The following is a 54,633-nucleotide window of genomic DNA, read 5'->3' as shown; positions in this document are numbered from 1 at the left end:
GCTGGGATCTCGCATCGCTCGCGCGCTGAGCCATGCGACGCGACGCAACGTCGCACCGGCAAACAAGAAGGCCGCTCATTCGAGCGGCCTTTCTCCATCAGCGCGACAAAACGCCGCGGCGTTATGCAGCCTGCCGCTTGTCGCGTTCGATCAGCGCATACGCGCTGTGATTGTGGATCGACTCGAAGTTCTCGGCTTCGAGCACGTATGCCGCCACACGCTCGTCCGCGTCGAGACGCTGCGCGACGTCACGCACGAGATCCTCGACGAACTTCGGATTCTCGTAGGCACGCTCGGTGACGAACTTCTCGTCCGGACGCTTCAGCAGGCCCCACAGCTCGCACGACGCCTCTTCCTCCGCAATGCGGATCAGCGCCTCGACCGGCAGGTCGGCCGCGAGCTCCGCATCGATCGTCACGTGCGAACGCTGGTTGTGCGCGCCGTACTGCGAGATCTTCTTCGAGCACGGGCAGAGGCTCGTCACGGGCACGAGCACCTTCAGGAACAGGCGCGTATCGCCGTTGCGGCTTTCGCCCGCGAGCGTCACTTCATAATCGAGCAGGCTCTGCACGCCCGACACCGGCGCCGTCTTGTTCACGAAGTACGGAAACGTGACTTCGATGCGGCCGGCCTCGGCTTCCAGCTTCTCGAGCATCGACGCGAGCATCGCGCGGAAACGCTCGACCGTGAGCGGCGCACGATTCTCTTCGAGCAGCGCGACGAAGCGCGACATGTGCGTGCCCTTCTGGTCGGCAGGCAGGCGGACATCGAGGTTCCAGACACCGACGGTCGGCTGCACGTCGCCGCTTTCGGCACACACCGTCAACGGATGCCGGACCGCCTTCACGCCCACGCGCTGAATCGGAATCTGGCGGGTATCCACCGTGCTCTGCACGTCGGGCATCACGAAGGCGGGATTCATCTGGTTCATCTTGTTCAATCCTTGTAAGCCGCGCGTTCGACGACGCGCACGCCGCGTCATGCGGCAGCCGGAAAAGCAACATGGGCCCGCAGGCCCATGTTTTCCGCATCAATGAAGACCGGTTGCGCCAGTCGCACCGGCGCCGCCCGCAGGCGGCGCCAGCTTATGCGACGCGCTTCGCCTGCCCGGCGACGTCGGCCGCCGGGTTCAGAAAGCGTTCGCGAATCGATTTCGCGATACCCGCGCCGTCGAGGCCGCATTGCGACAGCAGCTTCGCGGGGTCGCCGTGATCGATGAACAGGTCAGGGAGGCCCAATTGTAGTACGGGTCGGATAACCCCACTCTCCATCAGGGCTTCCACGCAGGCCGAGCCCGCGCCGCCCATCACGCAGCCTTCCTCGACCGTGACGAGGTAATCGTGCGTCTCGGCGAGCTCACGCACGAGCGCCCCATCGAGCGGCTTCACGAAGCGCATGTTCGCGACAGTTGCATCGAGCTCCTCGGCCGCGGCGAGCGACGGTGCGACCATCGTGCCGAACGCGAGGATTGCGACGCGCTTGCCTTCCGGCTGCGACGTGCGGCGACGCACTTCACCCTTGCCGAGCGGGATCTCGGTGAATTCCTTCACCGTCGCCACGCCCGTGCCCGCGCCGCGCGGATAGCGCACCGCGGTCGGGTTCGGCTGCTGCAGCGCCGTGTGCAGCATCTGGCGGCATTCGTTCTCGTCGGACGCAGCCATGATCGTCATGTTCGGGATGCAGCGCATGAACGCGAGATCGTACGCGCCCGCGTGCGTCGCGCCGTCCGCGCCGACGAGGCCCGCGCGGTCGATCGCGAACACGACCGGCAGGTTCTGCAGCGCGACGTCGTGGATCAGCTGGTCGTACGCACGCTGCAGGAACGTCGAGTAGATCGCGACGACCGGCTTCAGCCCTTCGGTTGCGAGGCCGCCCGCGAACGTCACCGCGTGCTGCTCGGCGATGCCGACGTCGTAGTAGCGCTCCTTGAAGCGCTTTTCGAACTCGACCATGCCCGAGCCTTCGCGCATCGCGGGCGTGATGCCGACGACGCGCGTATCGCGCTCGGCTTCATCGCACAGCCACTCGCCGAACACCTGCGTATACGTCTTCTTCGCGGGCGCGGCCGACGGCTTGATGCCTTCGGCCGGGTTGAACTTGCCCGGGCCGTGATAGAGCACGGGATCGGCTTCGGCGAGCTTGTAGCCCTGGCCTTTCTTCGTCACCACATGCAGGAACTGCGGACCGCGCAGTTCGCGGATGTTCTGCAGCGTCGGGATCAGCGAATCGAGATCGTGACCGTCGATCGGGCCGATGTAGTTGAAGCCGAACTCTTCGAACAGCGTGGCCGGCACGACCATGCCCTTCGCGTGCTCCTCGAGCTTGCGCGCGAGTTCCAGCACCGGCGGTGCAACGCTCAGCACGCGCTCGACGCCCGCGCGCGCAGCTGCATAGAAGCGGCCCGACATCAGGCGTGCGAGATGGCGATTCAGCGCGCCGACCGGCGGCGAGATCGACATGTCGTTGTCGTTCAGGATCACGAGCACTTTCGCATCTTCCGACACGCCCGCGTTGTTCATCGCCTCGAACGCCATGCCGGCCGTCATCGCGCCGTCGCCGATCACGGCGATCGAGAAGCGGTCGTCGCCGTTCAGCTGACTGCCGATCGCCATGCCGAGCGCGGCCGAGATCGACGTGCTCGAGTGCGCGGTGCCGAACGTGTCGTATTCGGATTCGCTGCGACGCGGGAAGCCCGAGATGCCGTCCTGCTGGCGCAGCGAATGCATCTGGTCGCGGCGGCCCGTCAGGATCTTGTGCGGGTAGGTCTGGTGGCCCACGTCCCAGACGATCCGATCGTTCGGCGTGTTGAACACGTAGTGCAACGCGATCGTCAGCTCGACCGTCCCGAGGTTGGACGACAAATGGCCGCCCGTCTTCGACACGCTGTCGAGCACGAACGCGCGCAGTTCATCCGCGAGCGGTTGAAGTTGGCGACGATCGAGGCGGCGCAAATCCGCCGGGTCGTCGATGGTTTTCAGCAAGTCGTACATCGTCGTTCCATTGTAGGAAATCAAACGCGCCCGCATTCTGTTGCACGCACCGTAGCATGTGCGCGGCGGCGGGCTTTCGCGTCAGCTGACCCGGTTCACTACCAGGTCGGCAAGTTCGGCGAGACGCTGTGCGCGTGCGCCGAACGGTTTCAGCGCATCGTGCGCTTCGGCGCGCAGTTGCGCTGCGAGCTCGCGCGACGCCTCGAGGCCGAGGATCGATACATAGGTCGGCTTGTCGTTCGCCGCATCCTTGCCGGCCGTCTTGCCGAGCGTCGCCGAGTCGGTCGTAACGTCGAGAATGTCGTCGACGACCTGGAAGGCCAGACCTACGGCCCCCGCGTACACATCGAGCGCAGCCATCGTTTCCGCGGACGGCGTCTCGCCGGCCAGCGCGCCCATCCGCACGGCCGCGCGCAGCAGTGCGCCCGTCTTCATCCGGTGCATCGTCTCGAGCTGCTCGCGCGTCAGCTTGAGGCCGACGCTCGCCAGGTCGATCGCCTGCCCGCCGGCCATGCCGATCGAACCGCTCGCCAGCGCCAGCTCGCGCACCAGCGCGGCCTGCTGCGCCGGCGACAGCGCAGCGGCGTCGGTCAGCGCAACGAACGCCTGCGACTGCAGCGCGTCGCCGACGAGCAGTGCGGTCGGCTCGTCGTACTGCACGTGCACGGTCGGCTTGCCGCGACGCAGCGCGTCGTCGTCCATGCACGGCATGTCGTCATGCACGAGCGAATAGACGTGGATCATCTCCAGCGCTGCCGCCGCCGCATTGCGCGCCGCTTCCGTCGCGCCGGTCAGCTCGCCTGCTGCATGGCACAGCAGCGGGCGAACGCGTTTGCCGCCGCCGAGGACCGCATAGCGCATCGCCTCGTGGAGTTTCTCCGGCACCGCGGTTTCAGCGGGCAAATAGAGGCTGAGTGCGTCCTCGACACGGTCAAGCACGGACCGCATCCATTGTTCGAATGTCATAGATCGTCGTCTTCGCCGTCCGTGGCGGCCGTTCCGGACGAAAGCGGCTTCAGCGTCGCGCCGTCGAGCACGCGAACCTGCTGCTCCACTTTCTCGAGCTGCTGTTGGCAAAACGCAACGAGGGTCGCACCGCGGCGATACGCCGTCAGTGAATCCTCGAGGCTCAACGCGCCGCCTTCCATCCGGGCAACCAGCGTCTCGAGTTCCGCGAGCGCCGTCTCGTAATTGTCCGGCAACGGTTCGGTGCCATTACCGGGCGGCGTGGCGCCTGGGGATGCGGTTTTCGCCATGGACGAGGGTGTCAAATTTCAAAACAAGTCGGACATTCTACGGCAAAAGAGAATTTTCCGACCTGCCGTCGTGGGCACCCGGGTACATATTCCGGCCCCACCTTCGAAACCCATTGTGCGCCTTCCGACTGTCACCCGACAAAAAATTGACACAAATCAGGCACTTAATCCTAGCCTTACGAGGCGAACCGGGTATAATTCCCCGTTTCCCTAAATCGATTTTTCGATGGTTGGGTTGTTCACTGCTTTCACGCTAACACCGGGAGTGGGAATGTCCAATCTGAGCGACGCGCTTCAGTTGAAGTCGGCTCACAGCCAGCTTCCAGTCACTGCATACTTCGATGAGGCGCTACTCGAGCGCGAGATCGAAACCCTCTTCAAGAAAGGACCTCGTTACGTCGGGCACGAGTTGATGGTGCCCGAGGCGGGGGATTATTTTGCGCTGCCGTCCGAGAAGGAAGGCCGCGTACTGGTTCGCAACCAGGCGAACCAGATCGAACTGCTGTCGAACGTCTGCCGCCACCGGCAGGCGATCATGCTCAACGGGCGCGGCCACACGCACAACATCGTGTGCCCGCTGCACCGCTGGACGTACGATCTGGAAGGCCAGTTGCTCGGCGCGCCGCACTTCCCCGACAAGCCTTGCCTGAACCTCGGCAAGAGCCCGCTGCAGAACTGGCAAGGGCTGCTGTTCGAGGCCGAAGGCCGGAACGTCGCGCGCGATCTCGCCAACCTCGGCACGAAGCATCACTTCGACTTCTCCGAGTACCACTTCGATCACGTCGAAGTGCACGAATGCGATTACAACTGGAAGACGTTCATCGAGGTCTACCTCGAGGATTACCACGTCGTCCCGTTCCACCCGGGCCTCGGCAGCTTCGTGTCGTGCGACGACCTCAAGTGGGAGTTCGGCGACTGGTACAGCGTGCAGACGGTCGGCGTGCACAATGCCCTCGCGAAACCGGGCAGCGCGACTTACCAGAAATGGCACGAGCAGGTGCTGAAGTTCCGCAACGGGGTGCCGCCGGAGTTCGGCGCGATCTGGATGGTCTACTACCCGGGCCTCATGATCGAGTGGTATCCGCACGTGCTCGTCGTATCGTGGCTGATTCCGCAGGGCCCGCAGAAGACGACCAACATCGTCGAGTTCTATTACCCCGAGGAAATCGCGCTGTTCGAACGCGAATTCGTCGAGGCCGAACGCGCCGCCTATATGGAAACGGCCGTCGAGGACGACGAGATCGCGATGCGGATGGACGCAGGCCGCCGTGCGCTGATGGCGCGCGGCGAGTCGCAGGTCGGCCCGTACCAGAGCCCGATGGAAGACGGCATGCAGCACTTCCACGAGTTCCTGCGCCGCCACCTCGGCGACCTCTGACGGCCGGTGCGGCGCCTTGACGCCGCACGGCATCCGGCAGACGAAAAGACGGGCTTCGGCCCGTCTTTTTTTGTTTAGACTTGGAATGTCAGGCCATTCGCACTCCAGGGAGCCGTCATGCCACACACTCACTACACCACGCTCATCTCCGCCGCCAATCTCGCCGAGCGCCTGGCGGCGGCGCCCGGCAGCGTCGCGCTGTTCGACTGCCGCTTCGATCTCGTCGATCCCGCTGCCGGCGAAGCCGCGTATGCGGCCGGCCACATCCCCGGCGCCCAGTACCTCCATCTCGACCGCGACCTGTCGGGCCGCAAGACGGGCACCAACGGCCGCCATCCGCTGCCGACCCGCGACGCGCTCGCCACGCTGCTCGCGAGCCGCGGCCTCAAGCAGGGCCAGCAGGTCGTCGCGTACGACGCACAAGGCGGCGCGTATGCGGCGCGCCTGTGGTGGCTGCTGCGCTGGCTCGGCCACGATTCGGTTGCCGTGCTCGATGGCGGCCTGCAGGCCTGGGAAGCAGCCGGCCAGCCGCTGGCAACCGACGCGCCGCATCCGGCTGCCGGCGATTTCCGCTCGGCCGCGCCGCTCGAATCGACGGTCGACGCGGCTGCCGTGCTCGCCAACGTGAACACACCCACGCGTGTCGTGATCGATGCGCGCGCACCCGATCGCTACCGGGGCGAAAACGAAACGATCGATCGCGTGGGCGGCCACATCCCCGGCGCCCGCAACCGCTTCTTCAAGGACAACCTGGCCGCCGACGGCCGCTTCAAGACCGGCCATGAACTGCGCGAGGCGTTTTCCGCCGTGCTGGCGGGCACCGAACCGAACCGCGTGATCCTGCAATGCGGCTCCGGCGTCACCGCATGCCACAACGCGCTTGCGCTGGAGGTTGCTGGCCTGCACGGCGCGTCGCTGTATCCGGGCTCGTGGAGCGAATGGAGCGCCGACCCGTCGCGGCCGATCGCAACCGGCCCGACACCGTAAGCATCGGCGCGGCGCAGTCGCAACGAAGCGGCGGCATCTGCCGCCGCTTGCCGTTTACATCACACCGTACTTGCGAAGCCACGCGATCGCGCGCTTCCAGCTCTCCTCCGCATCGGCCTTCACGTAACTCGGCCGGTAATCGGCAAAGAACGCGTGACCGGCATCCGGATACACGACGATCTCCGATTCGCGCGCGAGCTTCGAATCGCTCGCCTGGATCGCCTTGCGCATGTCCGCGAGCGAAGCCTGCGTGATGTTCGCATCCTTCTCGCCATACAGCCCGAGCACCGGCACCTTCAGCAACGATGCATGATCGACCGGGTTGAACGGTGTCATTTCGTCGGTCTTGCCTTCCACGAACCCGTACCACGCTACGGCCGCACGCACGTGCGGGTTGTGCTCCGCATACAGCCAGCTCTGGCGACCACCCCAGCAGAACCCGACCACGCCGAGACGCGACAGGTCGCCGCCGTTCTTGCCGGCCCACGCGACGGTCGCATCGAGATCCTCGGTAACCTGCCGGTCGGGCGCCTTGCTGACGATGTGCTCGACCAGATCCTTGATCGTCGAATACTTCTCCGCGTTGCCCTGCCGCGCGAACAGGTCGGGCGCGATCGCGAGATAACCGAGCTTCGCGAAGCGGCGGCAGACATCCGCGATGTGCGCGTGCACGCCGAAGATCTCGTGGATCACGATGACGACCGGGAGGTTCGTCTTGTCCTTCGGCTGCGCGCGATACGCGGGCACGCTCGCGTCGCCCGAGCGGATCTCGACGGTGTCGACGTCCAGCCCTTCGCTGTCGGTCGTGACCGTCTGCGCCGACACGGGCAGCACGGCCGCCGCGAAGGCACCGCCCAGCGCGGCCTGCACGAACTTGCGGCGCGAGAACGGAACGTGGGGAACCAGGCTGTCGACTTCGGGTTTCAACATGAATGCACTCCTCGATTGGGGGCCGCCGTCGCGATCGCGGACACGGCATGACGGGGCATCGCGCCGGCGCACGGCGCGGATGTCGCGGCGGTTGGCACCCCGCCGCAAACGGAAACCAGGACAAGATGCCCAATAATCCGTTGTCGCGTCAACTGTCGGATATGTAAGACTCGATTACGACGCTTTGATTCGGCAGCGCAGAAACGCGCAGGCGGCCCGTCGAATCGCGATGCAGCAAGCCGCTTGTCGATCGTCGTTGCGCGATCGGAGCCTGTCGATTGAAACGAGAAACGCGCGGCCGATATCGCCCGTCACGCGCAGGCAGGGCAGCCCGACTGCCCGCAAGAAACAACGGGCGGAAAAGACGCGCGACGTGCGCACTCCCCGCCCGATTCCCGCGCTTGCCGCGCATTCAGTGCAGCTTGACGCGCGGCAGCGTCGTGCGCCGCAGCCAGTGCGCGACCGTATCGAGCATCATGCGCGGATAGCCGTGCAGCGCGGCGATGTGCATCCGGTACAGCGACATGTACATGAAGCGTGCGAACAGCCCTTCGATCAGCATGTTGCCGCCGATCAGCCCGCCCATCAGGTTGCCGACCGCGCTGAAATGGCCGAGCGACACGAGGGAGCCCAGGTCGCGATAGGTGAATTCGGGCAGCGGGCGCCCGTCGAGCCGGCAACCGATTGCCTTCAACAGGAAGCTCGCCTGCTGGTGCGCAGCCTGCGCGCGTGGCGGCACGTTGCGTTCGTTGCCGGGCCATGCACAGGCCGCACAATCGCCGAGTGCGAACACGTTGTCGTCGGTGAAGGTCTGCAGCGTGCGGCGCACGTCGAGCTGGCCGAGCTTGTTGACCTGGAGGCCATCGAGATTGGCGAGCACGGACGGCGCCTTGATGCCCGCGGCCCAGACCGTCAGGTCGGCACGCACCGTCTTGCCGCTCGCCGTATGGACGGCCCCGGGCGCCACCTCGGTCACGCGCTCGGCGAGCATCAGCCGCACGCCGATCTTTTCGAGCAGTTCGGCCGTCGCCGACGACACGCGCTCCGGCAACGCCGGGAGGATCCGCGGCCCCGATTCGATCAGCACGATGCCGACGTCGTGCCGCGGGTCGAGCTTGTGCAGCCCGTAGGCCGACAACACCTGCGCGGTGTTGCGCAGTTCGGCGGACAGCTCGACGCCAGTCGCACCGCCGCCGACGATCGCGACCTGGATGCGCGGCTCGGCCGCCTCGCCCGGCGTGGCTGGCGCCGGCGCCTGGTGCTCGGCGCGCATGCACGCGGCGATCAGCCGCTTGCGGAAGCGCTCGGCCTCGCCGACGGTATCGAGCGCGATCGCATTTTCCGCCGCGCCCTGCACGCCGAAGAAGTGAGTCGTGCTGCCGATCGCGATCACGAGCGTGTCGTATTCCAGCTCGCGCGCCGGCAGCAGCTCCTCGCCGTCGCTGTCGTTGACCGGCGAGAGCGTGATGCGTTTCGCCGCGCGGTCGAGCCCGGTCAGCCCGCCCTGCTGGAACTCGAAGCCATGCCAGCGCGCCTGCGCCGCATATTCGAGCTCCTGCGTGAACGGGTCCATGCTGCCGGCCGCAACCTCGTGCAGCAGCGGTTTCCAGATGTGGGTCGGATTGCGGTCGACGAGCGTGACAAGCGCACGCGCGGGACGGTTGCCGCGCGCGCCGTAACGGTCGCCGAGCCGCGTCGCCAGTTCAAGGCCGCCCGCGCCTCCGCCTACGATGATGATCCGATGCATCTGTTCCCCCTTTGCGATTCGAAACTGCTGCCGCCGGACAGTGCAAACGCGATGCATTCGCGCCACCCGGTGGATTAACCGGTTCGGACACCATCGATGTGCAGTTCGAAGCACTTCGATGTTTCCAACCCCGGAACGCGGGGTGCGCATGCTCCCGCGTCAATGACATGCATTGTCCGGGAGCTTGTGCGTTGACCACAAGCAAACCACCTCGATATTCAGCATCCCTGCAACAATATGCCGCAGGAATCGGGAACCGCGCGGCGGGGCGTCAGTGTGCCTCTTCCCAATTCGCGCCGGCGCCCACTTCGGCAACCAGCGGCACCTTCAGCTTCGCCACGCCACACATCATTTCCGGCAGTTTCTCGCGCACCAGCGACAGTTCGCCGTCGGGTACCTCGAGCACCAGTTCATCGTGCACCTGCATGATCATCCGCGATGCAAGCTTGTCGCGTGTGAGCCAGTCGTCCACCGCGATCATCGACAGCTTGATCAGGTCGGCCGCCGTGCCCTGCATCGGCGCATTGATTGCCGCGCGCTCGGCCGCCTGGCGGCGCGGGCCGTTGCCGCCGTTGATCTCGGGCAGCCACAGGCGGCGACCAAAGACGGTTTCGACGTAGCCCTTCTCCTTCGCCACCGCGCGCGTGTCTTCCATGTACTGCGCGACGCCCGGGTAGCGGGCGAAATAGCGGTCGATATAGAGCTTCGCCGCATCGCGCGTGATGCCGAGGTTCGACGCGAGCCCGAACGCGCTCATCCCGTAGATGAGCCCGAAGTTGATCACCTTCGCAATGCGGCGCTGGTCGGAATTGACCTCCAGCGGCGTCACGCCGAACACCTCGGCGGCCGTCGCGCGGTGGATGTCCTCGCCCTGCGAGAACGCGCGCAACAGCGACGCGTCGCCCGAGATGTGCGCCATGATCCGCAGTTCGATCTGCGAATAATCGGCCGACACGATCCGGTGGCCCGGCGAGGCGATGAACGCTTCGCGGATCCGCCGGCCCTCGGCCGTGCGCACCGGAATGTTCTGAAGATTCGGATCGTTCGACGCAAGGCGGCCCGTGACCGCGACCGCCTGCGCGTAGTTCGTGTGCACGCGGCCCGTCGCAGGGTTCACCATGCGCGGCAGCTTGTCGGTATAGGTCGATTTCAGCTTCGACAGCCCGCGATGCTCGAGCAGCAGCTTCGGCAGCGGGTAGTCCTCCGCCAGCTTCTGCAGCACTTCCTCGTCGGTCGACGGCGCGCCGCTCGGCGTCTTTTTCACGACCGGCAACTGCAGCTTTTCGAAGAAAATCTGCCCGATCTGCTTCGGCGAGCCGAGATTGAATTCGCCGCCCGCCAGCTCGTACGCCTGCGCTTCGAGCTCGATCAGGCGCGTCGCAATTTCGGTGCTCTGCGCCTGCAAGAGCGCATCGTCGATCAGCACGCCCGTGCGCTCCATCTTGCGCAGCACGAGCGACACGGGCATCTCGATCTCGCGATACACGCGCAAGAGGCCTGGTTCGCGCGCAACCTGCGGATACAGCGCGTGATGCAGCTGCAACGTGATGTCCGCATCCTCGGCCGCGTATTCGGCGGCCTGCGCGAGCGCCACTTCGTCGAAACCGATCTGCTTCGCGCCCTTGCCGGCCACGTCTTCATACTTGATCGTCTTGACGCCCAGATGACGCAGCGCAAGGCTGTCCATGTCGTGCGTGCGGTGCGATTCGACCACGTAGGATTCGAGCAGCGTGTCGTGCTCGATGCCGTTCAGCGCGATGTCGTAGTTCGCGAGCACCTGCGCGTCGTACTTCAGGTGCTGGCCGACCTTCTTGCGGTCGGCCGATTCGAGCCACGGCTTCAGGCGCGCGAGCACTTCATCGAGCGGAAGCTGCTCGGGCATGTCGGGGCCGCGGTGTGCAACCGGCAGGTACGCAGCCTTGCCCGGCTCGACCGAGAACGACAGACCGACGAGCCGCGCGAGCATCGGATCGAGCGAGGTCGTCTCGGTGTCGAATGCAGTCAGCGCGGCCGCATCGATCTTCGCGAACCACGCATCGAATTGCTCCCAGGTCTGAATCGTGTCGTATTCGCGGCCGATGTCGGCCGCCACCACCGGCGCCGGCTCGCCTTCCGGCGCATCGGCGCCGCTGCCTTCCGCCGGCGCGCTGTCGACTTCACGCAGCCAGGTCTTGAAGCCGTAGCGCGCGAAGATGTCGCGCAACAGGTCGCGCGCTTCGCCGTCGGTCTTCAACGACGCTTCGATCGATTCGAGATGCGGCGCGAGATCGCAGGCCGTCTCGACGGTCACGAGCTTGCGGCCAAGCGGCAGGAAGTCGAGCGCGCGGCGCAGGTTGTCGCCGACCACGCCCTTGATGTCGCCCGCATGCTCGATCACGCCGTCGAGACTGTCGTACTGCGCCAGCCATTTCACGGCCGTCTTCGGCCCGCACTTCTCGACGCCCGGCACGTTGTCGACGGTATCGCCGATCAGTGCGAGGTAGTCGATGATGCGCTCGGGCGGCACGCCGAACTTCGCGATCACGCCTTCGCGGTCGAGCGTCTCGTTGGTCATCGTGTTGACGAGCGTGACGTGGTCGGTGACGAGCTGCGCGAGATCCTTGTCGCCCGTCGACACGATCACGTTCATCCCGTGCCGCTCGGCTTCGCGCGCGAGCGTGCCGATCACGTCGTCGGCCTCGACGCCCTCGACCATCAGCAGCGGCCAGCCGAGCGCGCGCACCGCGCCGTGGATCGGTTCGACCTGCAACGCGAGGTCGGGCGGCATCGACGGACGGTTTGCCTTATAGTCGGCATAAAGGTCGTCGCGGAACGTCTTGCCCTTTGCATCGAACACGCACGCGCTATACTCTGCACTGACTTCCTTGCGCATACGGCGCAGCATGTTGATGATTCCGTAGAGCGCTCCGGTCGGCTCCCCGCCAGGGCCACGCAAATCAGGCATCGCATGGTAAGCCCGATACAGATAGCTCGAACCGTCAACCAATAGCAGGGTCTTACCTTCCAGATTTCGTTCTTCAGGCATTATGAACAAGAGAAAAGTGATTCCGAGTCTGCGTTCGCTCGCAGATCAAGAACGCGCGACGGCCAAGAAGGCGCGCGCATCGTGGCAGATGTTCACGATTATGGCAGAGTTTATCGAGGCGACCGAGTACCTGTCGGAGATCCGCCCGGCTGTCAGCATCTACGGTTCTGCCCGCCTCAAACCCGATACGCCGCACTACAAGCTCGCCACGCAGATCGCGCGCAAGCTGTCGGACGCCGGCTTCGCCGTGATCTCCGGCGGCGGCCCCGGCATCATGGAAGCCGCGAACAAGGGCGCGCACGCAGGTAAAGCGCCGTCGGTCGGCCTGAACATCGAGCTGCCGCACGAGCAGGCCGGCAACCACTACCAGGACATCTCGCTGCGCTTCCGCCACTTCTTCACGCGCAAGGTCACGTTCGTGAAGAACTCCGATGCGGTGATCGTGATGCCGGGCGGTTTCGGCACACTCGACGAGCTGTCGGAAGTGCTCACGCTGATCCAGACGAAGAAGTCGCGCCTCGTGCCGATCATCCTCGTCGGCAGCGAGTTCTGGAAGGGGCTGCTGCAGTGGTTCCGCGACCAGCTGATCCCGATGGGCCTCATCAATCCGGAAGACATGGACCTGATGCAGGTGATCGACGATCCCGACCAGGTGCTCGACGCAGTGCTCGCGTTCTACGAGGACAGCGGCGAGGAAGAAGGCTCGGACGATGACGGCCATCCGCCGCGCCCCGAAGAAGACCGGATGTTCTACCTGTAATCCATCCGTGACGACCGCCGGCCCGACGGCCGGCGTCCCCCTCGCGCGCGGCAGGCGTGGCGGTTCCGCCACCTGCCGCGTGTCACTTTGTAACGCGCGATTAATCGCGCTTCGTGGCCTCGCGCCGCCGAATGTCAAATCCGCGCAGCCGGTGCCCTGCGACTCGCGCGCAATCATCCGCGCACGCAGGTCGCCATTGTCAAATGATGCGGCCCGTCACCCGCACTCCGCGCCTGCCAGCCGCCAATCCGCCGTAACAAACCCGCCTCGCGTTTTCCGTCGTGCGCCAGCACACTGCATGTGTCGGTGCGGCGTTTCCCCCGGTGGAACGATCCCCCCTCGCTTCCATCGCGTCGCGCCGGCCCTTTACAACGACATCACGGAAAAAGAACATGCAACGCTCGCTGATCGCCCTTGCCTTCGCCGGCCTCGGCCTTTCGCTGTCCGGCCTCGCCCACGCCGTCAACGTCGACGTCAACATCGGCACGCCCGCACCGGTCGTCGTCGCGCCCGCGCCCGCGGTGATCGTCGGCTGGCATGGCGACCGCTACTGGGACGGCCACCGCTACTGGGAACGCCGCGAGTGGGAAGACCATCAGCGTCATCGCGGTCACGACGATCACGGCTATCACTGCCCGCCGGGACACGCGAAGAAGGGTGAGTGCTGAGCGACACCGCTCGCCGTACGCAAGGCCGCCCGTGCGCTTCGGCGCCGGGCGGCCTTTTGATTTTCAACCGCCGGCCGCATGAGTCGGCGGCGGCATCGGCTGGAAAAATCGCTCCGCGCCCGGTGGTAGCATTGCCCTTGCCCGAGGCCAATCCCGCCAATCATGCCGCTCATCCGAATCTGGGCTGTCGAACATGCCCTTGCATCCGGCGTCGCCGCGCCGACCGACATCCTCACGGCGGCCAATCATCTCGCTGCAACGACATCGCAGGGCCGCACGCGCACACCGTTTCGCTGGCGCGTCGAATCGATCGGCGGACGGCCGGTGCGCGCCGCCTCCGGCCAGGTCATCCCGGTCGACGGCGCGATCGACGGCAGCAGTCCCGCCGACGCGATCTGGCTGACGAGCCCATTCGTCGCGGATCTCGAGCGGCTGCTCGACCGCCCCGCCGCGCTCGCGCCGCTGTTCGACGCGCTGCGCCGGCAACACGCGCGCGGCACGCTGATCGCGACGTACTGTACCGGCGCATTCCTGCTCGCCGAGGCCGGCTTGCTCGACGGCCGCGTTGCCACGACGCACTGGTCGAAGACATCGAGCTTCCGCGCGCGCTACCCGGACGTGGCGCTGCGTGCGTCGGACATCCTGACCGAGCAGGACGGCATACTCTGCGGCGGCGCCATCACCTCTTATCAGAATCTCGCGCTGCGAGTCGTCGACAAGCTGGCGAATGCGCGCCTTGCCGCGTCGGTCGCCAGGCTCATGCTGATCGACATGAACCGCGTGTCGCAGGATTCGTTCATCGACCTCGACCGGACAAGCCATCGCGAGCACGACGATGCAGCCATCGCGCGCGCGCAGCGCTGGATGGAAAAGCACTTGCGGGAACCCTTCAGCCTCGCCCGGCTGAGCGATCACGTCGCGATGAGCGAACGCACGCTCCATCGCCGGTTCCGGGACGCGGTGGGCGCGCCGCCGCTCAGGTATCTGCAGACGCTCAGGATCGAAGTCGCGAAGCGGCTGCTCGCGGAAACGAAGCTCGCGATCGATGCCGTATGCGAGCGCGTCGGCTACGCGGACATCAGCGGCTTTCGGCAACTGTTCAAGCGCGAGACCGGCATCTCCCCCGGCGAGTATCGCCGTCGCTTTAGGCAATAGTCGCGCGCAACAGGCGTCGAACACGATGTCGGAAATAGCATCGTTGAATGGCAGTTTCGCCACTGCGCGTATCGGCATCGGGTTCATACACTGGGTTCACGTCGTCCCGCTCCGGAGCGACGCCCTCTGAACCGAACCAGGACACCGCCATGCCGATGATCGACGTCATCATTCCCGAAGGTGCGCTCGCACCGCAGGCCGAAGCACGACTGATGGAAGAGCTGACCGATACGCTGATCCGTCACGAGGGGCTCGATCCCGACAATCCGCGCGTGCGGGACGTGACCTGGATCTTCGTCCATCGCCCTGCGGCCGTGTATCGCGCCGGGGCTGTCGCCCTTGCGCCGATCTACCGGATCGTGCCGACCGTGCCCGAAGGTCAGTACACGGACGCCGCGCGCGCCGGGCTGATCGCGGACGTGACCGCTGCCGTCGCTCGCGCGGAAGGTGTGCCGGTCGACGCCGTCGCCACGCGCGTGTGGGTCTTTCCAACGGAAATCGATGACGGCTGCTGGGGTAGCCGCGGTGCGGTGCGTCGCCTGCCGGACATCATGGACTATTTCGGTGGCGCAACGCTGCGGGCGCTCGGGGAACGGCGGCTGGCGATCAAGCGGCGCATGGATGCGATCACGGTGCTCGAAGCCGTGCTCGCCGCAATGCGCGAGACGCATCAAGGACTGTCGCTCGTTCGCGACGCCGAGCCCGCGTACTGATGCTCGACGAGCGCGTGCCGCCTCCCGGCACCCGAACCCGGCTTCAGGGAGTACGGGTATGTGCGGCGCGCAGCGGCGCGGCGCCGTGGCCCGGCTCGCCATCAGGGCGCGCGTTGGCCGTGACGACGTCGCACGGCACGACGAACGCGCCGATCGCGGCCATGAGGACAGCCATGGCCCGCCGGGGCGCTTGAACATCCGCGAGCGCGAAGCGACCACGCGCAATCTCCCGGCCGGCAAGGCCGCCCGGAGGCTCGCCCGCGATCAGGCGCGTGTCATGCCGACGCTTCCGCAAATGAAATCGGCGCAAGATCCGGATGCGCGCCAAGCCGGTCGGCAAGGAAATCCATCAGCAAACGGCTCCTCCGCGGCAGATGCATGCGCTGCGGCATGCACAGATGGAGGCCGTAACGGCAGGTCACGTGCCGGGTCAGCAGCGGCACGAGACGCCCCTCGCGAATGTGCGCGTGAACCGAATAGCCGAAGAACTGGCCGATCGCGGCGCCGCTCAGCACCGTGTCGAGTTCCGCATCGATGTCGTTGGTCGCGAGGAACGGGTCGATCTGTCGTGTGTCGACACGACCATCAACCAGGAATTCCCACGGAAACGGCTTGCCCGTGCGCGGATACAGGAATGCGGTGCAACGATGATCGCGCAACGCGTCTATCGTCTGCGGCTCGCCGTGTCGACGCAGATACGCAGGCGCCGCGCAGACGATCAACTGAAGATCGGTGACGCGCCGTGCCACGAGCCCGCTGTCGGGCAGATTGCCGGTCCGCACGGCAATGTCGATCCGCTGTTCGACGATGTCGGCCATGTCGTCGCTGACGATAAGCTCTGCCGTGACGCCCGGCTGCCGGTCGCAGAATTCGCCGAGCAGCGGCGCGAGGAAGCGCCGGGCCAGCGAATACGGCGCCGCAACACGGATCGTGCCGGCCGCGAGCGCCCGATCGTCGTCGAGCATGCGCAGCGCGCTCTCCAGTTCCCCGACAGCGCCGCGGCATTGTGCAAGCAGGCGCTCACCCTCGAGCGTCAGCGCGATTCCGCGCGTCGAGCGCAGGAGCAGCCGTACGCTCAACAACGCTTCCAGCGCTGCGACCTGCTTGCTGGCCGCTTGCGGCGTCATGCCCAGCTCGCGGGCGCCCGCGCTGATGCCGCCCGCGGCCGCGATACGGACGAATACCGTCAGCGCTTTCAACCGATCCATTCGCAGCTCCCGTCAAACCCGGAACACCCGGGCAATCGTCCATTGCACGCAACGCCTGTCCGACCGGTTGAATCGGTTTCAACCGGTCGGGTGCTATTCGCGCGGCACCCGGCTTCGCACAATGGCGCTGTCTTCGATACCCGATGCCAGACAGCCCACCGCCATGAACACACGCTCATTTTCAGCCGTTGCGCGAACCGTCGTCGCAGCCGCATTGATCGTCGCTGGTTCGCCGCGAGCAACCGCACAGGAAGCCGACGCGGGCAGCCGCGTGACCGAGACGGTACTGCTGCGAACCACGCAGGCGTGGGACGGCTCGCGGTATCGCACGTACCCGTCAGGACAACCGGAGATCACGGTCGTACGCTACACGATTCCGCCGCACGCGGTATTGCCGTGGCATACGCATCCGTCGATCAACATCGGCTACGTGCTGTCGGGCCACCTCACCGCCGTGCGCCGCAGCGACGGCAAGCGGCTGGCGCTCGGCCCCGGCGACGTGGTGCCGGAAATGGTCGACGGCGCCCATCGCGGCGAAACCGGCGACGAGCGCGCCGAACTGATCGTGTTCTACGCCGGCGCGCCCGGCACGCCCCTGACGGTGCCCGACCGCCGTGACTAAGCACCTCGACCATGCGCCGGCCCGCCGGCCAGCTCGCTTCCCTTTACATGGAGCCACTCTCGTCATGCCCGACTCACGAAGCTCGTCATCATCTCCCGCCACCACGCGACCCCGACTCGACGGACGCGTCGCGCTCGTTACCGGCGGCGGCACCGGCATCGGCCGAGCGGCCGCGCTCGCCTTCGCGCGGGAAGGCGCCCATGTCGTCGTCGCCGGACGGCGCGCGGCGCCGCTCGACGAAACCGTACGCGCGATTACCGAGCGCGGTGGCGAAGCCTTCGCGATGGCCATCGACGTCGGATCCGCCGATGGCGTGCGCGCGCTCGTCGACGCAACGATCCGACGCTACGGCGCATTGCATGCCGCGTTCAACAATGCGGGTACGGAAGGCACGTTCGCCCCGATCGTGGAACAGACCGAGGCCGACTTCGACCATGTGATCGCCACCAATCTCAAGGGTACGTGGCTGTCGATCAAATACGAAATGGAGGCAATGCTCGCGCACGGCGGCGGTGCGATCGTCAATACGTCGTCGTGGCTCGCGAAAGGCGCGCTTGCCGGCTCGTCGACCTATTCGGCCAGCAAGGGCGCCCTCGATGCACTGGTGCGCGCGGTCGCACTCGAAGGCGGCCCGCACGGCGTCCGGATCAACAACGTGAACCCCGGCATCATCGACACGCCGATGGCGCGCCGCTTCGGCGACGACGAGATGTTCCGCCCCTTTGCCGCATTCACGCCCGCACGGCGGATCGGCACGCCGGAAGACGTGGCCGACGCGGCCGTCTGGCTCTGCAGCGACGAAGCGCGCTTCGTGACGGGAGAGTCGCTCCTCGTCGACGGCGGCTACACGATCGGCGGCATGCGCTGACCCGCGCCGGGACGGAGGAGGAACCGATGGAATACGTGAGGCTGGGAAGGTCCGGGCTGAAGGTGTCGAGGCTATGCCTGGGCTGCATGACCTACGGCGACCCGTCGTGGCGTCCGTGGGTCGCGACCGAGGAGGAAGCCCGCCCTTTCATTCGCACGGCACTCGATGCGGGCGTGAATTTTTTCGACACGGCCGACATCTACTCGGGCGGCGAGAGCGAGCGCATTCTCGGGCGGGCGCTGCGCGATTTCGCGACGCGCGATGATGTGGTGATCGCAACCAAGGCGTTCTTTCCGACCGGCGACGGGCCGAACGCACGCGGGCTGTCGCGCAAGCATCTGCTCGCCAGCATCGATGCGTCGCTGCAGCGCCTCGGGACGGATTACGTCGATCTCTACGTGATCCACCGGTTCGATCCGGACACGCCGATCGAAGAAACGCTTGATGCGCTCGATACCATCGTGAAGAGCGGCAAGGTCCGCTATCTCGGCGCGTCGTCGATGCATGCGTGGCAATTCATGAAGATGCTCGCGTTCCAGCGGCATCACGGACTTGCCCGATTCGTCTCGATGCAGAGCCAGTACAGTCTGATCTGCCGCGACGACGAGCGCGACATGCTGCCGCTCTGCATGGGGGAAGGGATTGCCTACACGCCGTGGTCCCCGCTCGGCCGCGGGCTGCTGGCCGGCTCGCGCGACGCGTCGACGACGCGGGCCGCAACCGACCGGCAAATGGTGTCCTGGTACGACGGACGTGACGCGGTCGCGGCGACCGTCGATGCCGTCCGGCAGGTGGCGCAGGCGCGCGGGCTGCCGCCCGCGCGGATCGCCCTGGCATGGGTGCTGAGCCGGCCAGGCATCACCGCGCCGATCGTCGGGTTGTCCAAACCGCATCACCCGACCGACGCACTCGCGGCGCTCGACCTGAGACTCGACGATCGCGAGACCGCGTTGCTCGAGGCCGCATTCGACCGGACCGTCGAAACGGTCCAATGGTGACCAAGGCGCCTGCGATCGGATCCAGCCTGCGTTTCGAAGCCGCGTCGCTCATTACGGGCGCGCGACCGTACGCTGCCAGCCCTGTTGATCGCATGCACCGTCACGTCCGCGAGGGTGGCAACTCGGAAGACGTGAACCCCGGCGACGCCCCGCAGGGCCCGCCGGTCATCGCACTTACTGGAACGCCACCTCCGCAAAGCTCCGCAGCTTGCGACTATGCAGCTTGTCGAGCCCGTTCGTCCGCAGGATCTCCATCGCCCTCACGCCGATCTGCAGATGCTGGTCGACCTGCCCGCGATAGAACGTGTCGGCCATGCCCGGCAGCTTCAGTTCACCATGCAGCGGCTTGTCCGACACGCATAGCAGCGTGCCGTACGGCACCCGGAAGCGGAAGCCGTTCGCGGCGATCGTCGCGCTTTCCATGTCGAGCGCGATCGCACGGCTCTGCGACAGCCGCTGCACCGGCTCGCGATGATCGCGCAACTCCCAGTTACGGTTGTCGACGCTCGCGACCGTACCCGTGCGCATCACGCGCTTCAGTTCAGCGCCCTCCAGCCGGGTCACGTCGGCCACCCCGCGCTCGAGTGCGAGCTGCACTTCGGCCAGCGCCGGAATCGGTACCCACAGCGGCAGGTCGGCGTCGAGCACGTGATCCTCGCGCACGTAGCCGTGTGCGAGCACGTAGTCGCCGAGGCGCTGCGTGTTGCGCAGCCCCGCGCAGTGACCGAGCATCACCCACGCGTGCGGACGCAGCACCGCGATGTGATCGGTGATCGTCTTCGCGTTCGACGGGCCGACGCCGATGTTGACCATCGTGATGCCGCTGCCGTCCGCGCGCTTCAGGTGATACGCGGGCATCTGCGGCAGGCGGGGCGGCGCGGCGCCCTCGGCCGGTTCGCTGCCGAGGTTCGCGTTGTACGTGACGACATCGCCCGGCTCGACGAACGCGCTGTACTGGCTCCGGTATGCACGCACCTCGGGATCGTCGCTCTCCGTCATCACCGTGCGGCCCAGCTTCACGAACTCGTCGATGTAGAACTGGTAGTTCGTGTACAGCACGTAGTTCTGGAAATGCGTGGGCGACGTCGCCGTGTAGTGGCGCAGCCGGTGCAGCGAGAAATCGACGCGCGCGGCCGTGAACAGCGCAAGCGGATGCGGCTCGCCCGGCGCCGGCTCGAACGTGCCGTTGACGATGCGGTCGTCGAGATACGACAGGTCGGGCGTATCGAAGATGTCGCGCATCGCGAGCAGGCGGTCGCGATCGAGCTCGCCCTCGAGATGGATGCCTTCCGGAAACGCGAAATGGATCGGAATCGGCTGCGACGACACGCCGATCTCGATCTTCACATGGTGGTTCTTCGACAGCAGGCGCAGCTGCTCGCGATAGTAGTTCGCGAAAAGATCGGGGCGCGTGACCGTCGTCTCGAACACGCCGGGGCCCGCGACGAAACCGTACGAGCGGCGCGAATCGACATGCGTGTTGACGTCGGTGCGGATCCGCACGAACGGGTAGCACGCGCGCACGTGCTCGGTGATCGGTTCGTGGCGGCGATAGCGCGCGAACGCGTCGCGCAGGAAGCCCGTGTTCGTGTCGTAAATGGCGGACAGCCGCGCGACGGCGGCGATCGGATCGTCGAAAGCCTCGACTGACGGGCTCTCGGGCGTCAGCACTCGGTGCCGGCGGCTCAAATCGTTCTTCATTTTCATCACCTCGTCTGATCCGACGACATTACCACGGAACCCGGTCGCCCTTATGGCTGCCCCTACGCACGCGAGGGCCGGATGGGGCGCAGTATTTGCTAAAATCGGTGGGTTCACTGGAGACTCATCATGAAGCCGCTCATTCTCGTCGCCGCTGCCGCCGCGTTTGCCGCCGCCAGCGTCGCTTACGCCGCCGGCGGCACGCCTGACGCCGACGCGCAGGCCCGGGCCGAGGCCAACGAGGCCGCCGGCCTGCCCGATCTCCGCAAGATCAACCGGCCGGGCGCCGAAGTCACGTCGAAAGTCGACTTCGCCGACATCCGCCGCACGCCGAGCTTCCACGAAAAGAGCAAGAACGGCACCGAAGTCACCGAGTACCGCGATCGCGGCAAACCGGTCGAGATCGACGTGAAGTCGAACTTCGGCACGCGCTACCAGATGAGCTCGACGCCCGACACGTCGCCGAAGCCGCACGACGCGGGCATCCCGATCACGCGCCTGCCGTCGCTGAACCTGCGCTACTGATTCCGTGGCGCGCGGCACCGAACGCCGCGCGCCGCCTCCCTTCACCCGCTGTCGCGACGCACGCCGCCCGCGTGCCGACACCCTGACCTGACGCATCCCGCATGGCCGTTTTCACTGCTGTTTCCGACTCCGATCTCGCGCAATGGATGCGCCACTACGAACTGGGCGACGTGCTTGCGTTCCGCGGCATTCCGTCCGGTATCGAAAACAGCAATTTCTTCCTGACGACGACGCGCGGCGAGTACGTCCTCACGATCTTCGAAAAGCTCACGGCGCAGCAACTGCCGTTCTACCTCGACCTGATGCGCCATCTGGCCGGCCACGGCGTGCCCGTGCCCGATCCGATCCCGCGTGACGACGGCGCGCTGTTCGGCATGCTGCACGGCAAGCCGGCCGCGATCGTCACGAAGCTCGACGGCTCGGCTGAACTCGCGCCGGGGGTCGAACACTGCATCGAGGTCGGGCAGATGCTCGCGCGCCTGCACCTCGCCGGCCGCGACTATCCGCGCAACCAGCCGAACCTGCGCAGCCTGCCGTGGTGGCAGGAGAACGTGCCGGCGATCGTGCCGTTCATCACGGAGCCGCAGCGCGCGCTGCTGGAAGGCGAGCTCGCGCACCAGGCCAGCTTCTTCGCATCGGACGACTACGCGGCGCTGCCGGCCGGGCCGTGCCATTGCGACCTGTTCCGCGACAACGTGCTGTTCGCGCACGCGGCGCCCGGCACCGGCCACGACGTGCGGCTCGGCGGCTTCTTCGACTTCTATTTCGCCGGCTGCGACAAGTGGCTGTTCGACGTCGCGGTCACGGTCAACGACTGGTGCGTCGACCTCGCGACCGGCGTGCTCGACGTCGCGCGCGCCGACGCGCTGCTGCGCGCATACCAGACCGTTCGGCCGTTCACGGCCGAGGAGCGTCGCCACTGGAGCGACATGCTGCGCGCGGGCGCGTATCGCTTCTGGGTGTCGCGCCTGTACGACTTCTATCTGCCGCGCGCGGCCGAGATGCTCAAGCCGCACGACCCCGGCCATTTCGAACGCATCCTGCGCGAGCGTATCGCGCACACGCCCGCGCTTCCCGAGATCCAAACCGCATGCAACTGATCGAAGTGCCCGCCAAAACGGGCTATGTCTGGTTCCGTCAAGGCGTCTGGCTGTTCCGCCGGAACCCGCTCGCGTTCATCACGCTGTTCTTCACGTACCTGCTGGCGATCACGCTGATATCGATGGTGCCCGTGATCGGCTCCGCGCTGCCGCTGGTATTCATTCCCGGCGTCGCGGTCGGCTTCATGGCCGCGTGCCGCGACACGGTGGCCGGCAAGCCCGTGATGCCGACGATCCTCGTCGACGGCTTCCGCTCGTACGGCCCCGTCGCGACCCAGCGGCTGCTCGTGCTCGGCGTGATCTACGTCGCCTCGATGGTGCTCGTGTTCGCCGCTTCGTCGTTCGTGGACGGCGGCGCGCTGTTCCACGTCATGATGGGCGCGGCGGACGAAGCGAGCACGACGCCGGAAGGGCTCGCCGCGCAAGGCACGCTCGGCGCGCTGTTCTTCGCGACGCTGCTCTACCTGCCGGTCGCGATGCTGTTCTGGTTCGCGCCGGTGCTGGTCGCGTGGCATGACGTCCCGCCCGTCAAGGCGCTGTTCTTCAGCGTCGTCAGTTGCTGGCGCAATCGCGGCGCGTTCGTCGTGTACGGCATGCTGTGGTTCGGCGTCGCGCTCGGCACGTCGCTCGCGCTGTCGCTGCTGCTGCAGGCGCTCGGCGCCGGCGCCTACGCGCTGACGATCATGATGCCGGTAACGATCATCATCGTCACGATGCTGTACTGCTCGTTCTACGCGACCTATCGCGGCTGCTTCGGCGTACAGGAGCCGGGCGCAACGACCACCACGTCGGGTCGCTGAAGTACCCCCGGCCGGCGCCCCGCGCCGGCCACCGTTCTCCGCGGCGGGTTGGCTCCCGGCGCCCCATCCCTTTCCCCGCCTCGGTCGGCCGCCGGCCCGCGCCGGCCGCCCCCTGTTCATCCCGATCTTTTGCGCGCAAAATAATTTGCGTGCAAATTGTTCGCGCGTTCACCGCGCCTCCCGAATCATGGACCGCCTGCCCCCGCTGCCCCAGACGCTCGACGAGCAACTCTGCTTCGCGCTCTACTCGACTTCGCACGCGATGACGAAGGCGTACAAGCCGCTGCTCGACAAGCTGTCGCTGACCTATCCCCAATATCTCGCGATGCTCGTGCTGTGGGAACGCGACGACATCGCCGTGAAGGACATCGCCGCGCGGCTCGACCTCGACCCGGCCACGGTCACGCCGCTGCTGAAGCGGCTGGAGGCGCTCGGCTACGTCGAGCGCGTGCGCAGCGCGGCCGACGAACGCGTCGTGAACGTACTTGTGACGCCGGAAGGCCGTGCGCTGAAGGATCGCGCGCGCTCGGTCCCCGTCGATCTCTTTTGCGCGATGCAGCAATCCCCCGAGTTCCTGGTCAGACTGCGCACCGATCTCCAGCAGTTGCGCGACGCGCTGTCGGCCGCCAACGAACGCTGACAGGCGAGCCTCGGCGAACCGGCCCGGCACGCCCGGGCTTTTTCTTCAAAAATTCATTTGCACACAAATGATTTGTGTTCTATATTTTTCTCGTGGCCGGCGACACCCCGTTCGACCGGACCGCTTTTCCTCCCCTTTCCCGACAGGAGCTGCACGATGAACATTCTGTACAAGACGAGCGCCACGAGCACGGGCGGCCGCGACGGCCGCGCGGTATCCGCCGACAACAAGCTGGAAGTGAAGCTGGCCGCGCCGCGCGAACTCGGCGGCACGGGCGCGGAAGGCACGAACCCGGAGCAGCTGTTTGCCGCAGGTTACTCGGCCTGTTTCCTGAGCGCGATGAAATTCGTCGCCGGCCAGGACAAGAAGGCACTGCCGGCCGACACGCAGGTCACGGCGGAAGTGGGCATCGGCCCGAACGACACTGGCGGTTTCGCGCTCGACGTCGAGTTGCGCGTGTCGCTCCCGGGATTCGACAAGGCCGACGCGCAAGCGCTGGTCGAAAAGGCGCACCACGTGTGCCCGTACTCGAACGCGACGCGCAACAACGTGCCGGTACGCCTGACGGTCGTCTGACGCGACACAAGGCCGGGCCAGGCATGCAAAAAGGGCGCGTGCGGCTACATGCCGCACGCGCCCTTTTTTGCTGCGTAACTCGCCGGAACGGCGGACCTGACTGCCCGCCCTGCGCCGCTTAGCGCGCGCCGATCGAGTACGGGCGGTTCATCGCCGCTTCGCGATCGATCTTGCGCATGCGGAATTCGAGGTCGTAGATGTCGGTGGCTTCGGCCAGGTACGCCTCGGCGCGCTCTTTCGAGGCCTTTTCAGCGTTCTTGGTCAGCATCAGGAAGAGGTGGCTCAGCAGGTACATGGTTGATCTCGCAATCCAAAGGTTCTTTGACTAGGGTTTTCCCGAATTATAGGGAAAACCCTAGTCTTTGGCCAGCGTCGATCAGACGATGCGTCGTTCGGTCGCCACAGTGCGGCGATGCGCTTCGAAAAAGGCCCAGATCATCGCGCTCGCATCGGGGCCGACCGCTGCATGAAACGGCACGGCTTCGTCGCCGCCGGCCCACGCATGGTCGAGCCCTTTCACATGACAGAGCCGCACGACCGGCTCGCCGTCGCGGCAGACATCGGTGATCTGCGCGCCCGCTTCGCGCGTCTCGACCCGCTCGCCGCCGCGCAGTGCGCCGCGGCTGTCGGCGAGCCCGTTCAGGCGCATGAACTGCACCGTCAGCTGGTCGGCATTCTTCGGCGCGACCACGTGGTCGCCGTCGCCCTGGACGATCAGCGCGGGCATGCCCGGATACGCGGCGGCATCGACCACCGCATCGACGGCCGCAGCCGGGTTCTGGCGTACCCCGCGCCGCATCACGTCCATCGCGGTAATGCCCGAACTCGCCTCGCCGAGCGCCGGGCCCGAATGCAGCGCCACCGCCGCAAAACGGTCCGGATGGTGCAGTGCAAGAAGCGACGCGAGGCCCGCACCGGCCGACAGCCCCGCGACATAGACACGCGACGCGTCGAAACCGTGTTCGTCGACGAGCGCGTCGACGAGCGACGCCACGGCGTTCGCCTCGCCGCGGCCCGCGCGGTCGGTGTCTTCATACCAATGCCAGCAGCCGTGCGCGTGCGCGCGCAGCGACTGCTCCGGATACAGCACCGCGAAGCCATGCTTGTCGGCCAGCAGATTCATCCGCGTGCCTTGCACGAATTCGTCGACGGACTGCTGGCAGCCGTGCAGCATCACCACGAGCGGCATCGCGCCACGCCGGCGGCCAGGCGGCACGTAGAGGCCGTACGCGAGATTCTGGACGAGGCGCCCGAGCGCGGGCGCCATCGGATGTTCGCCGCGCGTCCACTCGCCGGCCGCCCATGCGGCCGCGCGCGGCCGCACGCGCGATTCGCGCGGCGGGGACGGATCGGATACGGCAGGAGAGGCCACGGCCTCGAGTGCGTCGCGTGTGATGCGTTGCGCGTCGCGCGCCGCGCGCTTGGCGGCCGGAGACAGGATGCGTTTCATGCCGCCCAGCCACACCTTGGTCAGACTTTTAGTCATCGATCGGGCTCGCAGTCAGGAAAAATAGGGGCACCACAGCGGATGCATCGTTCGTCTTTGTGCAATGCACCATAACATTGTTTCTGGGATTTTTCCTGCATGCGGATAGTTCCCGGCCGCGCAAAAAACGGGGCTCGGGCGCACGCGGCGCTATACTGGGGCTTCGTCGCTTGTATCCGTTGTAGTCGTTCTTTCCGGCTCGCGCGTTGATTTAAGCATCTTCCCCGCCTTCGTTCGTCCCCTTCCCGATGTTCGACCTGCCGTCTCACCTGTGGATCATGATCACCGCGTTCGGCGGCGCCGGCTTGACCTTGCCGCTCGCGATCACGATCGCCGTCTGGCTCGCGCTCGGCTACTCGTGGCAGCGCGCGGCCGCGTGGCTCGGCGTGCTCGCGGCCGCGATCGGCGTGGTCGCGCTCACGAAGATCGCGTTCCTCGGCTGGGGAATCGGCATCCGCAAGTGGGATTTCACGGGGTTCAGCGGCCATGCCATGCTGTCGACGTCGGTCTATCCGGTCGCGATTTTCCTGGCGCTGATCCGCACGCGCACGCCAATGCGAATCGCCGGCATCGCGCTCGGGCTCGCGGCCGGCATCGCGGTCGGCGTATCGCGCGTCGCGCTCGACGCACATTCGCCGTCCGAATCGATCACCGGCTGTATCGTCGGCGCGATCGCCGCGCTCGCGTTCATCGCCGGCTCGTGGCGCGCGGTGCCGCACCGCTGGTCGGTGCCTGCGGTCGTCGCGAGCCTCGCGCTCGTCACCGTGGCGCTGCACGGCATCACGGTGCCGTCGCATCGTTGGGTCACCAAGGTGGCGCTGCAACTGTCGGGCCACGAGCGTCCGTTCGTCCGCGCGCGCTGGAAGGCCAACCCGAACTACCGTCCGGCATCGCAGCCGTCGTCGCTGCAGCGCACCCAGTCGTCGCTGCAAACGCTCCGTACGTGACCGGCCGCCCCGCCGTCACACCCGCTCCCTTTCACGTCTGACCATTACATGCGTGCCACCGCATGAGCGGTATGTCGAGCGTTATAACCCGCCCTATATTACGATTACGGTTTCCACCCATCCAAAACGAATCCGCCATGCGCCCAACCGTCCGTCCGCTTCGCCGCACCCTGCTCCGCCTGCTGCCGATCGCCACGCTTGCCGCTGCCGGTATCGCGTTCAGCGCGCCCGCTTGCGCCGCGGATGAACTGGTCGTGTCGGCCGCCGCCAGCCTGACGAACGCGTTCAAGGCCGTCGGCGATGCGTACGAGAAGCAGCATCCGGATACCAAGGTGCTGTTCAACTTCGGCGCGTCGGACGTGCTGATGCAGCAGATCGTCAAGGGCGCACCGGCTGACGTGTTCGCGTCGGCCGACCAGAAGGCGATGGACCGTGCGGCCGACGAAAAAGTGATCGTGCCCGGCACGCGGCGCGATTTCGCGGCGAACTCGCTCGTGCTGATCGTGCCGGCGGACAACAAGGCCGCCGCACCGACGTCGCTGAACGACCTGACGGCGCCCGGCGTGAAGCGCATCGCGTACGGCGACCCGGCATCGGTGCCGGTCGGCCGCTACACGGAAGGCGCACTGCGCGCGGCCGGCGTGTGGGATGCCGTCAGCGCGAAGGGCGTGCTGGCCGCGAACGTGCGCCAGAGCCTCGACTACGTCGCGCGCGGTGAGGTCGACGCAGGCTTCGTGTTCGGTACCGACGCTGCGATCATGCCGGGCCGCGTGAAAGTTGCGCTGACCGTGCCGACGAAGACGGCCATCACCTATCCGATCGCCGTAGTCAAGGACAGCCGCCACGCCGCGCACGCGCAGTCGTTCATCGACTTCGTCGTGTCGCCGCAGGGCCAGGCCGTGCTGTCGACGTTCGGCTTCAAGCCTGCGGGCAAGTGAGCGTAGCGCGATGCAAGACGCCTGGATACCGCTGCTGCTGTCGCTGAAGGTTGCCGGCTGGGCAACCGCGCTCGACATCGTGCTCGGCGTCGCGGCCGCGTTCATGCTCGCGCGCTGGCGCTCGCCGCTGCGCGACGTCGTCGATTCCGTGCTGACGCTGCCGCTCGTGCTGCCGCCGACGGTGCTCGGGTATTACCTGCTCGTGCTGCTCGGCCGGCGCGGCGTGTTCGGCGCGTGGCTCGACAAGCTCGGCATCGAGCTCGTCTTCACGTGGCAAGGCGCGGTGATCGCGTCGATGGTCGTCGCGTTCCCGTTGATCCTGAAGTCGGCCCGGGCTGCGTTCGAAGGCGTCGATCCGCACCTCGAACGCGCGGCGCGCACGCTCGGGCTCGGCGAAGCCGCGGTGTTCTTCCGTGTGACGCTGCCGCTCGCCACGCGCGGAATTCTCGCGGGCGCGCTACTCGCGTTCGCACGCGCGCTCGGCGAGTTCGGCGCGACGCTGATGATCGCGGGCAACCTGCCCGGCCGCACGCAGACGCTGTCGGTCGCGATCTACGCGGCCGTGCAGGCCGGCGACGACAGCACGGCCAACTTCCTCGTGCTGGTGACGTCGATCACCTGCGTGCTGGTGCTGCTCGCGACCGGCTGGCTCGTGCCGTCGCGCGCCCGGCGGAGCCAGCTGACATGACGCGCGCAATTCGTCCGTATCGCCTGCTTCGCCAGGCCGCCGGGTTGCGTCGACGGAGGTTCGCATGAGCCTCGTCGTCGACATCCGCAAGACCTACGCGAACGCCGAGCGCCGCTTCACGCTCGACGTGTCGTTCACGGCGACGACGCAGCGCGTCGTGCTGTTCGGGCCGTCCGGCGCGGGCAAGAGCATGACGCTGCAGGCGATCGCCGGCCTGCTGTCGCCCGACGAAGGCACGATCGTGCTGAACGACGAACCGCTGTTCGACGCCGCTCGCCGCATCGACGTGCCGACCCGCGAGCGCCGCGTCGCGTACCTGTTCCAGGATTACGCACTGTTTCCGCATCTGAACGTGCGCCAGAACATCGCGTTCGGGCTGACATCGGGGCTGCGCAATCCGCGCGCGAAGGCGGTGCCGCGGGAAGTCGCGTACTGGCTGCAAGCATTCGATCTCGAAGCGCTCGCGGGACAGTATCCGTCGCAATTGTCGGGCGGGCAGAAACAGCGCGTCGCGCTGGCGCGCGCACTGGTCGCGCAGCCGCGGATCCTGCTGCTCGACGAACCGTTCGCGGCGCTCGACGGCGCCATGCGCCAGCGCATGCGTCACGAGCTCGCCGAGCTGCAGGCGCGACTCGATATCCCGATGGTGCTGATCTCGCACGATCCCGACGACGTTGCCGCGTTCGGCGACCAGGTCGTGCAGTTGAGCGAAGGACGCGTGCAGGCGGCTCCGCCGCACGCCGAGTGGCCGACGCGCGTCGCATGAGCGCGCGAGGCCGTGGTCGTGGCAGGCAGGTTGGAGCCTGAGAGAAGCCGCGCGTAGCGGCACGTGCTGAAAGCGGAAACGAAGCCGGCGCCGTGCAGGCACTGTGCGATGCCGGCTTCGCCCCGCCCGTCGCACGATCCTCGAAGCGCGCCGCCCGGCCTGCCTCGTCAGCCCGTCACCGCAAGAATCACGCTCGACGCCTTGAACAGCGCGATCGCCCGCCGGCCGGCGTCGAGTTGCAACGCATCGACGCTGTCGTTGGTCACGACGGCCGTCAGCGTCCCGCCGCCGTCGAGCGCCAGTGTCACCTCGCTGTTCACCGCGCCCGCCGCGACGGTTTCCACGCTGCCGCGCAGTTGATTCCGCGCGGACACCTTCATCTCGGGCTCGCCATCGTCGACCGCGAGCACGACCCACGACGCCTTCACCAGCGCGCAGGCGTGCGCGCCGACCTGCAGGCCGAGCGCATCGGCGCTCTCGTGCGTCAGCACGGCAACGATCGGCTGTCCGCCGGGCAGCGTGAGCGTGACCTCGTCGTTGACGGTACCGCGCACGATCGATGCGACCTTTCCGAACAACTGGTTGCGCGCGCTGGTCTTCATCCCGATGCGGCCGATCAGCGCCCAGTCGACGTCGAACCCGGCCACGGCCGCGCTCGCGGCCTCGATGAACCGGCGATGCTCGCGCTCGATCGTGCGGAACGCGGCGATCAGCGACGTCGCGCGCGCCGTCAGCGTCGTGCCGCCGCCGCCCTTGCCGCCCGTCGAACGCGCGACGAGCGGTTCGCCGGCAAGATTGTTCATCGTGTCGACCGCATCCCACGCCGCCTTGTAGCTGAGGCCGACGGCCTTCGCCGCGCGCGTGATCGAACCGGTGTCGCCGATCGCCGCGAGCAACGCGATGCGCGTGGCGCCGCCGAGCGTCTGCTCGCCGGCGCGCAGCCACAGCTCGCCGCCCAGTTCGAGCGGTTCGGCGGACGGGGAAGAATGCGGTGCGTCGGTCATCGGGATACGTGCGGGAATCGGGCGGCCATTATAGTCAGCGCGTGCCGGTCAACCCGGCTTGCCGTCGAGCTTCGGCGGCCGCAGGCTGGCCAGCAGCGTCTCGGCGTCGCGCGCCGCGCGCTGCTCGAGCGCCGCGCCGTAGCCGCGCACGAAACCGAGCTGGTAAGGCGGCGCAGCCAATTTTTCGAGGTGATGCAGCGCGACCATCGTGTCGTTCGCTTCGCCGAGCACGCTCTGCACGCGCGTGAGCGTCTTGACCGTTTCGGTGCGCGTGCGGCGCGACGCCAGCGACGCGAAGAATTCGAGCGCATAGCGCAGCCGCTTCGCGTCGATCCGCACCTGATGGCGCGCGGCCGTGTCGAGCGATGTGAGCGACGGCGATGCGTACAGATGACCGAACAGCCGCCGGACACGCTTCGTCGCGTGGCGCCGCAGCGAGGGCGCGTCGCCGTCTTCGGCGGGCGGCAGCGCAAGCGCGCTCAGCCATTCGAGCCAGCCGAGCGTCAGCCGCGCATAGCGGGCCGAATGCAGCGCCTGCCGCAGCTCGACCCGTGCAGCCGCGCACTGCGCGCGCGCGGCGTCGAGCGTGCCGTTCCACTCGCCGTCGCCGCCGTCGGCCGCGATCAGTGCGGGCAGGCTTTCGGTCGCGAACACGTCCCAGTCGCGCACGGTGCCGAGCAGCGAGGCAAGCCAGCGCAGGTCGACACCGAGCGTGTCGCGCCACTGGCGGTCGACAAAGAGCGGGAAGAAGCGCATCAGCGTGCGCAGGCGGCGCAGCGCAACGCGCATCTGGTGCACGAATTCGGGATCGTCGTGCTCGAGCACCCCGCCCTCGTTGCCGAGCCATTGCGCGGTGATGTCGCCGGACAGCGCGAACAGCGCGGCGCGCTGCGTGCGCACGCCGGTCAGGTCGACGAGCTTCGCCTTGACGGGCGGCCCGTCGGCGGCCGGCTCGGCCGCGCATGCGCGATCGATCACGCTCGTCAGTTGCGCGAATGCGGGCCACGCACCGCTCAATTCGCGCGCCGCGGCAAACAGCGCTTGCAGCGCGGCCGTGCGCGCGGGCAGCGTTTCCCAGTCGGGCGCGGCAAGGCGCAGTTCGACGTAGCGGCGCGGCGGCTCGCTACCATGATGCAGCGTGACGTCGTCGAGCGTCATCTCGACCACGACGCCGCTGTCGTCGGCCCAGCGCCCGCGCCGCCGTTCGCTGACGAGGCGCAGCGCCGGCGATTCCGGCTGGGTACCGGCCTCCTCCGGGCGCCCGGTCGGATCCGGCGCGGCGCCGTCGGCTTCGCCTGCCGCGACGATGGCCTCGGCTGCGACGGTCGCCTCGGGTACGGGCGGCGGCATCGCGACGACGATGCCCGCATGCTCCGCGTCGAACAGTTCGCGCGCCGTGACACCCGGCGCAAACGCCTTCGTGCGCGACGCGACGACCCGCCTGCCTTGCGCATTCGATTCGACCCACGTCCACCAGCTCGCGCCGGGGCTCGGCTCGGCCTCCTCGATCCGGCACGGCTCGATCGTCACGCGCTCGTGGCCGCGGCGCATCCGGACCTGCGGGCAGATCCGCCACGCACGCACGAGTTCGGCGCCGAAATCACGCTGCGCGCCGCGGGCGCGACTTGCAGCCTTGACCGGCCAGCCTTCCAGCGACAGCGACAACACGATTTCCAGCACACGCGACATGGAGGCCCCTGCACATGAAGAATCGCCGGCGCATCGTTCGCGCCGGCGTCGCCCGTGAAGCTGCTTCCATAGTACACGTCGCCGAAACTCGCAGGCAGCGATCCGGCCCTGTCGCGCTGTCGCAGGTCAAACGGCGTATTGCGCGATGCCGTTGCCGAACGACCAGTCCTCCTTCAGCACCTCGACCAGACTGATGAATACGTCCTGCTGCCGCACGCCGGGCTGCTGTGCGAGGTTGTCCGCGATCGCCCGGTACAGCGCCCGCTTCTGCTCGAGCGTACGCGTGTTGTTCGCGGTGATCTGGATCATCACGAGATCGTCGCTGCGTTCGATATCGAGGTAGTGACGCCCGAACACGAAGTTCTCGGCCGCATGCTCGGTGACGACCATGAAGATGTCGTCCTCGGGCACGTTGAACGTGTGCATCAGCGCGCGATGCACGCCGTCGACGAGCGCCGCGCGGTAGGCGGCCAGCTTGCCTTCGCGGACGGCGATACGGGTGAATGGCATGGTCCTGCTCCTGTCGGTGAGGTTGACGTTGAAGAACGGAAACACAGCGTCAGGTTAGGCCCGCCGAACTATAATGAACAGTCATCGATGAATATTTCATCCATTTACATTGAAAATGAAAGTCCTCGACCTCGATGCCGTGCGCGCGTTCGTGCTGGTCGCCGATCTCGCCAGCTTCACGCGCGCCGCCGATGCGCTCGGCACCACGCAATCGGCCGTCAGCCTGAAGCTGAAGCGGCTGGAAGCCCACCTCGGCAAGCCGCTGCTCGCGCGCACGCCGCGCGTCGTCAAGCTGGCCGCCGACGGCGAGAATTTCCTGCCGGCCGCCCGCGCGCTGCTCGACGCGCATGATCACGCGCTGGGCGCGATCTCGGCCGGCACGCACCGGCTGTCGCTCGGCGTCAGCGAGCACGTCGCGGTGCCCGACCTGCCGGCGGTGCTCACAAGCCTGCATCGGCAGGATCCGGGGTTGTCGCTCGAAATGCATCTCGGAACGTCGACGAACCTGCTCGCGCAATACGACGAACGCCGGTTCGATGCGGTGATCGTGCGGCACGAGCCGGGCGAAGACCCGCCGCGCGAAGACGGCACGCTGCTGTTCTCCGAACCGCTGGCCTGGCTCGCCGCGCCGGACTGGGCACCGCGTGCGGGCGAACCGCTGCCGCTCGCGGTGCTGGCCGGCCCATGCGGCGTGCGGGCCGCCGCGCTGCGCGCGCTCGACCGTGCGGGGCGGCCATGGCGGGAACGCTTTACGGGCGGCGGCGTGGCGGCGGTCACGGCAGCAGCAGCAGCGGGGCTGGCCGTCTGCCCGCTCGCGCGGCGGGTCGCGCCGCGCACGCTGGTCGACGTCGGCGCGAAATTCGGGCTGCCGCCGCTGCCGCTGTCGCAGGTCGTGCTGTATTCGCGCGTGCGCGACGCACGGGCCGCCGCCGCGTTGCGCAGGTTTGCCGACAGCCTTGCAATCTCGGCGTAAACTAGCCGGTTTCGCCGCCCGCAATCTCCAGAAGAATCCCGATGACGCCCGAAGCCCGCAAGCACCTCCGTGCCAACCTGCTGATGCTCGCCGCCGCCGCGATCTGGGGTTCGGCTTTCGTCGCCCAACAACTGAGCCTCGACGTAATCGGGCCGTTCCTGTTCACGGGGCTGCGTTTCCTGCTCGGCGCGCTGGTGCTGGTGCCGCTGCTGATGCTGAACACGGCGTCGCGCACGCAACTCGCGGCGATCCGCCGTGAACCGAAGCGGCTGCTGCCGGGCCTCGCGCTCGGCGGGCTGCTGGCCGTATCGATTTCGCTGCAGCAGATCGGCCTGCAGTACACGCGCATCGCCAACGCAGGCTTCATCAGCTCGCTGTACGTCGTGATCGTGCCGCTGATGGGGGTGTTCGCACGTCACCGGATCGGCCCGGGCACGTGGTTCGGCGCGCTGCTCGCGGCGATCGGCCTGTATTTCCTCAGCATCAACGAACAGTTCTCGGTGCTGTACGGCGACTGGTTCCAACTCGCGGGCGCCGTGATCATCGCCGCACACGTGATGGCCGTCGGCCGTTTCGCGAAGCGTCACGATCCGCTCGTACTCGCGTTCATGCAGTTCGTCGTGTGCGGCGCGGCGTGCCTCGCGGTCGGCCTCGTCATCGAGCCGGTCAGCGGCGCGATGCTGCGCAGCGCGCTGCCGACGCTGCTGTACGGCGGCCTGCTGTCGGTCGGCGTCGGCTATACGCTGCAGGTCGTCGCGCAACGCGACGCGGCGCCTGCGCACGCGGCCGTGATCTTCAGCATGGAAGGCGTATTCGCGGCGGTCGCCGGCTGGGCTGCGCTCGGCGAAACGCTGACGCTGCGCGCGCTCATCGGCTGCGCGCTGATGCTGGCCGGCCTGCTCGCGTGCCAGCTGCTGCCGAACGGCGACGCCCGGAAAAAGGACGAGGACGCACTGCCGGCGTGACACGCACCGTCCCTATAATGACAATTCGCGTGACTTCCACGCCAACCGCTTCCGACAGGCCAGCTCCGTGACGTCCACTTCCGTCGATCCCGCCGCCGACCTGCTGCGCGAACGCGCAGCGCATTACGCCACCCAGGCGGCGCTGTTCCTGCGCGACCAGGCGCTCTCCACCGCATCGCATGACCTGCGCAGCCCGCTGAACGCCATGCATAGCTGGGCGTACGTGCTCGAGCGCCAGCTCGCCAACGCCGATCCGAACCTGCAGCGTGCGCTTGCGGGCATCTGCACGGGCATCGACCAGCAGGTCGCGCTGATCGACGACGTGCTCGACGCGCCGCGTGCCGACACGCGCACGCTCGCGCTCAAGCCGCAGCCGTTCGCGCTGCGCGCGCTGCTCGACGACACGATCGCGCTCGTCCGTTTCGCGCTCGCCGACGCGCGACAGGTCGCGCTCGATGCGACGCTGCCGGACGGCGAACCGTCATTGATCGCCGACCGCGAACGCATCGCGCAGGCGCTCTGGACAATGCTGACGGCCGCGGTCGAAGCCAGCGCCGCCGGCAGCCGCGTGACGTTCACGTGCACCCGCGACGGCGTGCAGTTCACCGCGTGCGCCACCTGCACCGTCAACGCCGGCGCGCTCGCCGATCCCGCTCAGCCGCATGCGTTCGAATCGTTCGCACGACGCGAGATGCTGCGCCAGCGCGACGCCAAGCGGATCGCCTGGACGCTCGCGCTTTGCCAGCGCGTCGCGCTCGCACACGGCGGCACGTTCTCGCACGACGCGTTTGCCGACGGCGCCACGACCACCCTCACGTTTTCCGTCCCCGGTGAGGCGCCGGTGTAAGCAATCGGCCGCCCGACACATTACAGATTCCTTTCTGGCTCTATACTGACGGGCCTGTCATAACCGGAGTGCTTCTTTGTTACAGATCTTCGCGCTCATCGGCGCGTTGTTCCTGGTGGCCCTGAACGGGTTCTTCGTCGCGGCCGAATTCGGCCTCGTCAAACTGCGCGCCACGCGCGTCAAGACACTGGCCCGCAAGCACGGCCTGCGCGGCCGCATCCTCGGGATCGTGCATGGCCGGCTCGACGCGTATCTTTCCGCGTGCCAGCTCGGCATCACGCTTGCGTCGCTCGGCCTCGGCTGGGTCGGCGAACCGGCGTTCGCGCAACTGCTCGGCCCGCTGCTCGACCTGATCGGCGTGCAGTCCGAACGCGTCGTGCACCTGATCTCGCTGGTGTTCGCGTTCTCGCTGATCTCGTTCCTGCATATCGTCGTCGGCGAACTGGCGCCGAAATCGATGGCGATCCGCCAGTCGGAGAAGGTCGGCCTGTGGGTCGCGCTGCCGCTCTATGCGTTCTACTGGGCGATGTATCCGGCGATCTGGGTGCTCAACAACAGCGCCAACGCGGTGCTGCGGCTCGCGGGGCTGTCGGCCGACCATGGCGGCGACGCGCACTACTCGACCGACGAGCTGAAGCTGATCCTGCGCAGCCGCCGCAGCACGGCCGGCAATCCGGCCCAGCCGGCGCGCGGCACGTACAGCAACGACGAGTGGAACACGCTCGCGCATTCGCTCGATTTTTCGTCGATGACGGTGTCGGACCTGATGCGGCCCGCCCATGAAATGATCGGCCTGCGCCGCGACCTGCCGCTGCCCGACAACATGGAGATCGTCGCGCGCCACCGCTTCAGCCGCTATCCGCTGTTCGAGGATGCGTCGCGCGAGCAGGTGAGCGGGCTGATCCACCTGAAGGACCTGCTGCTCGCGCGTCACGCGGGCGCGGCGCTGGAAGACCTGTCGGACTACGTCCGTCCCGTGCAGTATGTGAAGCCCGACACGCCGGCGCTCGACCTGTTCCGCCGCTTCCGCAAGGGCGCGCCGCACTTCGCGCTGGTCGGCAACAAGGGCGAGAAGCCGATCGGCTTCCTGACGCTCGACAACCTGCTCGGCGCACTGGTCGGACAGATCCACGACGAGTTCCGCCAGGGCGACGCCGACTGGAGCCGCCTCGACGACGGCACGCTGATGGGCAAGGGCAGCCTGCCCGTCGTATCGCTCGAACAGGCGCTCGGCATCGACATCGACGAAGGCCGCGCGGAATCGGTCGGCGGCCTCGTGATCCAGGCGCTCGGCGACCTGCCGACCGAAGGGCAGCGCGTGTCGTTCGACCGCTTCGACGTCGTCGTGAAGAAGATGAACGGGCCACGCATCGTGCTCGTGCGCGTCTACCCGAAGATCGCGAAAGAGGCCGACGAATGACGGCCGCACTTCGCCGCACGCGATGAACGCCACGCTGCCGCGCTGCTGCGTGATCACGCCGGAACCGGCGTCCGCGTCGGCGGCCGATCGCGCGGCGTTCCTCGACCGGTTGTCTGACGTGCTCACGCGCGGCGAGACACTCGTGCAGTTAAGGGTGAAATCGCTCGATGCCGCCGCGTTTGCGCGGCTCGCCGCCGAAGCGCTCGCGCGCTGCGACGCGGCCGGCGCGAACCTGATGCTGAACGGCCCGATCGATGCGGCCGGCGTGATGCGGCTCGACGGCGCCGGCTGGCATCTCGACGGTTCCGCCTTGCGCGCTGCCACGCAGCGGCCATTACCGGCCGGACGCAGGGTGTCCGCGGCCTGTCACACGCGCGATGACCTGCTGCTGGCCGCGCGCGCCGGCGCGGATTTCGTCACGCTGTCGCCCGTGTTGCCGACGCTCAGCCATCCCGGTGCGCCGACGCTCGGCTGGACACATTTCGGCGCGCTGGCCGCCGAGGCCGCGATGCCCGTGTTCGCGCTCGGCGGCATGACGCGCACGCACCTCGACGAGGCACGCCGCCACGGCGCATACGGCATCGCGGGCATTCGCGGGTTCTGGTAGTTCGGGGATTGCCTGCGGCGCAACCGGGCGCGGATGCGCCCGGTCTTTCAGACACTTGCCCGCTCAGGTCGTCATGCGTTCAGGCTCGGACGCATTCCGCGCCACGTGCCGTCATCGATGCGACGCGCATCGTGCGTGAGCGCATACCGGTTGACGTCGCCCGTCAGCCACGCGACGAGCGAGTACGGCGGCAACACCCCTTCATCGACCCGGTCGCGCGCACGCGCCGGCGTCTCGAACACGACTCGCCCGCTCGGTGCGTCGAACGGCACCGCGTCGGGCGACAGGTTCAACGCGATCGTCAGCGTCTCGTCATCGGCGAGCCGCCACGATGCAAGCAGCGCGTCGGCTTCGCCGTCGCCGTCCGACTTCAGCGCATGCGCATCCTGCGGCCGGCAATCGGACAGCCGCGGCGAGATCAGCTTCGCGCGCACCGCAAGCGCCGACTGCACGAAATGCGCGCGGTCGGCATCGCGCGCGGTTTCGTCGAAGATCAACGGGATCTGCGGCGTGAGCAGCGACAGCGCAAGTGCGGCCAGACCGGCCTCCTGCCCGTGGTCGCCCTGCCCGCTGTCGCGCCACGCGCCATCGGACAGCACCAGCGACGTCAACGACAGCCCGCTGTCGGCAGTCATGCCTTCTCCCGACCCGGCCGGCTGGAATGCGGCCCCGGCCGCGGTCAGCGCGCGGGCGAGCGTGTGAATCGACTGGTGCGTGGAAATACCTTCGTGGGGCGACGCGTCGCGCCCCGTCAACCGGTGCAACGCGCGTTCGCCGCACCCGTTCCACTGCGCATCGAAATGGGTATCGGCAAGATGCGCCGGATGCCGCTCGCTGCCGAGCACGAGATGGATCAGCCGGTCGGCCGGCACGGCCGCGCGCACGCGGTCCGCGATCTCGCACAGCCACGACACGCCGATCCGGTCGGCTTCACGCAGGCGCAGCCCGTCGCAACGGTACTCGTCGATCCAGTACAGCGCGTTGTCGCAGAAGAAATCGCAGACTTCCGGATGATCGAGCGCGAGCGGCGGCGCCTGCAGCGGATCGTCGCGCGTATGGAAGAACGGTGCCGCGTAGTGACGCAGCGCCTCGGTGCCGCTGCCGAAGCGCGCGTAGTCGAGCTCCAGCAGCACCGCGAGACCGTAGCCGTGCGCGTCGTCGATCAACGCCTTCAGCCCGCTGGGGCCGCCTTCGGCCGCGAGCGGCGCGAACGGCAGGCTGTCGTGCGGCGACGCAAGCAGTTCCAGCGCGGTCACGCCGAGGCGCGCGAGTTGCGGCAGGCGCCGGCGCACGCCGTCGAAACCGCCCACCGCGTGCGGACGAATCGCATAGAGCGCGATGTCTTCCCATGCGCGCCCGCGCCAGAACGTATTGCGCCACGTGAACGCGCGCGGATCGACGACCTCGCTCGGCCCGTTGAGCCCTTCGGGTTGCGAGCGCGACGCGGGATCGGGAATCGATACCGCATCGTCGAGGCGATAGCGGTAGAGCGCACCCGCGCCACAATCGGCAAAGACTTCGAACCAGTTCGTGCCGGCCGCCGTCATCGGGACAAGCACCGGGCCGAAGCCGGTATCGAGTTCGAGCTGGACCTGCGTGCTGCCCGGCGCCCACAAGCGAAAATGCGTGCGCGGCGCCGCGCAGAGCGCGCCACAGGGCTGTGCGCCGAACGGCAAGCAGTGAATGTGGTGCTGCGCATACGGATCGTGCGGACAATCGGACATCATGCGCTCCTCATGCGTACCGAGCGGCATGGCCGCGCCAGCGGGGCGCGGCACATCGGGGCCCGGCATGCGACGGCCAGGCGGGGGGAGAGAAACGAGTATGCGCCGGTTTCGCCACCGCGATGCCTCGCTCCCGGACATTTTTAAATACGAATCGACCCCGGGAAAACCCGCAATCCGGCCGGTCCCGGCGAGTCAGGTAGCCGGCATACCGGAATGACTGCTCGCCTTGTTGCACCGGCCGCGCACGCTTACGCTCTGCGCCATGCTCGCGGACGCGTCGTCCGCGCCCGACCCGAGGAAACCCGCCATGTCGCTTCCCGCCAGCGCCGCCAAATTCGATCCGGCACGCGCACACGAATACGCCGAGCAATCCCGCATCGCGCTTGCCGGCTACGATGCCTGCCACGAACTCACCGCGTGCATGCTCGCATCGGCAATCGCAGCGCCCGAGGCTCGGATCCTCGTCGCGGGCGCGGGCGGCACGGGGCAAGAAATCTGCGTGGCGGCCGCGCTCGAGCCGGGCTGGCAGTTCACGGCCGTCGACCCGTCCGTGCCGATGCTCGCGCTCGCGCGCTCGAACGTCGAGACCGCGGGCTTCGGCGCGCGCACGGCGTTCGTCGAAGACGGCGTCGATGCGTTGCCCGATACGCCCGCGTTCGACGGCGCGACGCTGATCGGCGTGCTGCATCACGTCCCCGGCGACGAAGCGAAGGCGGTGCTGCTGGATGCGATCGCGCGGCGCCTGAAACCCGGTGCGCCGCTCGTGCTCGCCGGCAACCATCGCCGCTACGCGGACCACCCTCGCCTGCTCGACGCGTGGCAGCAGCGCTGGCGCATGAAAGGCGCAACGCCCGACGCGGTGCGCGCGCAACTCGCGAAAATCCTGCAGGGCGCCGATCCGCCCGCGTCCGAGGAAGCCGTGTTCGGCATGCTGCGCGATGCGGGCTTCGATGCGCCGCTGCGCTTTTTCGCGAGCCTGTTCTGGGGTGCGTGGATCGCGGTGCGGCGCGCATGATGGGGCGGGGCGGGCGGCTGGACGCGGCTCGTCATCGCGCACGATGCGCTTTGCGTACGCGTCACGCGCACTGGGTATGATGTCGTTCCCGCCCCCACTTCCGGCGTCGACATGCTCACCGTCCATCACCTGAACAACTCGCGCTCGCAGCGTGTGCTCTGGCTGCTCGAAGAACTGGATGTGCCGTACGAGATCGTGCGCTACGCGCGTGATCCGAAGACGATGCTCGCGCCGCCCGAGTTGCGCGCGATCCATCCGCTCGGCAAGTCACCGGTCGTCACCGACGACGGCCGCACGTACGCCGAATCGGGCGCGATCATCGAATACCTGGTCGAACGCTACGGCAACGGTCGCCTGGCGCCGCCGCCCGGCGCGCCCGAGCGGCACGACTACGCGTACTGGCTGCACTACGCGGAAGGGTCGGCGATGCCGCCGCTGCTGCTCAAGCTCGTCGCGCTGCGGATCGCGCACGCGCCGATGCCGTTCTTCGCACGGCCGATCGCGCGCAAGATCGCCGACACGCTGCAATCGAGCTTCGTCGATCCGCAGATCGCGCTGCATCTCGGCTATATCGACGACACGTTGAGCCGCACCGGCTGGTTCGTCGGCGACGGTTTCAGCGCAGCCGACATCCAGATGAGCTTTCCGCTCGAAGCCGCGACCGCGCGCGGGGGCGGCAGCCGGTATCCCGCGATCGCGCGCTTCCTCGACGCGATCCACGCGCGGCCCGCGTACCAGCGGGCGCTCGAGCGCGGCGGCCCGTACGACCTGCTCAAGTAGCCCTCGCCGGCGTCAGCTCAGCAGGCCCGCCGCGACGTTGATCGACAGCCCGAGCACGGCCATGTTGAAGTAGAACGACAGGATCGACTGCGCGAGCACCGAGCGCCGCGCGGAGCGGTTCGTCATCGATACATCGGCCGTCTGCGACGCGACCGCGATTGTGAACGCGAAATACAGGAAGTCCCAATAATCGGGTTCCGGGTGCTGGTCCGGGAAGCAGAGCGCGCGGTCGCTGCTCGGCGAGCCGTAGTAGAGCCGCGCATAGTGCAGCGTGAAGATCGTCGGGATCAGGAACCATGCGCCGAACAGCGTCGCGCCCGTTACCGCGTAATGGCCGAGCCCCGCGCGAAACCCGACGCCCTTGGCCGTCGCCAGCTCGATCGCGATCGCGGCCACGCTCGCGACCGTCGCGAGGCACACGACGGTCAGCACCGTCGTCGCGTTTTCATCCTCGCGGATCGCGATTTCGCGCACCTTGTGATGGTGCGCGGTGACCATGCGCACCCACATCAGCGCGAGATACAACCAGATCGCGCAATCCCAGCCGATCAGCGCGCGCACGGTCGGACGCAGCGGAATCGGCAGCAGCACCGCGCAAAGCAAGCCTGCGACGAACGCCGCGACCATGCGCGGCCGGTTGCGTAAAACCTGCGGATAAAACGTCATCGTGAAATTCCGAAAGCGGATGGAAAGGATTCGGGCGGCGCTCGGTGCGGCCCGCTGCGCCGCACCGGCGGGTAACGCGCCCCGATTATCGCCATTCCAGCGTGACGTGGCGATGGGCGCGAGCGCCTAAGATGATGGGATGACTGCCACCGCCCCCCTCCGCCACCATCCGGCGAACACGGCCGGCCGCGACTTCGTCGTCGGCGACCTGCACGGCTGCGTGGATGTGCTGCGCGCGCTGCTGCACGACATCCGCTTCGATCCGGCCCGCGACCGCCTGTTCTCGGTCGGCGACCTGGTCGACCGCGGCCCTGCCTCCGAAACCGCGCTCGACCTGCTCGACCGCCCGTGGTGCCACGTCGTGCGCGGCAATCACGAGGAAGTGCTGAGCCTCGTGGCGCGCGGCAAGCTGTCGCCCGACGCGTGGCGCGGGATCGGCGGCGACTGGGGCGCCGACCTGCCGCCGGAACGGCTGCACGCGCACGCGGCGCGCGTCGACGCGCTGCCGCTGGTGCGCGTGATCGGCGACGGCCCCGGGCGCTTCAACGTACTGCATGCGGAATTCTTCGGCTCGGACGCCGATCTCGACACGGGCAGCTATGCGCACGACGTGCGCGAGCGGCTGATCTGGGGCCGCGATCTCGTCCAGGGGCTCGCCGATCCGGCGCGGCAGGCCGGGCTGTCGCTGACCTGCACGGGGCACACGCCCGTGCGCGCGCCGCAGCGGATCGGCGCGCAGTGGTTCATCGACACGGGCGCGTTCGCGCCGGCCGGGCGGCTCACGCTCGCCGAGCCGCGCACCGGGCGCACCTGGTCGATGACCCAGGCCGAAGCGCGCGAACGCCACGCGGGCGACTGGCCGCTGCCTTGATGCTGATGCCTTGACGCCTTGATGCCTTGACGCCTTGATGCCTTGACGCCTTGACGCCTTGACGCCTTGACGCCTTGACGCCTTGACGCCAGCAACGGTGCCCTAGCCGACCTGGTTCAGTTCGAACACCGCATCGACGACCGAGCCGTTCCAGTTGTATTCAAGGTAGGCCGCGTGATGGCAGTCGCGCAGCAGCGCGGTGCGGAACGCCGCCAGGCACTCGCCGCGCGGGTCGCGCACCGACGGATAGACGATCCCCGCGCCGCCGGCATTGCGCACCGCGCGACCGAGCGCCTGCCCGGCGCTGTAATCGAGCGGATGCAGCAACGCCGGATCGCGTTCCGGCCACGTGCGTAGGTCGGCCACGTCGCCTTGCGCGATCACCGTGTAGAGCCGCATCTGCTGACGCATCGGCGGCTCCTTCGTCGCTTCCAGGAACAGCGCGCTGTGATACCGCGTTTCGGCGATCGCCGTCTCGCGAGAACGCGCGCAGTAGAACACGCCATAGCTGCCGTCGGAAAAGCGGCTGCCCTGCGGATTGAGGTGCGTGAACGCGGCCATGATCGGCCCCCAGCCGGGCCCGTAGCGGCGCTCGGCCGGCGGCACGAGATCGAGCGCGCCGACTTCATTGCGGATGCGGTCGTTGGTCAGCGATTCGAGCGCGTAAAGCGCGTCGAAATCGTCCGCCGAGGCCACGCGGTCGAACAGGTTGATCGCCGGAAAACGGGTGGGAATCACGCGATAGGCTGGCGCCCAGTCGACCGCCGTCGTGGGCCATTGTTGTGCTTGGATCGGCATGGTCACGCCCAGCCGCCTCGCATCGCGTCGAGATATTGCCGGACGGCGACCAGATCGCCGACGTTGCCGGCGAGCATCCGGTCGAGTGCGCGCTTGCCGCCGAACGGCGCCGCGTCGTTCGGCCGCTTGACCCACGCATCGGCCGCGGCCGGCTGCGGCAGCAGGATCTGCAGCGCCTTGTAGATGCCAAGCAGCAGCGACAGGCGCTCGAGCGTATCGCGCGGCAGCCGCGCCGATTCCGGCGTGGACTTCCACTTGAAGAACGTCGAACGGCCTGGCGACCCGAGCAGCACGATCTGCTCGTCGATCGTCAGTCCCCAGTCGCGTGCGATGTTGAAAAACGCGCGCAGGCCGGCCGCCGACATCTGCGCGATCGAGGCCCGCGGTGGGGCGGAGTGCGATTCATAAGCGGGCTGTGACATGATCGTTAGTCTCGAAACGAATTTACTAACAAGATTAGTCCATTTTCGCATTTTTGCAAGGGTCGAGACCCGATGACCGGCCCGCACGCCCGAAGAAACGATATTTTTTGTCCATTCTGGACTCTTATTTTATTTTCTGCGTTAATGGCCGTGCGAACCCCGCGCGCAGACGCGGTTCGCGTCCGTGAAACCGTGTCGCACAGAAACCGGAAGCACCCGCCAAGGAACGCACCATGAAGAGACTGATTGCCGCTGTTTCGATCGCCCTGCTCGCGGTATCCGCAGGCCCCGCCGTCGCGAAGGACTGGACCACGATCCGCTTCGGCACCGACGCCAGCTACGCGCCGTTCGAGTCGAAGGCACCCGACGGCAAGCTGGTCGGCTTCGACATCGACCTCGGCAACGAGATCTGCGCGCGCCTGAAGGCGAAGTGCGTGTGGCTCGAGAACGATTTTGACGGGATGATTCCCGCGCTGAAGGCGAAAAAGTTCGACGCGGTGCTGTCGTCGATGTCGATCACGCCGCAGCGCGCGCAGCAGATCGGCTTCACGACGAAGATCTACAACCAGCCGACGCGGCTCGTCGTGAAGAAGGGCTCGCCGCTGCGGCCGACAGCCGAATCGCTGAAGGGCAAGTCGATCGGCGTCGAGCAGGGCACGACGCAGGAAACGTACGCGAAGGCATACTGGGGCAAGCAAGGTGCGAACGTCGTCTCGTACCAGAACCAGGACGGCGTGTACGCGGACCTGACCTCGGGCCGCCTCGACGCGGCGCTGCAGGATGAAGTGCAGGCGGCGATCGGGTTCCTGAAATCGTCGCGCGGCGCGAACTACACGTTCGTCGGCCCCGAGCTCGTCGACGAGAAGGTGCTCGGCATCGGCGCCGGCATCGGGCTGCGCAAGGAGGACGCCGACCTGAAGGCGAAGATCGATGGCGCCATCCTCGACATGGTCAAGGACGGCACCTACAAGCGGCTCGCATCGAAGTACTTCGACTTCGACATCTACGGCGGCTGAAACGGCGTCGCGCGCGTACGGGCGTCACTCCCGTCGCGCGCGTCCGACCGCCCCTCCCCTCACGACCTGGCGGCAACGGCATGATGCCGCGTGCCATCACATCGAGTGCATCATCCGTCATACGCGCGGCGCGGCGCTTCGCATTTCATTCGGATTGCAGATTGATCGTTCGCGACGGCGATGCCCGGCGCGAACGGATATCGTGCGGTTTCAGTCAGTATGCGAAGACCGGGCGTCGAGGTACCGGCGCCCGTGCGCACATGCCCTTGCGTATCGGGTTCGCGTGCAGGAAAGTGCCGACCCGGCGCGGATGACCGGCAATCAGCCGGATCCGCCTCGCACCGGGCGCGGAGAGATGGCCTGTCGATGCATGCCGGCCGGCTGCGAGACCCACGTTCGACCGGCGATGCTCCGACTCACTGCGATCGCGGCCTGCCGGCCGCGGCGTGTGGCGATCGATCATTTTTCTTCCCCGTATCAGTCTGATGGTTGTTCCGGCAACCGGACAAGGCCGGCGCCCCGACGATCGTCGACGACGCTCCGTGCTCGCCGGAACGCGGCTGTCGTGCCGCGCTCCGCCGCCGCATCCCCGCGGACTGTGTCCCGGCCGGTACTGACAGGGTTCGCTGCCGAACCGGACGGACCGTGCATCGTCGGCTTTCGCACGCCCACTGTCGCAAGGAGCGGGCCAGCTTCGCGCGAGCCCGTCCGGACAAGGGGTTGACCGGGCTGCGCGGCGGCCGGAACGGGTGCGGAAGGCGGGAAGTTGCGAAACTGAAACACGCGGCTTGCGGCGCGCATCGGCCGCGCGGCGGCCCGGCCTTGCCGGATAAGGCTGAACAATGCAGTGCGGCATTTTTACCGGTGGCGAGCCGGCCGTTCACCCCGATTTGCCGCGCAAATTGGCCGAGCTGCCGGGGCGAAATGTTTCATGCGCTTTACATGCCTTCGGCAGCGCGCGCCACCGGTTGTCCGCGCCATCCATCGGCCGGCGCCGGGACGGCCGATCGCGTGGCTATACTGCGAAACCGGCGCGCGTCACGTTTGCGCCGGCGCCTGTTGCCGGCCCATGCGCCGTGCCATCGCTCCACACGCCATCTCGCCACCCGAACGACCGCAACCCATGATCCGCACCCTCTATACCGCCGAACGCGCCAGGCTGATTCGCTTCGGGGTGTCGGGCGCCGGTTCGACCGCACCGCATGCGCTGATCGCGGCCGCGATGTTCGCGCTGTTCGACGCGACGCCGGTGAGCGCGAACGGGGTCGCGTTCGCGTGCTCGACCGCGTTCTCGTATCTCGCCAACACGCTGTGGAGTTTTGCGTCGCCCGTGATGCGGGGCAACTTCATGCGCTTTCTCGCCGTCGCGATGGCCGGCCTCGTCGTGACGATGCTGCTGGCGCACGGCACCGGGACGCTCGGCCTCGCCCGCGCGTGGAGCGTCGTCGCGGTCGTGTTGTGCGTGCCGCCCGTCACGTTCGTGCTGCACCGGCTCTGGACCTATCGCTGAACCGGTTCACGCGTCACGCGCGCATCGCTCAGCCGACCCGCTGATGCCCCGCGTCGCCGGACGGCGTGCCGTCGTGACCACCGTTGTCGCCGTTGTTGTCGTGATCGTTCAACCCGTGCTCGATCATCATCCGGTAGAGCGTCACGCGTGAAATGCCGAGTTCGGCCGCGGCCTTGTTGATGCGGTGATCGTTGCGCAGCAGCGCATTCTCGATCGCGGTGCGCTCGGCGAGCGCCCGCGCCTGTTCGAGCGTCACCGGTTCGGTTTCTCCCGGCGTGTCGAGCCCGAGATCGTGCGGCGTCAGCAGCCGGCTCTCGGCCATCACGATCGCTCGCCGCACCCGGTTGATCAGCTCGCGCACATTGCCCGGCCATTCGTAGCGGCGCATCGCGTCCAGCGCGGCCGACGTGAAGCCGCTGATCTTGCGGCCGCTGTCGGACTTGAATTTCTGCAGCACGTAGTGCGCGAGGATGTCGATGTCCTTGCCGCGCGCGCGCAGCGGCGGCTCGTGGATGCGCAGCACGCACAGGCGGTGATAAAGGTCCGCGCGGAAGCGCCCGGCCTCGACCGCGCCGTCGAGATCGACGTGGGTGGCCGAGATGATCCGTACGTCGACCGGAATCGACTCCTGCCCGCCGAGCCGCTCGATCTTTCCTTCCTGCAGGAAACGCAGCAGGCTCGCCTGGCTTTCGACCGGCATGTCGCCGATTTCGTCGAGAAACAGCGTGCCCCCGTTCGCCGATTCGATCCGGCCCGCGCGCCGCTGGTTCGCGCCGGTGAACGCGCCGCGCTCGTAGCCGAACAGTTCCGACTGCAGCAGGTGATGCGGAATCGCGCCGCAATTGATCGCGACGAACGGCCCCTTGCCGCGGCCGGAGCGCTCGTGAATCGCGAGCGCCGTCAGCTCCTTGCCGGTGCCCGACTCGCCCGAGATGAACACGCTCGCGTCGGTCTTCGCGACCTTGCGGATCGTGCTGAACAACTGCTGCATCGCCTCGCAGTTGCCGATCATCCCGTGTTCGCCGATCGACGCCGCATAGGCCGCGCCGTCGACGCGATCGAGCGCGGCCATCCCGCGCGCATGGCCGAGCACGTGCGAAATCCATTCGTACGGCAACGGAAGGGTCACGTAATCGAAACAATAGCTGCGGATCAGTTCGCGCACCGCGGCACTGATCGTGATGCCGGCCTGCGCGATGGAAATCCAGCCGATCGACGGCTGGCTCAGGCACGCCTTGAGCGCGGGATAGTCGCGCGACGTGAACCCGGTGAAATCGACCAGACCGGCGGCGACGCTCACGCCGGACGTCATGTTCTGCGCTGCGCCGGCCGTCTTCGCAACGGAGATTTCCCAGCCGAGCCCGCGCAGTTGCGCAAGCAACGGCTCATCGGGTGAACGCATGATCACGAACAGCTTGCGTCCGTCTTCAGGCGCGGTGACGGACACATGCGTCATCTCGGACACCGCTTGCCCGTTTGCGTCAGGTGACCTAGCAACCATCGTTGTTCCCCGCTTGGCGTTGGTACCGCGCCGGCTCGCCGTCGCGTGCGACGGACCTCGATAGAACCGACATATTGGCCGCATTTCCGTCCGAATAAAATCCCCCCGTGCATGAATCGCGCGTGAGGTGGACATTGTCATGAACGGTATATCGATGCGGCAGGCGCGCCGCTAGATGGGTGTTATCCCGGTGGCGTACGTGGCGGGAACCCTGATCGGGCGGCTGCGCGGCGCGCAAAGCCGCGCCGGTGCTGGCGCTTGGCGCGCTCGGGCGATGCGGCGCACCCAGGATCCGCTTGCCCGCGCGTGCGTGCGCAACGGGTCGGCGGGCCTGCAGGGCAGCCGCGCGACCGGTTCGAGTTGATTTGGGTCAATTGTCAGAGGAAGCCGGTTGATGCACGAACGCAACATGCGCGGCCCGACGCCGCGCATGCCGGCGCAGCGGCGGCCTCAGCGGCCCGATGCGAGCGGCGCCGTCGCGTTCGCGCGGCCACGGCCGGCCGGCGTGCCGCCGTGTTCGCCGTAGGTGGCGGCGAGCGCGTCGACTCGCGCCAGATGATGGTGATTGTCGTGATCCCACGGATGGAAGCCCGGCCGGAAGAAGCTCAGCCATTCGCCGGCGATGCACGGGAACAACCCGCGGCGCGGCCCGTACAGGAACGCGATCATCCGCAGCATCCCGCGCACGTGATGGCCGGCGCCACGATCGCGCCACAGCAGCGTCGCGTGCATCAGGAACACGGTCGGCCAGAACGTCAGCGTCGTCAGCAGATACACGCCGATGCGGATCAGGTAACGGCGCAGCCCCGGTTCCATCGCGGCATTCCACACGTCGAACGATACGGCCTTGTGCTCGGTTTCCTCGAGCGCGTGCCAGATCCACATCTGGCGGTAGCCCTCGACCGAGCCGTCGAGGCGCGTCGGGTCGCGCAGCAGCCAGTCGGCGAGCATCGCCGTGTAGTGCTCCGCCGCGACCGTGTGTGCGAGTTGCACCGAATGCGGAAGCTTGCGCTTCATGTAGCCGAGCACCGTCCACACGCGCTTGTCGAGCTTGCGCGCGGGCAGGTGGTTCGCCTGCATCAGCTCGTTGTACTCGATGTGCTCGCGCGTGTGCATGGCCTCCTGGCCGATGAAGCCGAGCACCTGCTGCTTCAGCACGGGATCGTCGATCCGGTCGCGGTAGTTGCGCACCGAATCCATGAAGAAACGCTCGCCGGCCGGGAACAGCAGCGACAGCGCGTTGAAGAAATGGGTCACGTGCGACCCGAGGCCATGCCAGTCCTTCGCGCGTTCGACCGGCAGGTCGAAGCGCAGGTCGCGGCGCACCGGCATGATCCCGGCCGCGGTGGCGGAAGCGGCTGACTTCATGTTCATCGTTCTCCTGGTTCCGGAGCGGCCCGGCGCGTCACTCGACGCAGCCGGCGCGGGCCCGGGCGGCACGTCGCGCACCGCCAAAATCTTGACATTGACAGCTGTAAAGATAGGCCGCCCGCGGCGACGCACGCAAGCCGCGCGGTAGATGCGCGCTTCCAAACAGGGCACGGTCGAAAAGGCGAAAAAAGCGGCGCTCGAACGGCGTCCGGACCGGGCGGGATCCGAACGCGCGCGATGGCTCGCGAGGAATGTGCGCTGCCCCGCGCCGTGTCGCGTCGATGGCCTGAAAGCCTTGTGTGGCGGGCGTTTCGCGGAAATCGGCGGCACCGCGCGGCGCGTTACCGAGCACACCGGCAGCACCGATTCATACACGCGTCGCACTCGCGCGGTGCAACCGCGATCGCCGGGCGCGCGAAAAATTCAAACGCGCGTTCCATTTGCGTGTCGGGCGATCGCGGCCGCGGTGACCCGGCGCCGCCCGCGACACGCGTGCGGCCGGCCCAAAGTCACGAGCGCCGGCCCGCTGCGCGCTCGCCTACAATAGCGCTTTTACCCATCCTTTTTCAGGAGAAGTCATGTCTGTCATCACGACCGAATCGGGCCTCAAATACGAAGACCTGACCGAAGGCACCGGCGACGTAGCGCAAGCCGGCCAGACCGTCAGCGTCCACTACACGGGCTGGCTGACCGACGGTCAGAAATTCGATTCGAGCAAGGATCGCAACGACCCGTTCGCGTTCGTGCTCGGCGGCGGCATGGTCATCAAGGGCTGGGACGAAGGCGTGCAGGGCATGAAGGTCGGCGGCGTGCGGCGCCTGACGATCCCGCCGCAACTCGGCTACGGCCCGCGCGGCGCCGGCGGCGTGATTCCGCCGAACGCCACGCTCGTGTTCGAAGTCGAGCTGCTCGCCCTCTGATACGGCATTCGAGCCGCCGGCCGACGCCCTGCCTCATGGCACACCTTCCGTCCCCCACCGTCGCGCTGCAACGCTACGACACGCTCGAAGCGTCGGACGTGCACGACTTTCACCAGATCGTGCTCGGCATCGATGGCGCGATGGTGATGGCGGTGGACGGCGTCAGCCAGCGTCTCGACCGGCACGGCGCGTGGCTGGTTCCGGCCGGCGCGCGCCACGATTACGCGGGCCTGGGCGAGAACCGCCAGCTCGTGCTCAATCTTCCCGCCACATCGCTTGCGGTGCCGCAGCGGCTGTTCGACAGCCCGCGGGCCATGACGATCGATCCGGCGCTGACGTCGCTGGTCGCGCAGATCGCGGCAGCCGCCGCGCAACTCGACGCGAGCGCCGGTGACGCGCAGCACGCGGCCGCGCACCGTTTCCAGTGGCAGGCCGCCGCGCGGCTGTGCGGCGCGCTGCTCGACGAACGCGGCATCGCCGCGCCCGCGTCGGGCCTCGATTTCGCGCGCATCGACCGCTGGCTGCGCGCACGGCTCGCGGAACCGCTGCGCATCGCCGATCTTGCCGCGCACTGCGGCTACGGGATGCGCCGCTTTCATCAACTGTTCGTCGATGCGTTCGGCGAAACGCCGCATCGCTACCTGCAGCGGCTCAGGCTCGACGCGGCCGTGATCCTGCTCGCGGACGGCCGGTATCCGCTCGTCGATATCGCCGGGATGGTCGGCTTCGCGGATCAAAGCACATTCACGCATGCGTTCACGAAACGCTTCGGCATGGCGCCGGGACGCTGGCGCGGCGAGCGGCATTGAACGCCGCTGCGGTTCCGCGCCGGGCACGCATCAACGCACGTAGCAGCGCGGTTCGGTAAAGCGCGTTCGCGCCAGACCGGCCGTGATCTTTGGCGCTTCTGCTTCGACCCCGCTCGCCGCCCCCCGCGATTTCACATCGGGCGTTTCGACGCTTCACGTCCCGCTGAAACATCGCCTGCCGGTCGCATCCTACGATTGACGCATGGATACGACCGCCCCCACCCCCGCCTTCCCGTCCGCGCTCGCCCGCGTCGTCGCGACCGTCAGCACCGGTTTCGTCGTGACGCAGCTCGACGTGACGATCGTCAACATCGCGCTCGCGCATCTCGCCGGCGACCTGCACTTGCCGGTCGCCGGCCTGCAGTGGGTCGTCGATGCGTACACGCTCGCGTTTGCCGTCCTGATGCTGTCGGGCGGCGCGCTCGGCGACCGCTTCGGTGCGCGTCGCCTGTACCTCGCCGGCCTCGTGCTGTTCGCGCTGGCGTCGCTCGCGTGCGGCGCCGCGAGCGCGCCCTCGACGCTGATCGCGGCGCGCGCGCTGCAGGGCGTCGGCGCCGCGGCGATGCTGCCCAACTCGCTCGCGCTGCTCAACGACGCTTGTCGGCACGACCCGCACCTGCGCGCGCGTGCAGTCGGCTGGTGGACGGCGGCCGGCTCGATCTCGATCGCGGCCGGACCGGTCGTCGGCGGCCTGCTGATCGCGGCATGGGGCTGGCGCGGCATCTTCCTCGTGAACCTGCCGCTGTGTGCGGCCGGGCTGGTGGCCGCCTTTGCATGGATACCCGCGCGCCGTGCAATGGCGGCGCCGGCCGCGCCTTCCCGATCCGTTGGCGCACTCGACCTGCGCGGCCAGCTCATCGCGATCGCGATGCTGACCGCGCTGACCGGCGCCGTGATCGAATGGCGGCCGCTCGGCTTCACGCATCCGGTCGTCGCCGGCGGCTTCGCGCTGGCCGCACTCGCCGCGCTCGCGTTCGTTGCGGCGGAAACGCGCACGACCACGCCGATGCTGCCGCTGTCGCTGTTCCGCCATCGCACCTTCAGCGCGGCCGTGCTGTTCGGGATCTGCCTGAATCTCACGTACTACGGCACCGTGTTCGTGCTCGCGCTGTATCTGCAGCGCGCACGCGGCGAATCGGCGTTGCAGGCGGGCCTTGCGTTCCTGCCGCTGACAGGCGGCTTCCTGCTGTCGAACCTCGCAAGCGGCCGCGTCGTGGCGCGTCACGGCCCGCGGGCGCCGATGCTGGCGGGGGCGCTCGTCGCCGCGCTCGGCTACGGGTCGCTGCATTTCATCGACGCGTCGACGCCGCTGGCCCTCCTGCTCGTGCCGTTTCTGCTGATTCCGACGGGCATGGGTTTCGCGGTGCCGGCCATGACGACCGCCGTGCTCGCGTCCGTCGCGCCCGAGCGGGCCGGCATCGCGTCGGCCGTGCTGAATACCGCGCGGCAGGCCGGCGGCGCGATGGGCGTGGCAGCGTTCGGCGCGCTTGCCGGCGGTGGCGGCGCGAGGCAGGTCGTGGACGGGTTGCGGATCGAAACGGCCGTGTCGGTCACGCTGCTGGTAGCCGCCGCGCTGCTCGCGACGCTGGTGCGGCCCGATGCGCATCGCGGCGCATCTTCCGCGCATCAGGCCGTCGCGGCGGCCGATTGAATCTCGGGCGCGGTCACGCGCCGCCGACATTCTTCACAATCGTCTCGCCCGCCTTCAACGGCCGGCCGTCGTCGTGCCGCAGCGCGAGCTTGCGGATCGCGCGCCCGGTACTGCGGTCGACCAGCACCGAATGCAGCTCGCCGCGCGCAAACAGGTTCGCCTCGCCCCACTGCCGCAGCATCACGATCACCGGAAACAGCCCCTCGCCCTTTTTGGTGAGCGCGTACTCCTGATACGCGCTGCCGTCCGACGCCGGCACGACGTCGAACACGCCCGCGTCCACCAGCATCTTCAGCCGGTCGGACAGGATGTTGCTCGCGACGCCGAGGCTCGCGCGGAAATCGCCGAACCGACGCACGCCGTCGAATGCATCGCGCACGATCAGCAACGCCCAGCGATCGCCGACGATATCGGTAGCCCGCGCCACCGGGCACGGCGAATCCGCAAGACTTTTCTGCCTGGCCATGTTCCTCTCCGCAATCTTGCCGGCCGCCTTCGCGGCAACACCGGCCATCCGTGCACGGACGTCTCGCCCGCCGCACAACAGGTTGCATTTTAAAACTACTTTTCCTACACTCCACACTGGTTTTAATTTGCAACTACTTTGCACGAGGAAACCCATGGCGTCTTCCTGTCATTCCGGCACCGTTGCAACGGACGTGCCGACACATGCTGCACATCCGGCCGGTGGCGGCCGCCTGTCCGCGGCGCGCGTCGCGGTGCTGGCCGTCTGCTGCGCGGCCAGTGTCGCGAACGTGTACTACGCGCAGCCGCTGCTCGATTCGATCGCGCGGGATTTCGGCGTGTCCCAGGCGGCCGTCGGCGGCGTCATCACCGCGACGCAACTCGGCTGTGCGCTCGCGCTGCTGTTCGTCGTGCCGCTCGGCGACCTGCTGAACCGCAAACGCCTGATCGCCGTGCAGCTTCTGCTGCTTTCGGCGGCGTGCATCGGCGTGGCCGCATCGTCGACGCGCGTCGCGCTGCTGGCGGGCATGGTCGCGGTCGGGCTGCTCGGCACCGCGATGACGCAGGGGTTGATCGCGTGCTCCGCCGCGCTCGCGGGCGCAGGCGAACGCGGGCGCGTGGTGGGTGTCGCACAAGGCGGCGTCGTGGTCGGGTTGCTGGCCGCCCGCTCGCTGGCGGGCGCCGTCACCGACATCGCGGGCTGGCGAGCCGTCTATCTGGTGTCGGGTGCGCTGGCGATCGCGATGCTCGTCGTGCTGTCGCGGCTGTTGCCGGACGAGAACGGACCACGCGAGCGCATCGGCTACGCGGCGCTGCTGCGATCGATGGCGTCGTTGCTGCACGCCGAACGCGTGCTGCGCGTGCGTGGCGCGATCGCACTGCTGATGTTCGCGGCGTTCAGCATCTTCTGGAGCGCGCTGGTGCTGCCGCTGAGCGCGCCGCCGCATGCAATGTCGCATACGCAGATCGGCGCGTTCGGCCTCGTCGGCGCGCTGGGTGCGGCAGCCGCCGCCCGCGCGGGCCGGCTCGCGGATCGCGGGCGCGGCGAAGCGACGACCGGCGCGGCGCTCGCGCTGCTCGCATGCTCGTGGCTGCCGCTCGCGTTCGGCGATAAGTCGATTGCATGGCTGATCGTCGGCATCGTGCTGCTCGATGTCGGCGGGCAGGCCATCCACGTCGTCAACCAGAGCATGATTCTCGGCGCACGGCCCGATGCGCATGCGCGCCTCGTCGGCTGCTACATGCTGTTCTATTCGGTCGGCAGCGGGCTCGGCGCGATTGCGTCGACGATGATGTATGCGCGCGCCGGATGGGCGGGCGTCTGCGTGCTCGGCGCGGTCGTGAGCGTCGCGGCGCTCGGGGTCTGGGCCGCGACGCTCAGGCGCGCGTGATGCGGGCCGGCGCCGCGTATCGAATGGAGAAAGCCGGGCCGCCCTCCATGGGCGGCCGGCGCGCGAACCGGCCGCGCATGCGCGCCGGTTCGCGCTCTCGGTTTGCGCTCTCGGTTTGCGCTCTCGGTTTGCGCTCTCGGTTTGCGCTCTCGGTTTGCGCTCTCGGTTTGCGCTCTCGGTTTGCGCTCTCGGTTTGCGCTCTCGGTTTGCGCTCTCGGTTTGCGCTCTCGGTT

At 67.6% G+C, this 54,633-nt stretch carries 55 protein-coding genes (1 of these 55 only partly in view); 33 read left to right on the top strand and 22 right to left on the bottom strand.

Annotation, left to right across the window (positions count from 1 at the left end; all coding sequences use genetic code 11):
* A protein-coding gene (gene tsaD, locus HWX36_RS22955) for a tRNA (adenosine(37)-N6)-threonylcarbamoyltransferase complex transferase subunit TsaD (protein WP_175955052.1) crosses the window boundary here: on the top strand, window positions 1-29 show its 3' portion. 1,012 nt of this gene lie to the left of the window's left edge; 29 of the gene's 1,041 nt are visible here — the last part of the coding sequence; the start codon falls outside the window, past its left edge; its stop codon occupies window positions 27-29.
* Between the two features lie 92 nt (window positions 30-121).
* Here the strand turns inward: tsaD and folE2 are convergent, their stop codons facing one another.
* From folE2 to HWX36_RS22935, 4 genes are all read right to left on the bottom strand, one after another.
* Window positions 122-931 carry a GTP cyclohydrolase FolE2 gene (folE2, locus tag HWX36_RS22950; RefSeq protein ID WP_175955047.1) on the bottom strand — a complete coding sequence of 270 codons (810 nt, stop codon included), beginning with the start codon at window positions 929-931 and terminating at the stop codon, window positions 122-124.
* Window positions 932-1,085: 154 nt separating this feature from the next.
* Window positions 1,086-2,990, bottom strand: a complete 1,905-nt coding sequence (dxs, locus tag HWX36_RS22945) for a 1-deoxy-D-xylulose-5-phosphate synthase (RefSeq protein ID WP_175955045.1) — start codon at window positions 2,988-2,990, stop codon at window positions 1,086-1,088.
* A gap of 81 nt (window positions 2,991-3,071) precedes the next feature.
* Window positions 3,072-3,956, bottom strand: coding sequence for a polyprenyl synthetase family protein (locus HWX36_RS22940; RefSeq protein ID WP_175955043.1), 885 nt, complete (start codon window positions 3,954-3,956; stop codon window positions 3,072-3,074).
* The gene (locus HWX36_RS22935; RefSeq protein WP_027791079.1) at window positions 3,953-4,246 is read right to left on the bottom strand and encodes an exodeoxyribonuclease VII small subunit; all 294 of its coding nucleotides are present in this window, start codon (window positions 4,244-4,246) and stop codon (window positions 3,953-3,955) included. Before HWX36_RS22935 ends, HWX36_RS22940 begins: the two co-directional genes overlap by 4 nt.
* A 271-nt stretch (window positions 4,247-4,517) precedes the next feature.
* On the opposite strand from HWX36_RS22935, the gene HWX36_RS22930 reads away from it, so the two are divergent.
* Together HWX36_RS22930 and HWX36_RS22925 are read left to right on the top strand one after the other, a co-directional pair.
* On the top strand, window positions 4,518-5,624 hold the full coding sequence (locus tag HWX36_RS22930; protein ID WP_175955041.1) for an aromatic ring-hydroxylating dioxygenase subunit alpha: 1,107 nt from the start codon (window positions 4,518-4,520) through the stop codon (window positions 5,622-5,624).
* A gap of 117 nt (window positions 5,625-5,741) precedes the next feature.
* Window positions 5,742-6,611 carry a sulfurtransferase gene (locus tag HWX36_RS22925; protein ID WP_175955039.1) on the top strand — a complete coding sequence of 290 codons (870 nt, stop codon included), beginning with the start codon at window positions 5,742-5,744 and terminating at the stop codon, window positions 6,609-6,611.
* 54 nt (window positions 6,612-6,665) lie between these two features.
* On the opposite strand, the gene HWX36_RS22920 is transcribed toward HWX36_RS22925, so the two are convergent.
* The 3 genes from HWX36_RS22920 to polA all read right to left on the bottom strand — a co-directional run bounded on the left by HWX36_RS22920 (window position 6,666) and on the right by polA (window position 12,313).
* Window positions 6,666-7,541, bottom strand: coding sequence for a dienelactone hydrolase family protein (locus tag HWX36_RS22920; RefSeq protein ID WP_175955037.1), 876 nt, complete (start codon window positions 7,539-7,541; stop codon window positions 6,666-6,668).
* 412 nt (window positions 7,542-7,953) lie between these two features.
* Complete coding sequence (locus tag HWX36_RS22915) at window positions 7,954-9,288, bottom strand: NAD(P)/FAD-dependent oxidoreductase (RefSeq protein ID WP_175955020.1); 1,335 nt, start codon at window positions 9,286-9,288, stop codon at window positions 7,954-7,956.
* Window positions 9,289-9,559: 271 nt separating this feature from the next.
* Window positions 9,560-12,313, bottom strand: a complete 2,754-nt coding sequence (polA, locus tag HWX36_RS22910; protein ID WP_175955018.1) for a DNA polymerase I — start codon at window positions 12,311-12,313, stop codon at window positions 9,560-9,562.
* Window position 12,314: 1 nt separating this feature from the next.
* Between polA and HWX36_RS22905 the strand changes: the two genes are divergently transcribed.
* From HWX36_RS22905 to HWX36_RS22890, 4 genes are all read left to right on the top strand, one after another.
* On the top strand, window positions 12,315-13,073 hold the full coding sequence (locus HWX36_RS22905) for a TIGR00730 family Rossman fold protein (RefSeq protein ID WP_175955016.1): 759 nt from the start codon (window positions 12,315-12,317) through the stop codon (window positions 13,071-13,073).
* A gap of 392 nt (window positions 13,074-13,465) precedes the next feature.
* Complete coding sequence (locus HWX36_RS22900) at window positions 13,466-13,741, top strand: hypothetical protein (protein WP_175955014.1); 276 nt, start codon at window positions 13,466-13,468, stop codon at window positions 13,739-13,741.
* A 162-nt stretch (window positions 13,742-13,903) separates the two neighbouring features.
* Window positions 13,904-14,896 carry a helix-turn-helix domain-containing protein gene (locus tag HWX36_RS22895; RefSeq protein WP_175955012.1) on the top strand — a complete coding sequence of 331 codons (993 nt, stop codon included), beginning with the start codon at window positions 13,904-13,906 and terminating at the stop codon, window positions 14,894-14,896.
* Between the two features lie 149 nt (window positions 14,897-15,045).
* Window positions 15,046-15,609, top strand: a complete 564-nt coding sequence (locus tag HWX36_RS22890) for a Tautomerase enzyme (protein WP_175955010.1) — start codon at window positions 15,046-15,048, stop codon at window positions 15,607-15,609.
* 43 nt (window positions 15,610-15,652) lie between these two features.
* On the opposite strand, the gene HWX36_RS37675 is transcribed toward HWX36_RS22890, so the two are convergent.
* Together HWX36_RS37675 and HWX36_RS22885 are read right to left on the bottom strand one after the other, a co-directional pair.
* Complete coding sequence (locus HWX36_RS37675) at window positions 15,653-15,784, bottom strand: hypothetical protein (protein ID WP_279613394.1); 132 nt, start codon at window positions 15,782-15,784, stop codon at window positions 15,653-15,655.
* A 100-nt stretch (window positions 15,785-15,884) separates the two neighbouring features.
* Window positions 15,885-16,817 carry a LysR family transcriptional regulator gene (locus HWX36_RS22885; RefSeq protein ID WP_175955008.1) on the bottom strand — a complete coding sequence of 311 codons (933 nt, stop codon included), beginning with the start codon at window positions 16,815-16,817 and terminating at the stop codon, window positions 15,885-15,887.
* A gap of 163 nt (window positions 16,818-16,980) precedes the next feature.
* Here HWX36_RS22885 and HWX36_RS22880 point away from each other — a divergent pair, with 163 nt between their 5' ends.
* The 3 genes from HWX36_RS22880 (at window position 16,981) to HWX36_RS22870 (ending at window position 19,305) form a co-directional block, all read left to right on the top strand.
* Complete coding sequence (locus HWX36_RS22880; protein WP_244136495.1) at window positions 16,981-17,439, top strand: cupin domain-containing protein; 459 nt, start codon at window positions 16,981-16,983, stop codon at window positions 17,437-17,439.
* Between the two features lie 64 nt (window positions 17,440-17,503).
* On the top strand, window positions 17,504-18,307 hold the full coding sequence (locus HWX36_RS22875) for a glucose 1-dehydrogenase (protein WP_175955004.1): 804 nt from the start codon (window positions 17,504-17,506) through the stop codon (window positions 18,305-18,307).
* A 26-nt stretch (window positions 18,308-18,333) separates the two neighbouring features.
* Window positions 18,334-19,305, top strand: coding sequence for an aldo/keto reductase (locus tag HWX36_RS22870; protein ID WP_175955002.1), 972 nt, complete (start codon window positions 18,334-18,336; stop codon window positions 19,303-19,305).
* 174 nt (window positions 19,306-19,479) lie between these two features.
* Here HWX36_RS22870 and HWX36_RS22865 read toward each other — a convergent pair whose 3' ends face one another.
* Entirely contained in the window at window positions 19,480-21,006 is a 1,527-nt protein-coding gene (locus tag HWX36_RS22865; RefSeq protein WP_175955000.1) for an AMP nucleosidase, read from the bottom strand.
* Window positions 21,007-21,135: 129 nt separating this feature from the next.
* Between HWX36_RS22865 and HWX36_RS22860 the strand changes: the two genes are divergently transcribed.
* From HWX36_RS22860 to HWX36_RS22840, 5 genes are all read left to right on the top strand, one after another.
* Window positions 21,136-21,531, top strand: a complete 396-nt coding sequence (locus HWX36_RS22860; protein ID WP_039358086.1) for a hypothetical protein — start codon at window positions 21,136-21,138, stop codon at window positions 21,529-21,531.
* A gap of 101 nt (window positions 21,532-21,632) precedes the next feature.
* Window positions 21,633-22,631: a homoserine kinase gene (locus tag HWX36_RS22855; protein WP_175954998.1), complete on the top strand. Its 999-nt coding sequence runs from the start codon at window positions 21,633-21,635 to the stop codon at window positions 22,629-22,631.
* On the top strand, window positions 22,622-23,431 hold the full coding sequence (locus tag HWX36_RS22850) for a BPSS1780 family membrane protein (protein WP_175954996.1): 810 nt from the start codon (window positions 22,622-22,624) through the stop codon (window positions 23,429-23,431). The genes HWX36_RS22855 and HWX36_RS22850 overlap by 10 nt, the downstream gene beginning before the upstream one ends.
* 187 nt (window positions 23,432-23,618) lie before the next feature.
* Window positions 23,619-24,071 carry a MarR family transcriptional regulator gene (locus HWX36_RS22845; protein ID WP_175954994.1) on the top strand — a complete coding sequence of 151 codons (453 nt, stop codon included), beginning with the start codon at window positions 23,619-23,621 and terminating at the stop codon, window positions 24,069-24,071.
* Window positions 24,072-24,227: 156 nt separating this feature from the next.
* On the top strand, window positions 24,228-24,647 hold the full coding sequence (locus tag HWX36_RS22840) for an organic hydroperoxide resistance protein (protein WP_175954992.1): 420 nt from the start codon (window positions 24,228-24,230) through the stop codon (window positions 24,645-24,647).
* 118 nt (window positions 24,648-24,765) lie between these two features.
* On the opposite strand, the gene HWX36_RS22835 is transcribed toward HWX36_RS22840, so the two are convergent.
* Both HWX36_RS22835 and HWX36_RS22830 read right to left on the bottom strand, forming a co-directional pair.
* On the bottom strand, window positions 24,766-24,942 hold the full coding sequence (locus tag HWX36_RS22835; protein WP_175954990.1) for a DUF3563 family protein: 177 nt from the start codon (window positions 24,940-24,942) through the stop codon (window positions 24,766-24,768).
* An 81-nt stretch (window positions 24,943-25,023) separates the two neighbouring features.
* A complete protein-coding gene (locus tag HWX36_RS22830; protein WP_175954988.1) occupies window positions 25,024-26,133 on the bottom strand; it encodes a PHB depolymerase family esterase in 1,110 nt (369 codons plus the stop codon).
* Between the two features lie 248 nt (window positions 26,134-26,381).
* Between HWX36_RS22830 and HWX36_RS22825 the strand changes: the two genes are divergently transcribed.
* The 4 genes from HWX36_RS22825 (at window position 26,382) to HWX36_RS22810 (ending at window position 29,472) form a co-directional block, all read left to right on the top strand.
* Entirely contained in the window at window positions 26,382-27,080 is a 699-nt protein-coding gene (locus HWX36_RS22825) for a phosphatase PAP2 family protein (RefSeq protein WP_175954986.1), read from the top strand.
* Between the two features lie 137 nt (window positions 27,081-27,217).
* Window positions 27,218-28,018, top strand: coding sequence for a molybdate ABC transporter substrate-binding protein (gene modA / locus HWX36_RS22820; RefSeq protein WP_175954984.1), 801 nt, complete (start codon window positions 27,218-27,220; stop codon window positions 28,016-28,018).
* Between the two features lie 10 nt (window positions 28,019-28,028).
* Window positions 28,029-28,706, top strand: coding sequence for a molybdate ABC transporter permease subunit (gene modB, locus HWX36_RS22815; RefSeq protein ID WP_175954982.1), 678 nt, complete (start codon window positions 28,029-28,031; stop codon window positions 28,704-28,706).
* A gap of 64 nt (window positions 28,707-28,770) precedes the next feature.
* On the top strand, window positions 28,771-29,472 hold the full coding sequence (locus HWX36_RS22810; protein ID WP_175954980.1) for an ATP-binding cassette domain-containing protein: 702 nt from the start codon (window positions 28,771-28,773) through the stop codon (window positions 29,470-29,472).
* Window positions 29,473-29,639: 167 nt separating this feature from the next.
* Here HWX36_RS22810 and HWX36_RS22805 read toward each other — a convergent pair whose 3' ends face one another.
* The 3 genes from HWX36_RS22805 to HWX36_RS22795 form a co-directional block, all read right to left on the bottom strand.
* Window positions 29,640-30,476, bottom strand: coding sequence for a TOBE domain-containing protein (locus tag HWX36_RS22805; protein ID WP_175954978.1), 837 nt, complete (start codon window positions 30,474-30,476; stop codon window positions 29,640-29,642).
* A 48-nt stretch (window positions 30,477-30,524) separates the two neighbouring features.
* On the bottom strand, window positions 30,525-32,165 hold the full coding sequence (locus tag HWX36_RS22800; RefSeq protein ID WP_175954976.1) for a CHAD domain-containing protein: 1,641 nt from the start codon (window positions 32,163-32,165) through the stop codon (window positions 30,525-30,527).
* 126 nt (window positions 32,166-32,291) lie between these two features.
* Window positions 32,292-32,675, bottom strand: coding sequence for a tautomerase family protein (locus HWX36_RS22795; protein WP_175954974.1), 384 nt, complete (start codon window positions 32,673-32,675; stop codon window positions 32,292-32,294).
* A gap of 115 nt (window positions 32,676-32,790) precedes the next feature.
* On the opposite strand from HWX36_RS22795, the gene HWX36_RS22790 reads away from it, so the two are divergent.
* From HWX36_RS22790 to HWX36_RS22770, 5 genes are all read left to right on the top strand, one after another.
* Window positions 32,791-33,648, top strand: coding sequence for a LysR family transcriptional regulator (locus HWX36_RS22790; protein ID WP_175954972.1), 858 nt, complete (start codon window positions 32,791-32,793; stop codon window positions 33,646-33,648).
* A 41-nt stretch (window positions 33,649-33,689) separates the two neighbouring features.
* Window positions 33,690-34,613: a DMT family transporter gene (locus HWX36_RS22785; RefSeq protein ID WP_175954970.1), complete on the top strand. Its 924-nt coding sequence runs from the start codon at window positions 33,690-33,692 to the stop codon at window positions 34,611-34,613.
* A 67-nt stretch (window positions 34,614-34,680) separates the two neighbouring features.
* A complete protein-coding gene (locus HWX36_RS22780; RefSeq protein WP_175954968.1) occupies window positions 34,681-35,460 on the top strand; it encodes a HAMP domain-containing sensor histidine kinase in 780 nt (259 codons plus the stop codon).
* 76 nt (window positions 35,461-35,536) lie between these two features.
* Entirely contained in the window at window positions 35,537-36,880 is a 1,344-nt protein-coding gene (locus HWX36_RS22775; protein WP_175954966.1) for a hemolysin family protein, read from the top strand.
* 22 nt (window positions 36,881-36,902) lie between these two features.
* Window positions 36,903-37,487, top strand: a complete 585-nt coding sequence (locus tag HWX36_RS22770) for a thiamine phosphate synthase (protein WP_175954964.1) — start codon at window positions 36,903-36,905, stop codon at window positions 37,485-37,487.
* 71 nt (window positions 37,488-37,558) lie between these two features.
* Here HWX36_RS22770 and HWX36_RS22765 read toward each other — a convergent pair whose 3' ends face one another.
* Entirely contained in the window at window positions 37,559-39,211 is a 1,653-nt protein-coding gene (locus HWX36_RS22765; protein WP_175955242.1) for a DUF3459 domain-containing protein, read from the bottom strand.
* Between the two features lie 310 nt (window positions 39,212-39,521).
* Here HWX36_RS22765 and HWX36_RS22760 point away from each other — a divergent pair, with 310 nt between their 5' ends.
* Window positions 39,522-40,229 (top strand): class I SAM-dependent methyltransferase, encoded by a 708-nt coding sequence (locus HWX36_RS22760; RefSeq protein WP_175954962.1) that lies wholly within the window; start codon window positions 39,522-39,524, stop codon window positions 40,227-40,229.
* Window positions 40,230-40,340: 111 nt separating this feature from the next.
* On the top strand, window positions 40,341-41,009 hold the full coding sequence (locus HWX36_RS22755) for a glutathione S-transferase (RefSeq protein ID WP_175954960.1): 669 nt from the start codon (window positions 40,341-40,343) through the stop codon (window positions 41,007-41,009).
* A gap of 12 nt (window positions 41,010-41,021) precedes the next feature.
* Here the strand turns inward: HWX36_RS22755 and HWX36_RS22750 are convergent, their stop codons facing one another.
* The gene (locus HWX36_RS22750) at window positions 41,022-41,675 is read right to left on the bottom strand and encodes a DUF1345 domain-containing protein (RefSeq protein ID WP_175954958.1); all 654 of its coding nucleotides are present in this window, start codon (window positions 41,673-41,675) and stop codon (window positions 41,022-41,024) included.
* 139 nt (window positions 41,676-41,814) lie between these two features.
* Here HWX36_RS22750 and HWX36_RS22745 point away from each other — a divergent pair, with 139 nt between their 5' ends.
* Window positions 41,815-42,546 (top strand): metallophosphoesterase, encoded by a 732-nt coding sequence (locus HWX36_RS22745; RefSeq protein ID WP_175954956.1) that lies wholly within the window; start codon window positions 41,815-41,817, stop codon window positions 42,544-42,546.
* Window positions 42,547-42,648: 102 nt separating this feature from the next.
* On the opposite strand, the gene HWX36_RS22740 is transcribed toward HWX36_RS22745, so the two are convergent.
* Both HWX36_RS22740 and HWX36_RS22735 read right to left on the bottom strand, forming a co-directional pair.
* Window positions 42,649-43,344, bottom strand: coding sequence for an RES family NAD+ phosphorylase (locus tag HWX36_RS22740; RefSeq protein ID WP_175954954.1), 696 nt, complete (start codon window positions 43,342-43,344; stop codon window positions 42,649-42,651).
* A 2-nt stretch (window positions 43,345-43,346) separates the two neighbouring features.
* The gene (locus tag HWX36_RS22735) at window positions 43,347-43,766 is read right to left on the bottom strand and encodes an MbcA/ParS/Xre antitoxin family protein (protein ID WP_175954952.1); all 420 of its coding nucleotides are present in this window, start codon (window positions 43,764-43,766) and stop codon (window positions 43,347-43,349) included.
* 233 nt (window positions 43,767-43,999) lie between these two features.
* Between HWX36_RS22735 and HWX36_RS22730 the strand changes: the two genes are divergently transcribed.
* Window positions 44,000-44,782 carry an ABC transporter substrate-binding protein gene (locus HWX36_RS22730; protein ID WP_175954950.1) on the top strand — a complete coding sequence of 261 codons (783 nt, stop codon included), beginning with the start codon at window positions 44,000-44,002 and terminating at the stop codon, window positions 44,780-44,782.
* 1,123 nt (window positions 44,783-45,905) lie between these two features.
* A complete protein-coding gene (locus HWX36_RS22725; protein WP_175954948.1) occupies window positions 45,906-46,292 on the top strand; it encodes a GtrA family protein in 387 nt (128 codons plus the stop codon).
* 28 nt (window positions 46,293-46,320) lie between these two features.
* Here HWX36_RS22725 and HWX36_RS22720 read toward each other — a convergent pair whose 3' ends face one another.
* Window positions 46,321-47,793, bottom strand: a complete 1,473-nt coding sequence (locus HWX36_RS22720; protein ID WP_175955240.1) for a sigma-54 dependent transcriptional regulator — start codon at window positions 47,791-47,793, stop codon at window positions 46,321-46,323.
* Window positions 47,794-48,243: 450 nt separating this feature from the next.
* Window positions 48,244-49,161, bottom strand: coding sequence for a metal-dependent hydrolase (locus tag HWX36_RS22715; protein ID WP_175954946.1), 918 nt, complete (start codon window positions 49,159-49,161; stop codon window positions 48,244-48,246).
* Between the two features lie 581 nt (window positions 49,162-49,742).
* On the opposite strand from HWX36_RS22715, the gene HWX36_RS22710 reads away from it, so the two are divergent.
* The 3 genes from HWX36_RS22710 to HWX36_RS22700 all read left to right on the top strand — a co-directional run bounded on the left by HWX36_RS22710 (window position 49,743) and on the right by HWX36_RS22700 (window position 52,544).
* Window positions 49,743-50,084, top strand: coding sequence for an FKBP-type peptidyl-prolyl cis-trans isomerase (locus HWX36_RS22710; protein ID WP_043177872.1), 342 nt, complete (start codon window positions 49,743-49,745; stop codon window positions 50,082-50,084).
* Window positions 50,085-50,119: 35 nt separating this feature from the next.
* A complete protein-coding gene (locus HWX36_RS22705; RefSeq protein WP_175954944.1) occupies window positions 50,120-50,893 on the top strand; it encodes an AraC family transcriptional regulator in 774 nt (257 codons plus the stop codon).
* Between the two features lie 202 nt (window positions 50,894-51,095).
* Complete coding sequence (locus tag HWX36_RS22700; RefSeq protein ID WP_175954942.1) at window positions 51,096-52,544, top strand: MFS transporter; 1,449 nt, start codon at window positions 51,096-51,098, stop codon at window positions 52,542-52,544.
* A gap of 13 nt (window positions 52,545-52,557) precedes the next feature.
* On the opposite strand, the gene HWX36_RS22695 is transcribed toward HWX36_RS22700, so the two are convergent.
* The gene (locus HWX36_RS22695) at window positions 52,558-53,010 is read right to left on the bottom strand and encodes a helix-turn-helix domain-containing protein (RefSeq protein ID WP_175954940.1); all 453 of its coding nucleotides are present in this window, start codon (window positions 53,008-53,010) and stop codon (window positions 52,558-52,560) included.
* A gap of 154 nt (window positions 53,011-53,164) precedes the next feature.
* Between HWX36_RS22695 and HWX36_RS22690 the strand changes: the two genes are divergently transcribed.
* On the top strand, window positions 53,165-54,400 hold the full coding sequence (locus HWX36_RS22690; protein WP_175954938.1) for an MFS transporter: 1,236 nt from the start codon (window positions 53,165-53,167) through the stop codon (window positions 54,398-54,400).
* The last annotated feature ends 233 nt before the right edge of the window (window positions 54,401-54,633 follow it).

It is taken from the genome of Burkholderia sp. BCC0405 (assembly GCF_902833075.1).
Lineage (GTDB): Bacteria > Pseudomonadota > Gammaproteobacteria > Burkholderiales > Burkholderiaceae > Burkholderia.
The sequence above is the reverse complement of the archived record's forward strand: the minus strand, read 5'-3'. Positions and strand labels throughout refer to the sequence as shown.

Excerpts from the sequence above, each read along its gene's own strand:
- HWX36_RS22885 (WP_175955008.1), bottom strand. The coding sequence starts at position 16,817 with ATGGATCGGTTGAAAGCGCTGACGGTATTCGTCCGTATCGCGGCCGCG.
- HWX36_RS22795 (WP_175954974.1), bottom strand. The coding sequence starts at position 32,675 with ATGCCATTCACCCGTATCGCCGTCCGCGAAGGCAAGCTGGCCGCCTAC.
- HWX36_RS22745 (WP_175954956.1), top strand. The coding sequence starts at position 41,815 with ATGACTGCCACCGCCCCCCTCCGCCACCATCCGGCGAACACGGCCGGC.
- HWX36_RS22830 (WP_175954988.1), bottom strand. The coding sequence starts at position 26,133 with ATGACTAAAAGTCTGACCAAGGTGTGGCTGGGCGGCATGAAACGCATC.
- HWX36_RS22740 (WP_175954954.1), bottom strand. The coding sequence starts at position 43,344 with ATGCCGATCCAAGCACAACAATGGCCCACGACGGCGGTCGACTGGGCG.
- HWX36_RS22875 (WP_175955004.1), top strand. The coding sequence starts at position 17,504 with ATGCCCGACTCACGAAGCTCGTCATCATCTCCCGCCACCACGCGACCC.
- HWX36_RS22730 (WP_175954950.1), top strand. The coding sequence starts at position 44,000 with ATGAAGAGACTGATTGCCGCTGTTTCGATCGCCCTGCTCGCGGTATCC.
- HWX36_RS22800 (WP_175954976.1), bottom strand. The coding sequence starts at position 32,165 with ATGTCGCGTGTGCTGGAAATCGTGTTGTCGCTGTCGCTGGAAGGCTGG.
- HWX36_RS22930 (WP_175955041.1), top strand. The coding sequence starts at position 4,518 with ATGTCCAATCTGAGCGACGCGCTTCAGTTGAAGTCGGCTCACAGCCAG.
- HWX36_RS22920 (WP_175955037.1), bottom strand. The coding sequence starts at position 7,541 with ATGTTGAAACCCGAAGTCGACAGCCTGGTTCCCCACGTTCCGTTCTCG.
- HWX36_RS22810 (WP_175954980.1), top strand. The coding sequence starts at position 28,771 with ATGAGCCTCGTCGTCGACATCCGCAAGACCTACGCGAACGCCGAGCGC.
- HWX36_RS22880 (WP_244136495.1), top strand. The coding sequence starts at position 16,981 with ATGAACACACGCTCATTTTCAGCCGTTGCGCGAACCGTCGTCGCAGCC.
- HWX36_RS22870 (WP_175955002.1), top strand. The coding sequence starts at position 18,334 with ATGGAATACGTGAGGCTGGGAAGGTCCGGGCTGAAGGTGTCGAGGCTA.
- HWX36_RS22900 (WP_175955014.1), top strand. The coding sequence starts at position 13,466 with ATGCAACGCTCGCTGATCGCCCTTGCCTTCGCCGGCCTCGGCCTTTCG.
- HWX36_RS22895 (WP_175955012.1), top strand. The coding sequence starts at position 13,904 with ATGCCGCTCATCCGAATCTGGGCTGTCGAACATGCCCTTGCATCCGGC.
- HWX36_RS22760 (WP_175954962.1), top strand. The coding sequence starts at position 39,522 with ATGTCGCTTCCCGCCAGCGCCGCCAAATTCGATCCGGCACGCGCACAC.
- HWX36_RS22860 (WP_039358086.1), top strand. The coding sequence starts at position 21,136 with ATGAAGCCGCTCATTCTCGTCGCCGCTGCCGCCGCGTTTGCCGCCGCC.
- HWX36_RS22935 (WP_027791079.1), bottom strand. The coding sequence starts at position 4,246 with ATGGCGAAAACCGCATCCCCAGGCGCCACGCCGCCCGGTAATGGCACC.
- modB (WP_175954982.1), top strand. The coding sequence starts at position 28,029 with ATGCAAGACGCCTGGATACCGCTGCTGCTGTCGCTGAAGGTTGCCGGC.
- HWX36_RS22710 (WP_043177872.1), top strand. The coding sequence starts at position 49,743 with ATGTCTGTCATCACGACCGAATCGGGCCTCAAATACGAAGACCTGACC.
- modA (WP_175954984.1), top strand. The coding sequence starts at position 27,218 with ATGCGCCCAACCGTCCGTCCGCTTCGCCGCACCCTGCTCCGCCTGCTG.
- folE2 (WP_175955047.1), bottom strand. The coding sequence starts at position 931 with ATGAACCAGATGAATCCCGCCTTCGTGATGCCCGACGTGCAGAGCACG.
- HWX36_RS22940 (WP_175955043.1), bottom strand. The coding sequence starts at position 3,956 with ATGACATTCGAACAATGGATGCGGTCCGTGCTTGACCGTGTCGAGGAC.
- HWX36_RS22790 (WP_175954972.1), top strand. The coding sequence starts at position 32,791 with ATGAAAGTCCTCGACCTCGATGCCGTGCGCGCGTTCGTGCTGGTCGCC.
- HWX36_RS22840 (WP_175954992.1), top strand. The coding sequence starts at position 24,228 with ATGAACATTCTGTACAAGACGAGCGCCACGAGCACGGGCGGCCGCGAC.
- HWX36_RS22785 (WP_175954970.1), top strand. The coding sequence starts at position 33,690 with ATGACGCCCGAAGCCCGCAAGCACCTCCGTGCCAACCTGCTGATGCTC.
- HWX36_RS22865 (WP_175955000.1), bottom strand. The coding sequence starts at position 21,006 with ATGAAGAACGATTTGAGCCGCCGGCACCGAGTGCTGACGCCCGAGAGC.
- dxs (WP_175955045.1), bottom strand. The coding sequence starts at position 2,990 with ATGTACGACTTGCTGAAAACCATCGACGACCCGGCGGATTTGCGCCGC.
- HWX36_RS22850 (WP_175954996.1), top strand. The coding sequence starts at position 22,622 with ATGCAACTGATCGAAGTGCCCGCCAAAACGGGCTATGTCTGGTTCCGT.
- HWX36_RS22890 (WP_175955010.1), top strand. The coding sequence starts at position 15,046 with ATGCCGATGATCGACGTCATCATTCCCGAAGGTGCGCTCGCACCGCAG.
- HWX36_RS22735 (WP_175954952.1), bottom strand. The coding sequence starts at position 43,766 with ATGTCACAGCCCGCTTATGAATCGCACTCCGCCCCACCGCGGGCCTCG.
- HWX36_RS22905 (WP_175955016.1), top strand. The coding sequence starts at position 12,315 with ATGAACAAGAGAAAAGTGATTCCGAGTCTGCGTTCGCTCGCAGATCAA.
- HWX36_RS22700 (WP_175954942.1), top strand. The coding sequence starts at position 51,096 with ATGGATACGACCGCCCCCACCCCCGCCTTCCCGTCCGCGCTCGCCCGC.
- HWX36_RS22845 (WP_175954994.1), top strand. The coding sequence starts at position 23,619 with ATGGACCGCCTGCCCCCGCTGCCCCAGACGCTCGACGAGCAACTCTGC.
- HWX36_RS22715 (WP_175954946.1), bottom strand. The coding sequence starts at position 49,161 with ATGAAGTCAGCCGCTTCCGCCACCGCGGCCGGGATCATGCCGGTGCGC.
- HWX36_RS37675 (WP_279613394.1), bottom strand. The coding sequence starts at position 15,784 with ATGGCTGTCCTCATGGCCGCGATCGGCGCGTTCGTCGTGCCGTGCGAC.
- HWX36_RS22695 (WP_175954940.1), bottom strand. The coding sequence starts at position 53,010 with ATGGCCAGGCAGAAAAGTCTTGCGGATTCGCCGTGCCCGGTGGCGCGG.
- polA (WP_175955018.1), bottom strand. The coding sequence starts at position 12,313 with ATGCCTGAAGAACGAAATCTGGAAGGTAAGACCCTGCTATTGGTTGAC.
- HWX36_RS22690 (WP_175954938.1), top strand. The coding sequence starts at position 53,165 with ATGGCGTCTTCCTGTCATTCCGGCACCGTTGCAACGGACGTGCCGACA.
- HWX36_RS22835 (WP_175954990.1), bottom strand. The coding sequence starts at position 24,942 with ATGTACCTGCTGAGCCACCTCTTCCTGATGCTGACCAAGAACGCTGAA.
- HWX36_RS22925 (WP_175955039.1), top strand. The coding sequence starts at position 5,742 with ATGCCACACACTCACTACACCACGCTCATCTCCGCCGCCAATCTCGCC.
- HWX36_RS22720 (WP_175955240.1), bottom strand. The coding sequence starts at position 47,793 with ATGGTTGCTAGGTCACCTGACGCAAACGGGCAAGCGGTGTCCGAGATG.
- HWX36_RS22770 (WP_175954964.1), top strand. The coding sequence starts at position 36,903 with ATGAACGCCACGCTGCCGCGCTGCTGCGTGATCACGCCGGAACCGGCG.
- HWX36_RS22915 (WP_175955020.1), bottom strand. The coding sequence starts at position 9,288 with ATGCATCGGATCATCATCGTAGGCGGAGGCGCGGGCGGCCTTGAACTG.
- HWX36_RS22725 (WP_175954948.1), top strand. The coding sequence starts at position 45,906 with ATGATCCGCACCCTCTATACCGCCGAACGCGCCAGGCTGATTCGCTTC.
- HWX36_RS22855 (WP_175954998.1), top strand. The coding sequence starts at position 21,633 with ATGGCCGTTTTCACTGCTGTTTCCGACTCCGATCTCGCGCAATGGATG.
- HWX36_RS22705 (WP_175954944.1), top strand. The coding sequence starts at position 50,120 with ATGGCACACCTTCCGTCCCCCACCGTCGCGCTGCAACGCTACGACACG.
- HWX36_RS22805 (WP_175954978.1), bottom strand. The coding sequence starts at position 30,476 with ATGACCGACGCACCGCATTCTTCCCCGTCCGCCGAACCGCTCGAACTG.
- HWX36_RS22755 (WP_175954960.1), top strand. The coding sequence starts at position 40,341 with ATGCTCACCGTCCATCACCTGAACAACTCGCGCTCGCAGCGTGTGCTC.
- HWX36_RS22765 (WP_175955242.1), bottom strand. The coding sequence starts at position 39,211 with ATGTCCGATTGTCCGCACGATCCGTATGCGCAGCACCACATTCACTGC.
- HWX36_RS22825 (WP_175954986.1), top strand. The coding sequence starts at position 26,382 with ATGTTCGACCTGCCGTCTCACCTGTGGATCATGATCACCGCGTTCGGC.
- HWX36_RS22750 (WP_175954958.1), bottom strand. The coding sequence starts at position 41,675 with ATGACGTTTTATCCGCAGGTTTTACGCAACCGGCCGCGCATGGTCGCG.